This is a genomic window from Burkholderia crassaminum, assembly GCF_964265005.1.
Classification (GTDB): Bacteria; Pseudomonadota; Gammaproteobacteria; order Burkholderiales; family Burkholderiaceae; genus Burkholderia.
Genome location: NZ_OZ183800.1, coordinates 1,309,053 through 1,366,723, shown reverse-complemented (window position 1 = coordinate 1,366,723; position 57,671 = coordinate 1,309,053). Strand labels below are relative to the sequence as shown.

Annotated in this window: 47 protein-coding genes and 1 pseudogene (2 of these 48 cut by a window edge); 33 read left to right on the top strand and 15 right to left on the bottom strand. The window is 67.6% G+C overall.

All coding sequences use genetic code 11. The features are described 5' to 3' along the window. Positions 1-4,477, top strand: partial view of an alpha-2-macroglobulin family protein gene (locus ACPTTF_RS23205; protein WP_423368377.1) — the 3' portion only. The gene continues 1,571 nt to the left of window position 1, outside the view; 4,477 of the gene's 6,048 nt are visible here — the last part of the coding sequence; its start codon lies beyond the left edge, outside the window; the stop codon is at positions 4,475-4,477. A 10-nt stretch (positions 4,478-4,487) separates the two neighbouring features. Further along, positions 4,488-6,731: a penicillin-binding protein 1C gene (gene pbpC, locus ACPTTF_RS23200; protein WP_423368376.1), complete on the top strand. Its 2,244-nt coding sequence runs from the start codon at positions 4,488-4,490 to the stop codon at positions 6,729-6,731. 28 nt (positions 6,732-6,759) lie between these two features. On the opposite strand, the gene ACPTTF_RS23195 is transcribed toward pbpC, so the two are convergent. The 3 genes from ACPTTF_RS23195 to ACPTTF_RS23185 all read right to left on the bottom strand — a co-directional run bounded on the left by ACPTTF_RS23195 (position 6,760) and on the right by ACPTTF_RS23185 (position 9,414). Continuing rightward, positions 6,760-7,395 carry a LemA family protein gene (locus ACPTTF_RS23195; RefSeq protein WP_423368375.1) on the bottom strand — a complete coding sequence of 212 codons (636 nt, stop codon included), beginning with the start codon at positions 7,393-7,395 and terminating at the stop codon, positions 6,760-6,762. Positions 7,396-7,476: 81 nt separating this feature from the next. Further along, on the bottom strand, positions 7,477-8,910 hold the full coding sequence (locus ACPTTF_RS23190; protein WP_423368374.1) for a TPM domain-containing protein: 1,434 nt from the start codon (positions 8,908-8,910) through the stop codon (positions 7,477-7,479). A gap of 120 nt (positions 8,911-9,030) precedes the next feature. After that, complete coding sequence (locus ACPTTF_RS23185; RefSeq protein ID WP_423368373.1) at positions 9,031-9,414, bottom strand: hypothetical protein; 384 nt, start codon at positions 9,412-9,414, stop codon at positions 9,031-9,033. A gap of 222 nt (positions 9,415-9,636) precedes the next feature. Between ACPTTF_RS23185 and ACPTTF_RS23180 the strand changes: the two genes are divergently transcribed. Both ACPTTF_RS23180 and ACPTTF_RS23175 read left to right on the top strand, forming a co-directional pair. Next, positions 9,637-9,921 (top strand): hypothetical protein, encoded by a 285-nt coding sequence (locus ACPTTF_RS23180; RefSeq protein WP_166951818.1) that lies wholly within the window; start codon positions 9,637-9,639, stop codon positions 9,919-9,921. A gap of 204 nt (positions 9,922-10,125) precedes the next feature. Further along, complete coding sequence (locus ACPTTF_RS23175; RefSeq protein ID WP_423368372.1) at positions 10,126-10,815, top strand: hypothetical protein; 690 nt, start codon at positions 10,126-10,128, stop codon at positions 10,813-10,815. A gap of 49 nt (positions 10,816-10,864) precedes the next feature. Here ACPTTF_RS23175 and ACPTTF_RS23170 read toward each other — a convergent pair whose 3' ends face one another. Together ACPTTF_RS23170 and ACPTTF_RS23165 are read right to left on the bottom strand one after the other, a co-directional pair. After that, positions 10,865-11,386: a GNAT family N-acetyltransferase gene (locus tag ACPTTF_RS23170; RefSeq protein WP_423368371.1), complete on the bottom strand. Its 522-nt coding sequence runs from the start codon at positions 11,384-11,386 to the stop codon at positions 10,865-10,867. A gap of 21 nt (positions 11,387-11,407) precedes the next feature. After that, a complete protein-coding gene (locus ACPTTF_RS23165) occupies positions 11,408-12,661 on the bottom strand; it encodes a multidrug effflux MFS transporter (RefSeq protein WP_166951809.1) in 1,254 nt (417 codons plus the stop codon). Positions 12,662-12,986: 325 nt separating this feature from the next. On the opposite strand from ACPTTF_RS23165, the pseudogene ACPTTF_RS23160 reads away from it, so the two are divergent. Next, positions 12,987-13,229: pseudogene (locus tag ACPTTF_RS23160) on the top strand (hypothetical protein); the annotation flags it as partial. Between the two features lie 90 nt (positions 13,230-13,319). Here the strand turns inward: ACPTTF_RS23160 and ACPTTF_RS23155 are convergent. Then, positions 13,320-14,216, bottom strand: coding sequence for a glutamate/aspartate ABC transporter substrate-binding protein (locus ACPTTF_RS23155; RefSeq protein WP_423368370.1), 897 nt, complete (start codon positions 14,214-14,216; stop codon positions 13,320-13,322). Between the two features lie 421 nt (positions 14,217-14,637). Here ACPTTF_RS23155 and ACPTTF_RS23150 point away from each other — a divergent pair, with 421 nt between their 5' ends. The 3 genes from ACPTTF_RS23150 to ACPTTF_RS23140 all read left to right on the top strand — a co-directional run bounded on the left by ACPTTF_RS23150 (position 14,638) and on the right by ACPTTF_RS23140 (position 20,583). Further along, complete coding sequence (locus ACPTTF_RS23150; protein ID WP_423368369.1) at positions 14,638-16,281, top strand: S8 family peptidase; 1,644 nt, start codon at positions 14,638-14,640, stop codon at positions 16,279-16,281. Positions 16,282-16,994: 713 nt separating this feature from the next. Beyond that, complete coding sequence (gene mgtA, locus ACPTTF_RS23145; RefSeq protein WP_166951797.1) at positions 16,995-19,760, top strand: magnesium-translocating P-type ATPase; 2,766 nt, start codon at positions 16,995-16,997, stop codon at positions 19,758-19,760. 79 nt (positions 19,761-19,839) lie between these two features. Then, complete coding sequence (locus ACPTTF_RS23140) at positions 19,840-20,583, top strand: transporter (RefSeq protein ID WP_423368368.1); 744 nt, start codon at positions 19,840-19,842, stop codon at positions 20,581-20,583. A 75-nt stretch (positions 20,584-20,658) separates the two neighbouring features. On the opposite strand, the gene ACPTTF_RS23135 is transcribed toward ACPTTF_RS23140, so the two are convergent. Both ACPTTF_RS23135 and ACPTTF_RS23130 read right to left on the bottom strand, forming a co-directional pair. Further along, a complete protein-coding gene (locus ACPTTF_RS23135; protein ID WP_113046845.1) occupies positions 20,659-20,943 on the bottom strand; it encodes a transcriptional regulator in 285 nt (94 codons plus the stop codon). A 75-nt stretch (positions 20,944-21,018) separates the two neighbouring features. Beyond that, positions 21,019-21,894, bottom strand: coding sequence for a LysR family transcriptional regulator (locus ACPTTF_RS23130; protein WP_423368367.1), 876 nt, complete (start codon positions 21,892-21,894; stop codon positions 21,019-21,021). Between the two features lie 51 nt (positions 21,895-21,945). Between ACPTTF_RS23130 and ACPTTF_RS23125 the strand changes: the two genes are divergently transcribed. Continuing rightward, positions 21,946-22,221, top strand: coding sequence for a hypothetical protein (locus ACPTTF_RS23125; RefSeq protein WP_423368366.1), 276 nt, complete (start codon positions 21,946-21,948; stop codon positions 22,219-22,221). A 7-nt stretch (positions 22,222-22,228) separates the two neighbouring features. On the opposite strand, the gene ACPTTF_RS23120 is transcribed toward ACPTTF_RS23125, so the two are convergent. After that, complete coding sequence (locus tag ACPTTF_RS23120) at positions 22,229-23,221, bottom strand: hypothetical protein (RefSeq protein ID WP_423368365.1); 993 nt, start codon at positions 23,219-23,221, stop codon at positions 22,229-22,231. 230 nt (positions 23,222-23,451) lie between these two features. On the opposite strand from ACPTTF_RS23120, the gene ACPTTF_RS23115 reads away from it, so the two are divergent. The 5 genes from ACPTTF_RS23115 (at position 23,452) to ACPTTF_RS23095 (ending at position 27,549) form a co-directional block, all read left to right on the top strand. Continuing rightward, positions 23,452-24,537, top strand: a complete 1,086-nt coding sequence (locus tag ACPTTF_RS23115) for a serine hydrolase (protein WP_423368364.1) — start codon at positions 23,452-23,454, stop codon at positions 24,535-24,537. A 42-nt stretch (positions 24,538-24,579) separates the two neighbouring features. Then, positions 24,580-24,816 carry a DUF7661 family protein gene (locus ACPTTF_RS23110; RefSeq protein WP_423368363.1) on the top strand — a complete coding sequence of 79 codons (237 nt, stop codon included), beginning with the start codon at positions 24,580-24,582 and terminating at the stop codon, positions 24,814-24,816. Between the two features lie 207 nt (positions 24,817-25,023). Next, the gene (locus tag ACPTTF_RS23105; RefSeq protein WP_423368362.1) at positions 25,024-25,467 is read left to right on the top strand and encodes a MarR family winged helix-turn-helix transcriptional regulator; all 444 of its coding nucleotides are present in this window, start codon (positions 25,024-25,026) and stop codon (positions 25,465-25,467) included. 67 nt (positions 25,468-25,534) lie between these two features. Beyond that, the gene (locus ACPTTF_RS23100; protein WP_166951771.1) at positions 25,535-26,098 is read left to right on the top strand and encodes an isochorismatase family protein; all 564 of its coding nucleotides are present in this window, start codon (positions 25,535-25,537) and stop codon (positions 26,096-26,098) included. After that, positions 26,095-27,549, top strand: a complete 1,455-nt coding sequence (locus tag ACPTTF_RS23095) for a DHA2 family efflux MFS transporter permease subunit (protein WP_423368361.1) — start codon at positions 26,095-26,097, stop codon at positions 27,547-27,549. The genes ACPTTF_RS23100 and ACPTTF_RS23095 overlap by 4 nt, the downstream gene beginning before the upstream one ends. Before the next feature lie 36 nt (positions 27,550-27,585). Here the strand turns inward: ACPTTF_RS23095 and ACPTTF_RS23090 are convergent, their stop codons facing one another. Further along, positions 27,586-28,185 (bottom strand): LysE family translocator, encoded by a 600-nt coding sequence (locus ACPTTF_RS23090; RefSeq protein ID WP_347814723.1) that lies wholly within the window; start codon positions 28,183-28,185, stop codon positions 27,586-27,588. A gap of 95 nt (positions 28,186-28,280) precedes the next feature. On the opposite strand from ACPTTF_RS23090, the gene ACPTTF_RS23085 reads away from it, so the two are divergent. After that, a complete protein-coding gene (locus tag ACPTTF_RS23085; protein ID WP_423368360.1) occupies positions 28,281-29,156 on the top strand; it encodes a LysR family transcriptional regulator in 876 nt (291 codons plus the stop codon). 12 nt (positions 29,157-29,168) lie between these two features. Here ACPTTF_RS23085 and ACPTTF_RS23080 read toward each other — a convergent pair whose 3' ends face one another. Further along, positions 29,169-30,887, bottom strand: a complete 1,719-nt coding sequence (locus ACPTTF_RS23080; protein ID WP_423368359.1) for a SulP family inorganic anion transporter — start codon at positions 30,885-30,887, stop codon at positions 29,169-29,171. Between the two features lie 492 nt (positions 30,888-31,379). On the opposite strand from ACPTTF_RS23080, the gene ACPTTF_RS23075 reads away from it, so the two are divergent. Then, entirely contained in the window at positions 31,380-32,630 is a 1,251-nt protein-coding gene (locus ACPTTF_RS23075) for a mechanosensitive ion channel family protein (RefSeq protein ID WP_423368358.1), read from the top strand. 57 nt (positions 32,631-32,687) lie between these two features. On the opposite strand, the gene ACPTTF_RS23070 is transcribed toward ACPTTF_RS23075, so the two are convergent. Further along, the gene (locus ACPTTF_RS23070; protein WP_423368357.1) at positions 32,688-34,109 is read right to left on the bottom strand and encodes a PLP-dependent aminotransferase family protein; all 1,422 of its coding nucleotides are present in this window, start codon (positions 34,107-34,109) and stop codon (positions 32,688-32,690) included. Between the two features lie 155 nt (positions 34,110-34,264). Here ACPTTF_RS23070 and ACPTTF_RS23065 point away from each other — a divergent pair, with 155 nt between their 5' ends. Beyond that, entirely contained in the window at positions 34,265-36,589 is a 2,325-nt protein-coding gene (locus ACPTTF_RS23065; RefSeq protein ID WP_423368356.1) for an FdhF/YdeP family oxidoreductase, read from the top strand. A gap of 12 nt (positions 36,590-36,601) precedes the next feature. Continuing rightward, the gene (locus tag ACPTTF_RS23060; RefSeq protein ID WP_423368355.1) at positions 36,602-37,522 is read left to right on the top strand and encodes a bestrophin family protein; all 921 of its coding nucleotides are present in this window, start codon (positions 36,602-36,604) and stop codon (positions 37,520-37,522) included. Positions 37,523-37,556: 34 nt separating this feature from the next. Here the strand turns inward: ACPTTF_RS23060 and ACPTTF_RS23055 are convergent, their stop codons facing one another. Next, positions 37,557-39,587, bottom strand: coding sequence for an FUSC family protein (locus ACPTTF_RS23055; RefSeq protein ID WP_423368354.1), 2,031 nt, complete (start codon positions 39,585-39,587; stop codon positions 37,557-37,559). Positions 39,588-39,732: 145 nt separating this feature from the next. Here ACPTTF_RS23055 and ACPTTF_RS23050 point away from each other — a divergent pair, with 145 nt between their 5' ends. From ACPTTF_RS23050 to ACPTTF_RS23020, 7 genes are all read left to right on the top strand, one after another. Continuing rightward, positions 39,733-40,635 (top strand): LysR family transcriptional regulator, encoded by a 903-nt coding sequence (locus tag ACPTTF_RS23050; RefSeq protein WP_423368353.1) that lies wholly within the window; start codon positions 39,733-39,735, stop codon positions 40,633-40,635. Positions 40,636-41,049: 414 nt separating this feature from the next. After that, positions 41,050-42,609, top strand: a complete 1,560-nt coding sequence (locus ACPTTF_RS23045) for a DHA2 family efflux MFS transporter permease subunit (RefSeq protein WP_423368352.1) — start codon at positions 41,050-41,052, stop codon at positions 42,607-42,609. 175 nt (positions 42,610-42,784) lie between these two features. Further along, on the top strand, positions 42,785-43,114 hold the full coding sequence (locus ACPTTF_RS23040; protein WP_166951736.1) for a hypothetical protein: 330 nt from the start codon (positions 42,785-42,787) through the stop codon (positions 43,112-43,114). Between the two features lie 257 nt (positions 43,115-43,371). Then, positions 43,372-43,707: a sugar ABC transporter ATPase gene (locus ACPTTF_RS23035; RefSeq protein WP_166951733.1), complete on the top strand. Its 336-nt coding sequence runs from the start codon at positions 43,372-43,374 to the stop codon at positions 43,705-43,707. A 137-nt stretch (positions 43,708-43,844) separates the two neighbouring features. Next, entirely contained in the window at positions 43,845-45,434 is a 1,590-nt protein-coding gene (locus ACPTTF_RS23030; protein ID WP_423368351.1) for an ABC transporter substrate-binding protein, read from the top strand. 170 nt (positions 45,435-45,604) lie between these two features. Then, entirely contained in the window at positions 45,605-46,147 is a 543-nt protein-coding gene (locus ACPTTF_RS23025; protein WP_423368350.1) for a class I SAM-dependent methyltransferase, read from the top strand. 27 nt (positions 46,148-46,174) lie between these two features. Next, positions 46,175-47,428 carry a hypothetical protein gene (locus ACPTTF_RS23020; RefSeq protein WP_423368349.1) on the top strand — a complete coding sequence of 418 codons (1,254 nt, stop codon included), beginning with the start codon at positions 46,175-46,177 and terminating at the stop codon, positions 47,426-47,428. A gap of 18 nt (positions 47,429-47,446) precedes the next feature. On the opposite strand, the gene ACPTTF_RS23015 is transcribed toward ACPTTF_RS23020, so the two are convergent. Next, entirely contained in the window at positions 47,447-48,754 is a 1,308-nt protein-coding gene (locus ACPTTF_RS23015; protein WP_423368348.1) for an Nramp family divalent metal transporter, read from the bottom strand. An 88-nt stretch (positions 48,755-48,842) separates the two neighbouring features. Next, entirely contained in the window at positions 48,843-50,099 is a 1,257-nt protein-coding gene (locus ACPTTF_RS23010) for an oxalate decarboxylase family bicupin (RefSeq protein ID WP_423368347.1), read from the bottom strand. A gap of 533 nt (positions 50,100-50,632) precedes the next feature. Between ACPTTF_RS23010 and sapR the strand changes: the two genes are divergently transcribed. From sapR to ACPTTF_RS22970, 8 genes are all read left to right on the top strand, one after another. Beyond that, the gene (gene sapR, locus ACPTTF_RS23005; protein ID WP_423368346.1) at positions 50,633-51,508 is read left to right on the top strand and encodes a sap1 transcriptional regulator SapR; all 876 of its coding nucleotides are present in this window, start codon (positions 50,633-50,635) and stop codon (positions 51,506-51,508) included. A gap of 27 nt (positions 51,509-51,535) precedes the next feature. Beyond that, the gene (ddpX, locus tag ACPTTF_RS23000) at positions 51,536-52,099 is read left to right on the top strand and encodes a D-alanyl-D-alanine dipeptidase (protein WP_423368345.1); all 564 of its coding nucleotides are present in this window, start codon (positions 51,536-51,538) and stop codon (positions 52,097-52,099) included. A 61-nt stretch (positions 52,100-52,160) separates the two neighbouring features. Next, positions 52,161-53,762, top strand: coding sequence for an ABC transporter substrate-binding protein (locus tag ACPTTF_RS22995; protein ID WP_423368344.1), 1,602 nt, complete (start codon positions 52,161-52,163; stop codon positions 53,760-53,762). Positions 53,763-53,772: 10 nt separating this feature from the next. Continuing rightward, entirely contained in the window at positions 53,773-54,843 is a 1,071-nt protein-coding gene (locus ACPTTF_RS22990; protein ID WP_423368343.1) for an ABC transporter permease, read from the top strand. A gap of 66 nt (positions 54,844-54,909) precedes the next feature. After that, positions 54,910-55,824: a nickel transporter permease gene (gene nikC, locus ACPTTF_RS22985; protein ID WP_166951703.1), complete on the top strand. Its 915-nt coding sequence runs from the start codon at positions 54,910-54,912 to the stop codon at positions 55,822-55,824. 1 nt (position 55,825) lies between these two features. Then, positions 55,826-56,740 carry an ABC transporter ATP-binding protein gene (locus ACPTTF_RS22980; RefSeq protein ID WP_423368342.1) on the top strand — a complete coding sequence of 305 codons (915 nt, stop codon included), beginning with the start codon at positions 55,826-55,828 and terminating at the stop codon, positions 56,738-56,740. After that, entirely contained in the window at positions 56,737-57,513 is a 777-nt protein-coding gene (locus ACPTTF_RS22975; protein WP_166951697.1) for an ABC transporter ATP-binding protein, read from the top strand. Before ACPTTF_RS22980 ends, ACPTTF_RS22975 begins: the two co-directional genes overlap by 4 nt. Positions 57,514-57,642: 129 nt before the next feature. Further along, positions 57,643-57,671 carry the 5' portion of a GlsB/YeaQ/YmgE family stress response membrane protein gene (locus ACPTTF_RS22970; protein WP_423368341.1) on the top strand. It continues 226 nt past the right edge of the window, so 29 of the gene's 255 nt are visible here — the first part of the coding sequence; it begins with the start codon at positions 57,643-57,645; its stop codon lies beyond the right edge, outside the window.

The following is a 57,671-nucleotide window of genomic DNA, read 5'->3' as shown; positions in this document are numbered from 1 at the left end:
GCTCGAACTCGCGTCGCCCGCGCTCGGCCGCTCGCTGCTGGCGAAACCGTCGAGCATGTACGTGCGCACCACGGTGCTCGTCACCAACCTCGGCGTGCACCTGAAACAGGGCCGCGAAAACAACCTCGTGTGGGTCACGACGCTCGACAAGGGCAAGCCCGTGCCGAATGCGCAGATCCGCGTGTCGGACTGCAACGGCGACGAGATCGCATCCGGCAAGACCGATGCGCAGGGTTTGCTGAAGATCGACGGCGCATTCGAATCGAAGCGCGCATGCAGCTCGTCCGACTCGGAGCAACGCTTCGACGACTACTTCGTGTCGGCCCGCGTGAACGATCCGAAGACGGGCCCCGACATGGCGTTCGTCAGCTCGAACTGGAACCGCGGGATCGAATCGTGGCGCTTCAACGTGCCGACCGACACCGACAGCGCACCGACCGTGCGTGCGCATACGGTATTCGACCGCACGCTGCTGCGGGCCGGCGAAACCGTGTCGATGAAGCACTTCATCCGCACCGAAACGCTGCAGAGCCTCGCGTTCCCGTCGCAATACCCGACGCGCGTGACGATCCGCCATCTCGGCACGGGCCAGACCTACAAGCTGCCGCTCACGTGGGCGGCCGACCACAGCGCGGACTCGCAGTTCACACTGCCGGCCGCCGCGAAGCTCGGCGAATACAGCGTCGAGCTCGAAGGCGGCCCGGAGGACGCGCCGACCGCCACCTATTACAGCGGCAGCTTCCGCGTCGAGGCGTTCCGCCTGCCGGTGCTGAAGGGCTCGATCGGCGCGCGCGACGCGCAGAAGAGCCCGCTCGTCGCCGTGAAGGAAGCGCCGCTCGCGGTGCAGATCGACTACGTGTCGGGTGGCGGCGCATCGAACCTGCCCGTGCAGGTGTCGGCGCTGATGAAGTGGGCGTCTCCACCGTTCGCGGATCGCTTCGAGGATTTCAGCTTCACGCCGTATCGCCCCGACACGAGCGACGGCAATGCCGACGACGATTCGCAGGACGGCGACAACGCGTCGTCGTCGAACAACGACCCCGACGCGACGAAGCTGATCGCCGACAAGCTGCCGCTGACGCTCGACCGCAACGGTGCGGGCTCGGTCACGCTGAAGGGCCTGCCCGACGTCGACGCACCGAAGCGCATCGCGCTCGAAGCGACGTTCGCCGACCCGAACGGCGAAGTGCAGACGATTCGCGGCGACACGATCCTGTGGCCGGCCGCGGTGGTGGCCGGCGTCAAGGCCGGCCGCTGGGTATCGGTCGGCCAGCGCGTGCCCGTGCAGGCGCTGGCGGTCGACCTGCAAGGCAAGCCGCGCGCGTCGGTGCCGATCGAGATCAAGGGCGTCGCGCGCATCACGACGTCGTCGCGCAAGCGGATGGTCGGCGGTTTCTACGCGTACGACAACAAGAGCGACACGCGCGACCTCGGCGTGCTGTGCTCGGGCAAGACCGACGACAAGGGCCGCATGGCCTGCGACGCGACGCTCGAACAGGCCGGCAACGTGCAGCTGATCGCGGTGGCCAAGGACGGCGACGGCCGCACGTCGAATGCATCGACATCGGTGTGGGTCACGCGCGAGGACGAACTCTGGTTCGGCGGCGACAACACCGACCGGATCGACGTGATCCCGGAGAAAACCTCGTACGAACCGGGCGAAACCGCCCGCTTCCAGGTGCGCATGCCGTTCCGCTACGCGACCGCGCTGGTGGCGGTCGAGCGCGGCGGCGTGATGGAAACGCACATCGTCGAACTGAACGGCAAGAACCCGACGGTCGACCTGAAGGTCGGCGACACGTGGGGGCCGAACGTCTACGTGTCGGTGCTCGCGCTGCGCGGCCGGATTCGTGAAGTGCCGTGGTACTCGTTCTTCACGTGGGGCTGGAAGGCGCCGGTCGAATGGGCGCGCGCATTCTGGCGCGAAGGCCGTCACTATGAAGCGCCGACCGCGTTCGTCGACCTGTCGAAACCCGCGTTCCGCTACGGCCTCGGCGAGATCAAGGTCGGCACGGGCGTGCACCGACTCGGCGTGACCGTGACGACCGACGCGACCCGCTACACGGTGCGCAGCAAGGCGCAGGCGCACGTGAAGGTCACGCTGCCGAACGGCCAGCCCGCGCCGGCCGGCACGCAGATCGCGGTCGCGGCCGTCGACGAGGCGCTGCTCGAACTGATGCCGAACAACAGCTGGGACCTGCTCGACGCGATGCTGCGGCGACGCGCGTACGGTGTCGAGACGGCCACCGCGCAGATGGAAATCGTCGGCCGCCGCCACTTCGGCCGCAAGGCCGTGCCGGCCGGCGGCGGCGGCGGCAGCGCGCCGACCCGCGAGCTGTTCGACACGCTGCTGCTGTGGAATCCGCGCGTGACGCTGGATGCGAACGGCAGCGCGACCGTCGAGGTGCCGCTGAACGACGCGCTCACGCGCTTCCGGATCGTCGCGATCGCGGCGGTCGGCCCCGACCGCTTCGGCACCGGCAGCACGTCGATCCGCAGCACGCAGGATCTGCAGTTGATCTCCGGCCTGCCGCCGCTCGTGCGCGAAGGCGACGCGTTCCGTGCGCAGGTCACGCTGCGCAACACGACCGACCGCGCGATGCAGGTCGTCGTGACGCCGCGCGTGACGGGCCTCGAGGTCGCGCCGCAAACCGTGTCGCTGGCGGCCAATACGGCAACCGAAGTCGCATGGACGATCACCGTGCCCGAGCAGGCACTCGACGCGGCCGGTGCGCTGAACTGGCGCATCGAAGCGGCCGAGCAAGGCGGCAAGCGTGCGTCCGACGCGCTGGCGGTTGCGCAGAAGGTCGTGCCCGCGCTGCCGGTCACGGTTCAGCAGGCGACGCTCGCGCAAGTCGACGGCACGCTGACGGTGCCGGTGGCCTCCCCGGCCGGTGCCGCGAACAACGCGCAAGGCCTGCCGCGCGGCGGCATCGCCGTGTCGCTGCAGTCGAAGCTTGCCGACGGGCTGCCCGGCGTGAAGCGCTGGTTCGAGCGCTATCCGTACCGCTGCCTCGAACAGCAGACGTCACGCGCGATCGGCCTGCGCGACCCCGCGCAATGGCAGGCGCTGATCGCCCGCATGCCCGTCTATCTCGACAGCGACGGGCTCGCGAGCTACTTCCCGCCGTCGTCCGACGATTCGCACGCCGGCAGCGCGACGCTGTCGTCGTACCTGCTCGTGGTGTCCGACGAGGCGAGCCGTCTCGACCCGCGCTTCGCGCTGCCGGAAGACCTGCGCACGCAGCTCGAAGCCGGGCTCGCGCGCTTCGTCGACGGCCGCCTCGAGCGCAACACGTGGGCGCCGCGCCAGGATCGAGACCTCCGCAAGCTCGCCGCGATCGAGGCGCTGTCGCGCTACGGCGCAGCGCAGGGCCGCATGCTCGGCTCGATCGAGATCGCGCCGAACCAGTGGCCGACGTCGGCGGTGATCGACTATCACGCGATCCTGACGCGCGTGAAGGACATCCCGCAACGCGACGAGAAACGCGCGCAGGTCGAACAGATCCTGCGCGCACGCCTCACGTACCAGGGCACGCAGCTCGTGTTCTCGACTGCACGCGACGACGACCTGTGGTGGCTGATGACCAGCAACGAGACCAACGCGGCACGTCTCGCACTGGAATTCGCGGGTGACCCGGCGTGGAAGGACGAGATGCCCCGCGTGACGGCCGGCCTGCTCGCCCTGCAGCGCCAGGGCGCATGGCAGACGACCACGTCGAACGCGCTCGGCCTGCTCGCGGTCGAGCGCTTCTCGCGCACTTACGAGAGCACGCCGGTTGCCGGCGCGACGAAAGTCGCGCTCGGCGGCGACGAGCGCACGATCGCGTGGTCGCAAGCGCCGGCACCCGCGCCCGCCGACACGGCGGCATCGGCCACCCCGGCCACCCGCGCCGCCGCGGCCCGCAGCGTGATGCTGCCGTGGCCGCGCGCGTCGCAGGCGCCGGCCACGCTGTCCGTCACGCAAGACGGCACGGGCCGTCCGTGGGCCACGATCGAGAGCCTCGCAGCCGTGCCGCTGCGTTCGCCGTTCGCCGCCGGCTACCGGATCACGAAGACCGTCACACCCGTGTCGCCCGCCGTCAAGGGCGTGCTGACGCGCGGCGACGTCGTGCGCGTGCATCTCGACATCGATGCGCAGAGCGACATGACGTGGGTCGTCGTCAACGATCCGGTTCCGGCCGGCTCGACGATCCTCGGCTCGGGCCTCGGCCGCGACTCCGAAGCCGCGACGCAGGGCGAGAAGACGCCGGACGGCGCGTGGCCGGCGTTCATCGAGCGCGACTTCGACGGCTACCGCGCGTACTACGACTATCTGCCGAAGGGCAAATTCTCGGTCGAGTACACGGTGCGACTGAACAACGTCGGCACGTTCGGGCTGCCGCCGACGCGTGTCGAGGCGCTGTACGCGCCGTCCGTGTACGGCCTGTGGCCGAACCCGCCGATGACCGTGAAGCCGGCCGACGCGGGCAAGTAACGAGACCGTGATGATCGATCAGGTATTGCCGCGGCCGGCGCGTTTCGCCGGCCGCGTATTCGTCGCCGTCGTGCTGGCCGCGCCGCTCGTCGCGCATGCGCTGCCGGGCTACGACGAAGTGCGCCGCAACTGGCGCAGCTCCGACTGGGTGCTGCTCGCGCGCGACGGCACGCCGCTGCAGCGCACGCGCGTCGACCTCACCGAACGGCGCGGCGACTGGGTGTCGCTCGCGGACGTGTCGCCCGCGTTTCGCGAAGCGATCGTCGTGTCCGAGGACAAGCGCTTTTATGAACACAGCGGCGTCGACTGGCGCGGCATCGCCGGTGCCGCCTGGGGCAACCTGTGGAACGAGCGCACGCGCGGCGCATCGACCGTCACGATGCAGCTCGCCGGGCTGCTCAGCGATTCGCCGCGCCGGTCGGGCCAGCGCTCGCTGCCGCAGAAGGCCTCGCAGGCGGTCAACGCGCTACTGCTCGAACGCGGCTGGCGCAAGGACCAGGTGCTCGAGGCATACCTGAACCTCGTGCCGTTCCGCGGCGAGACGATCGGCCTCGCCGCGCTGTCGCAGGTGCTGTTCGGCAAGGCGCCGTCGGGCCTCGACGCACGCGAAGCCGCGATCGCGGCCGCGCTCGTGCGCGCGCCCAACGCAACCCCCGCTAAAGTCGCCGAGCGCGCATGCCGGATCCTGCGCGACATGCATGCGGAGCAGGCCTGTGCATCGCTCGACGGCTACGTGCAGCTTGTCACCGCGCGCCCGGCCAGCGCCGCGCGCGACGACGGCGCCGCCCTCGCCCCGCACTTCGCGCGACGCATCGCGGCCGAGGTCCGGCCGACGGCCGGCGCGCAGGTGCGCACGACGCTCGATGCGCCGCTGCAACGCTTCGCGCGCGACACGCTGATGCGGGCGCTGACCGAACTCAACGCGCCCGCGCACCGGCGCAACGTGCAGGACGGCGCGGTCGTCGTGATCGACAACGCGACCGGCGAGATTCGTGCATGGGTCGGGTCGTCCGGCGCGCTGTCGAGCGCGCGTGACGTCGATGCCGTGCTCGCGCCGCGCCAGGCCGGCTCGACGCTCAAGCCGTTCCTGTATGCGCAGGCGATCGACGAGAAACGGCTGACGGCCGCGTCACTGCTCGACGATGCGCCGATCAACCTCGCCGCCGGCGGCGGCCTGTACATTCCGCAGAACTACGACAAGGATTTCAAGGGCTGGGTGAGCGTGCGCAGCGCGCTCGGCGGCTCGTTGAACGTGCCGGCCGTGCGCACGCTCGTGCTCGTCACGCCGCACCGCTTCGCGCGCACGCTGACCGCGCTCGGCCTGCCGCTCGCGCAGGAAGGCGACTACTACGGCTTCAGCCTCGCGCTCGGCAGTGCAGACGTCACGCTGCTGTCGCTGACCAACGCGTACCGCGCGCTCGCGAACGGCGGCGTCGCCCGCCAGGTCGTCGACCGGCCCGCGCCGGCACCGGCATCCGGCGCATCGGCATCCTCGCCCGATCGCGCGGCCGACGGCACACGCGTGTTCAGCGAGGCGGCCAGCTTCGTCGTGACCGACATCCTCTCCGACAACAACGCGCGCGTACGCACGTTCGGCTTCGACAATCCGCTCGCGACGCGCTTCTTCTCGGCAGTCAAGACCGGCACGAGCAAGGACATGCGCGACAACTGGACCGTCGGCTACACGTCGCGCTATACCGTCGGCGTGTGGGTCGGCAATGCGGACGGCTCGCCGATGTGGGACGTGTCGGGCGTCACGGGCGCGTCGCCGGTGTGGTCGGCTGTCGTCGGCTACCTGCACCGCGACGTGCCGAGCCGCGCGCCGCGTGCGCCGGCCGGTGTCGAGACGCGCCGCATCACCTTCGAACGCGATATCGAGCCGTCACGCAACGAGTGGTTCGTCGCGGGCACGGCGGTCGACACGATCCGGCTCGCCGCCCCCGTCACGCCGGGCAAGGACGGCGCGCGTGCGCCGCTGACGATCGGCGCGCCGACCGACGGCACGATCTTCGCGATCGACCCGGACATTCCGCCGAAGAACCAGCGGATCTGGTTCGAGCGCTCGGCCGGGCGCGCCGCGAAGTTCGCGTGGCGGCTCGACGACAAGGTGATCGGGCATGCCGACCGCATCGCGTGGATGCCGTGGCCGGGCCGGCACCGGCTCGAACTGGTCGACGCACGCGGCAATGTTGCCGACGCGATCAGCTTCGAGGTGCGCGGCGCGTTCGCGAAGGCGGCCGCGCGCAAGCCCTGAACGTGTTTGCCGGCCTTATTCGTCAGCCTTATTCGCCAGCCGCGTTCGCCTTCGGCGGCTGCGGCGGCTGCGGCTGCGCGGAGAAATCGAGTGCCGGCGCGGTCGAGATCGCCGCTTCGTTCGCGACGCTGAAATTCGGGCGCGGCTGGTAGCCGAAGATCTTCGCGATCACGACGCCCGGGAACTGGCGGATCTGCACGTTGTAGCGCTGCACCGTCTTGATGTAGCGGCCACGCGCGACCGCGATGCGGTTTTCCGTGCCTTCGAGCTGGGTCTGCAGGTCGCGAAACGCTTCGTTCGCCTTCAGCTCCGGGTAGCGCTCGGACACCACCATCAGCCGGCTCAGCGCTCCGGACAGCTCGCCCTGCCGCTGGTCGAACGCCGCGAGCGCGGCCGGATCCTTCGCCATCTCCGGCGTCATCTGCACGCTGCCTACGCGCGCACGGGCCGACGCCACTTCGGTCAGCACGCGCGCCTCGTGCGCCGCGTAGCCCTTCACCGATGCGGCGAGGTTCGGCACGAGGTCGGCGCGGCGCTGGTACTGGTTCAGCACTTCGGACCACGCGGCATTGATGTCCTCGTCGGACGACTGGATCGCGTTATAGCCGCACCCCGCGAGCGGAGCCAGCACGCAGCACACGAGCAGGATTCGAAACCATTTCATCGTGGATTGTTTCCGGTTGAACGCTCCGGGTGGAGCGGTAGGTGAAAGGAACCAGGTGTGCAGGCACGCTGCGCGCGGACGCTACCAGCGGCCCGATGCGCCGCCACCGCCGCTCGAACCGCCGCCGCCGCGGAACGAATCGGAGCTCGAGCTCGATTGCGACCGGGAGCCGGACGAGGATGACGACGAAGACGAACCGCTGCCCGTCAGCTTCGCCCAGATCACGGCGAGCACGCACAGCACGCCGAAGATGCCGGACAGCACTTCCTCGACCGAATAGTCCATCTCGCGCCCGATCGCGATGATCATGAACAGCGTCCCGCCCACGATCGCCGTGTATTTGCGTACGCGTGCCGACAGGAACAGGTTGACGCCGAGCAGGCACGGCGCGACGCCGGCCGCCGCCGGAACGAACGCCGCGGCGCCCAGCATGGCTTCGACATTGCCGTTGAAGATCTCGCCGACCGGCAGCATCACGATCGGCACGACGGCCGCCACGAGCCACGCGGCCAGGAGCGCCACCCTGCGGCGCAGCTTGCGCCACTGCGCGACCACGCCCAGCACGACGTTGGCAACCCCGAGCAGGAACCAGAACCGCACGCCGCCCGTGTTCGGGCGCTTCCGCTCGGGCAGGCCGTTCGACTGGTATTTCTCGGCGCCGGCTCGTGCGTCGCGGGGCGGTGCGTTCGTGGCATCCGTCGCGGTCGCCTCGGCCGTTTCGTAGGCGTCGTCGCGCCCGTCGTATGCGGTCGCGGGCGCGGCCTGCTCCGGTGCGGCGACGTCGGCCGGCATCATTTCGTGTGCCAGCGCGTCCACCGCGTCGCTGATGCCGGCTTCAATGCGGTTCTCGCGGAATGCCGGCACGATCCGCTCGCGAATGATCCGGCCCGCGACGATGTCCGGAATCGTGCCTTCGAGCCCGTAGCCGACTTCGATCCGAACGGCATGGTCGTTGAGCGCGGCGACCAGCAGCAGGCCGTTGTTGACCTCGGCCTTGCCGAGCTTCCACTGGTCGAATACGGTGGTCGCAAACTGTTCGATCGTCGACTGCCCGGTGGACCCGACCAGCAGAATCGCGATCTGGACGCCGAGCCGTTGCTCGAGCGCAGCGAGGCGGTCGGTCAGCTCGGATGCGCAAGCCGCGCTCAGCGCGCCCGTCGTGTCCGTCACACGGCCTTTCAACGGCGGTGCGGCTTCGGGTTTTGCGGCAACCGGATAGGCCGCTGCGGCGGCCACGTGCGTGCAGGCCGACTCGGTCGGGACGGAAAGCGCGGCGGTAGACAACGCCGCGCCGGCAACGCTGGGGGCTTCGGCCGGCGCTGCAATGGCCGTGCCGCCGAACAGCAAGACCGCGCCCGCCAGCAAGGCCGTGGCCTTCCAGAAGCCGGGCCTGCAGGTTGCACCCTTCGCGCTGTGTGTATGCCGAATATCGTTTCGCGTGGTGCCTGCCCACGATGCCGGATCGCCGTCGCCACCCGGCAGGCACGGCCGGCCCGTCTGTCGTTTCAAAGTCATGTCGGAAACGGCGCGCCGGCTCCATCGGGAACGGCACGTTCTCTCGTCGTTTTTAATCGTCCCGCAGCATAACCAATTGTGAAAGGAACTGAAAGGTTTCCGGCCGGCTTCCGGATCGCGTCATTTCAATATGCCGTCGTATCGCCCCGATGCCGGCACATAGGTCTCGAAGCGGTTGTCTTCCGCGGTTTCAACCAGCAGCCTGCCGCACGTGGTGCATTCGTATGCGGTTCTTTCGAGGCCGTGAAAATGCGTGTGCAGATGATCGTGAAGCACGTTCCCGTGGTCGAGCCGCAAGCCGATGTAGTCGCTGGAATAACCCCGGCTCACCAGCCAGTCAGACGTTTCACCCTGCTCCGCTGCCACGACGTAGCTTTGCAACTCGCTCACCAGCCAGTCGAAAAACGGCCCGTACGCCGTATCCTTGAGAATGCGTGCCTTGTAAGGCAGCGAATCGGTGTTGTCCCGAATCGTGTTTCCGCACACACAGCCGATCTTGCTCATCGCTTCCCCGTTGCTTGTCTCAATGCGATCGCGGTGAATCCAGATACCGTTCCGGCCACCGCTGTTCCTGCGCGCCGGACCGTCGCCACGCGACTGTCCGATTGATCCTGCCAACGCGCGAATCATTGTGCATCGCGAGGGATGCGGTCGACAATATCGGGCACGCGAGGCATTCGGATACCGACGACAAACCAGCGCAGGCCGATTCCGGAGTCGACAAAAATGACACCTGAAACCGAGGGGAAACTGCTCCAGTACGGCGTACAGATCATCCCGCTCTTCCTGGGACTGTATTCGGGCGATGCGCTGTGGGATGCCTATCTGCATGGCGGCATCCTGGAATGTCACCAGGCCCGAATGCACGACATGACGTGCTGGTGGATCACGCCGGACATGGGCGAGCACTACCAGCGGCTGCTCACCGGCCATTGGCACGCACTCGCGCTCAGCATCGTGCTGAGCCTGTTGCTCGCCTACATGATGAAGCCGGCCCGTCCACGCAACTGACGCCTGTCACCGGGAACGCGGCAACGCACGACACACCGGACGGCAGGTCGCGCCCGGCCGCAAGCGGGCCAGACAGACCAAACGGGCCAAACGAGCCAAATGACCCAAACGGGCAAGCAGCGCCCCGATTCGGGACCTAGAATGTGAACGACGCCGCACCGTCGGCGCCCACCGGTTGCCCCACTCTCATCAAGGCCAGCGACCATGAACACTCACCCCAGGCGTTTCATCCGCCCCGCGCTGGGCACGCTCTGCATTGCCACCCTCGCGACGCTTCAGGGGTGCAACGGCGATGCCTGCTTCGGCGTCGATGCCTGCTTCAACAACAACACGCAGACCGTCGCGCTGTCGGGCACGGCCGCAACGGGCGACGCGCTCGCGAGCGAGCAGGTGACGGTCAGCTGCGTGACGGGCTCGGCGACAACGCTGACGGATGGCGGCGGCAACTACCGCGTTTCGGTCAATGCCGCGCTGCCGTGCGTCATTACCGTCACGTCGAGCGGTACGAGCCTGCATTCGCTCGCGTACGCAGGCGGCACTTTCAATACGACGCCCGAGACCGAGCTGATGCTGGTCTATCTTGCCGCCCAGCTCGGCACGAACACGGGTGCATTGATCGGCAATTTCCAGGGCAATCCGCGCTACCAGCAGGCGATGAACAACGCAGACACCGTACAGGCCGCGCAAGCGGCCGTGGTGACGAACCTGCAGCAGCGCTATTCGGTCACGCTCGCGGCGCCGGCGTTCCTGACCACGTCGTTCACGGTCGGGCAACCGGGTGTCGACAGCGATCTCGTCGCACTCGCGAAAGCCGGCGCGATCGACTCGAACGGGATGCCGGATCCGGCGGCCGTTTCGCTGCTGACGCAGGCCGGCGCGGCGCATCCGCTGTAAGCGGCCGGCGGCGGGAAGAAAATCGCCCGGTATCGCCCGGTATCGCGCGTCAGGCGCGCGCTTCGGGCTCGTCGTCGGCCAGCAGCGCCCACCGTTCATGGTCGCGCCATTCGCCACCGATGCGCAGATAGCGCGGCGAAAATCCTTCTTTCGTGAAGCCGAGCCGCCGGACCAGCGCAATCGACGCGTGGTTGCCGGGCTGGATGTTCGCTTCGAGCCGATGCAGCCCGAATTCGCCGAACGCGACACCGATCGCCGCGCGCATGGCATCGGTCATCAGCCCCTTGCGGCTGAACGCCACCATTCCGTAGTACCCGAGATACGCGCTCTGGAACACCCCGCCGACGATCTCGTTGAGGTTCACCACGCCGACCACGGCCCCGGACGTGCGCTCGCGCGCAACGAGGCCGACGTTCGGCCCCGTCAGGCAGCGGCCGAACCACTGGTCGAATCCCGCCTGGTCGGTGAACGAGTCGACCCACGGCAGATGGTGGCTCCGGCTCGCGCGATTGGCGGCGATCAGGTCGTCGGCATCGGTCCGGGCGACGCGGTTCAGCAGGACTGAGGTCATGGGCAGGTCGACAGGCGGCATTTACGCGGCCTCCCCGCTCCCGCACACGACGGGCGCGGCCTGGGCCTGCTGCTCCGACAGGTACCGCAGCAACTTGGTGACCATCCACACGACGATGCACGACAGCGCGACGAAAAACACCGCGAGCGGCGTCAGCACATGGATCGACACGAACCCGGCCAGCCCCATCATCGCGGACGACACGAGCAGCAGCGCGCATCCGAGGATCGCGCTCGTCAGGCCGGCGATATGCGGAAACAGCGAATTGCCCTTGGCCATCAGCGTCGGATACATCGCGCCCGCGCAGAAGCCCATCACGAGCACCGGCGTCGCGAGCGTCCACACGCGCAGCCCGACGGTCAGCGCGAGCACCAGCATCGCGATCGACGCCCCCGCCATCACGCGCGCGCCGATGCGCAGCCGCTGCTCGGCGCTCGGCAGCCCGCGCCCGTGAATGCGGTTCGACAGGCCGCCGAGGAAATACATGAGCCCGATGCCGAGCGCGAGATAGCCGAAGAAGGTCGGCGGCTTGTGCAGCGTGGTCTGCACCATGAACGGCCCGACGATGTTGAACACCAGCAGGATGCTGTAGCACAGCCCCTGTGCGAGGAAGCAGCTCTGGAACACCGGGCTCGCCAGCACCTTGCCCGCATTCGTCATCAGCGTGCGCGGCTCGAGATGCACCGGTTTCGGCAAGGTTTCGCGGTAACGCCACAGCAGCGCCCACATCACCAGCGAGTACACCAGCAGGAACACGAGGCACGCGCGCCAGCCGAACCATTCCTGCAGGTGCGCGCCGATCACCGGCGCGACGATCGGCGCGAGCCCCCATGCGATCGACATGTACGTGAACGCGTGCATCAGCGCCTGGCCGGAGAATGTATCGGTGATGATCGCCTTCGCGAGCAGGTTGGTGGTCGCGATCCCGAAGCCCTGCAGGCAGCGCGCGAGCACGAACGTCTCCAGGTTCTGCGCGCCGAGCGACAACAGGCAGCCGATCGTGTAGATCACGAGCCCGAACGCCAGCACGCGCTTGCGCCCGTATGCATCGGCGATCGGCCCGAAAACGAGCTGGCCGAGCGCGTAGGCCGCCATGTAGCCGGACACGCTCGACTGGATCGCCTGCGGCGTGGTCGCGAACGAACGTGCCATGTCGGGCAGCGCGGGCACGTAGATGTCGATCGCGAGCTGGCCGGCGGACGCGAACAGGCAGATCAGGAACAACAGGAAGCGCGGCGAGTTCGACTCGCGCGCGGGAGTAAGCGTGGCGTTCATGACGACTGGGAAGGATTCGGGCGGCGGTGACGCAGCCGTGAGATGTTCGAACTGCGAACACGCGTGCGTCGTGTCGAATGCCGTATTGTGCCTGTTGTCGCGCCACGCAGCCGGATTCCCCTGGCGTGGACGAGGTTGAATGCCGATTGCGGCATGCCCGGAAATGCGCTAAATGCGCGACAGCCTCCGCTGCAAGCCGCTTTGATCCTGACTTGAGCCGGCACTCGCATGGTCGCCGAGGGCGCGCTCCGTGAGCCGCACGATTCGTTCATTGTTGCTTCGAACGGCATTGTTTGATGGGGATACGAAGATGCGATTCCGTTCGTATCCGATGCAGGCGGCCCAGGCGCAGATGGTCGCCATGCAGCAGCAAATGATGGCGCTCCAGCACGTCGCGCTCGCCAGCGCACGTGCGATGCCGATACCGCAACCCGTCGGGTTCGCGATGGCGCCTGGGCGATGCCCGAGCCGGTTCCCGTCACCGTGCCGGCGCGGCCGCCGGCACCTTCAGCTGCCCCGGGCGACACCAGCTGTGCCGGCCGAGCGCAGCCTGGCAATCAAAGCCTGACGCACTTCTCGCCATTCGCCTTCCACACCTCAACCGCCGGCACGAACCGGCGGTTTTTCATTGCCGAGCGTCGATCAGACCCGCATCCGGTCAATACTGCGCCTGATCCGTCGGATTCCTGAACAGCTGCTTCATTTCCGCCGACAGCGGATAGTTGAGGCTCACGCCCTTCGGCGGGATCGGCTGCGTGAACCACTGGTTGTAGAGCTTCTCGGCCGCGCCCGACGTCTGCATCTTCGCGACCACGCCGTCGACGACATGCTTGAACGCCGGATCGTCCCTGCGCATCATGCACGCGTAGTTCTCGTGGACCAGCGGCGTGCCCGTCACCGTGTACGCGCCCGGGTTGCGGTCCTTCGCGATCTCGCCGTACAGCAGCGGCTCGTCCATCACGAACGCCACCGCGCGCCCGGTCGTGACGTTCATGAACGCTTCGGCGTGGTCCTTGGCGCTGATGATCGTCATGTTCATCGCCTTCTCTTCGTTGAGCTTGCGCAGCAGGCGCTCGTCCGACGTGCCGGCCGTCGTCGCGACCGTCTTGCCGGCCAGGTCCGCGAAATCCTTCACGCCCGAATCCTTGCGCGTGCTGAAGCGGATGCCATAAAGAAAGATGCTGTTCGAGAACGCGGCCTGCTTCTGCCGTTCGAGCGTGTTCGTCGTCGATCCGCATTCGAAATCGATCGTCCCGTTCTGCAGCAGCGGAATCCGGTTCTGCGACGTGATCGGAATCTCCTTCACCGCGAGGGTCGGCAGGTTCAGTTCCGTCTTCAGCTGGTCGATGATGCGCGACGCGATGTCGCGCGAATAGCCGATGTTCTTCTGCTGGTTGTCCGAATACGAGAACGGCACCGACGATTCGCGTATGCCCAGCGACACGACGCCCGTGTCCTTGATCTTCTTGAGCGTGCCGGTGAGGGCCTGCGCGTGCGCGGTACCCGCCAGCGCACAGGACAGCGCGACGGCCAGCCAGCGTAAGCGGCGATCCATGCTTTTCTCCTGACGAAACGTTGATCGAATCGCGATCGTACGCCCGACAAAATTCGCGTCGCATCAGGGAAAGCGTAAACAACCTTCCATCGTGGCCGCGCATTGAAAGACGTTTGCCGTGCCGCGCAAACCGGCCCGTGCCACACATTTCGCCCGACCGGCCGCAAGCGGACTCGCCCCGCGTTCTGTGCCACACGTTCCAAACACGTGTTCATGCTGCGACGCACCAACGTAATCGTTTGCGCCAGCCCCGGTTTTTCTCGCGAAACGCACTCAAGAAGCCGCCGCACAAGCCGTTACCCAGTGCATGGCGCGTCGCAGCAACCTTGCCACGGCCGCCAGACAAAAAAGACAAGGTCCGGGTCAGCCGGACCAGCGCCACCGCCGGCACGACGGTTATCTACGAGGATCGAGTTTCAACATGAGAACCAAGCGTTTCAATTTCGCGCTGGCGCGCTCCGCACACGCGCGCATGCTCGCCGGCATGCTGTCCGCCGCCGCCCTCCTGCCCCTCGCCGGTTGCGGCGGCGGAGGCGGCGGCGACGGCAGCAACCCGTCTTCTTCCAACGCGGCACCGGCCCCAGCGCCCGCTCCCACCACCCCGACGACCCCGCCCGCCTCGACCGGCAGCAATGCATGCGCGACGCAGCAGGCCGCGGTGCAGATGGCGGCGCAGACCGCGCCGGCCGAAGCGCCGATCGATCACCTGATCGTCAAGCTGAAGACGCTGACGGCCACGCGTGCGATGGCGGCCGTCGACAACGGAACACGGCTCGACGCGGTCATCCAGCGCTCGATGACGCGCTGGACGGCACCGGTCTCCGGCAGCGCACGTGCGTACGCGAGCACGGTCGGGCAAACGCCCGTGAACGTGCAGGTCGAACGGACGATCTCGAATGGCGCGGCCGTGCTGTCGCTCGGCCAGCGCATGGCCGCCACCGACGCAGCCGCGCTCGCGCAGGCATTCGCAGCCGATTCGGACGTCGACTACGCGGAACCGGATCACCCGATGCAGATTCGCGACACGCCGAGCGATCCGCTCTATAGCCAGCAGTGGTACCTGTCCGACCCGACCGCCGGCATCGACATGCCGCCGGCGTGGAGCGTGACCAAGGGTTCGCCGACCGTCGTCACCGCCGTGCTCGACACCGGGTACCGGCCGCATGCCGATCTCGTCGGCAACCTGCTGCCCGGCTACAGCTTCATCAGCAACGTCAACACCAGCAACAACGGCCTGACGCGCGGCCCTGACGCAACCGATCCGGGCGACTGGGTCACGCAGCAGGACCTCAGCAATGCGAACGGTCCGTACTACAACTGCGCGACCCAGCCGAGCGACAGCAGCTGGCACGGCACGCGCGTGATGGGCGTGATCGGCGCGACCGCCAACAACGGCGCCGGCATCGCCGGCGTGTCGTGGCTCGGCCGAATCCTGCCGGTGCGCGTGCTCGGCAAGTGCGGCGGCACGACGAGCGACATCGCGGACGGGATGCGCTGGGCGGCCGGCATTGCCGTCAACGGCGTACCGAACAACCCGACGCCCGCGAAGGTCATCAACCTGAGCCTCGGCGGTGTCGGCGCGTGCAGCACGACGTTCCAGCAGGCCATCGACGACGTGACCGCGAAGGGCGTGACCGTCGTCGTCGCAGCCGGCAACGACGGCCTGTCGACCGGGCTCGACCAGCCGGCGAACTGCCGCGGCGTGATCAGCGTCGGCGCCACCGACGCGACCGGCCGCCGGGCATCGTTCAGCAACTTCGGCGCCGATGTCGCGCTGAGCGCACCGGGCGTCAACATCCTGTCGACGTCGAATACCGGCACCACGACGCCGGGCTCGGACACCTACGGCCTCGCGAACGGCACCAGCCTCGCGACGCCGCAAGTGACGGGCATCGCCGCGCTGATGCTGTCGGTGAACGGCAACCTCACGCCCGCGCAGATCCAGCAGAAGCTGCAGGGCGGCGCGCGCACGACCAAGCTGGCGGCCGGCACGTCGTGCACCGCGATGCCGGCAGGCTCGGGCATTGTCGACGCAGGGGCCGCCGTCGCGGCAGCCAACCAGTAACCGGCACGCTGTTTCAACGCGGCCGCGCGCATGCCGATGACGCATGCGCGCGGCCGTTTCATTGGCGGCGATCCGGCAGTGCGCCGCGTGCACTTCACCCGGATTACGTTTCTCGAAATAACGACTGACAAAAGGGTTGACGCTTCGCACGGCGACCCATTACCATCGCTCCCGTCTAATTACATGGAGTGTTCTGTGAACACCGATGCGAGTTGTAGTTGGTGCTTGACCAACTTGACTGCTGCCTGAGGAAAACGCGCAGAGCCTCGTCTTCTGCCGCATCCCGGGAAGCAGGATGCGGCGTCTTTCCGGCCTGACTGGCCAGATCTCCCGCCGAATTTTCGATGTTGTCGAATGCACGCGACGCGCCGTCGCGCGCGTGCGTTCGTGTTGCGCGCAGCGCCAGCCGCGTGCACCTTCCGTTCGCGTGCCGTCCGGCCGCGCGCCTTCGTGCGTGCGTCGCTGTCGATCGCCCGTGCCGACTATCCGCAACCGACAGGAGTGCAGATGAACTCAGACGACAGTAGTCGATTACCGCTCGCCGGTGCGACGCTGCGCATCGCCCCTCCGGCCGCACCGCACGCGCCGGCGAGCACTCCCGCCTTCACCGATCCCAATCCGATCGCGCCTGACGCGACGCGGCGGGGAGCGCTCGTGCGTCGATAACGTCACGTTCGCTCCCCGCCCGCCGCCTCGTGCGCAAGGAGCGACACATGACAACACGACACAACACATCGCAAAAGAAGCAGCGTGGCTTCATCAAGGCCGGCACCGGCCCGCAGAACGAACCGCGCATCATGCGTGCCGCGCAGGAAGCGGCCCGCCCGCTCGAAGACACGCTGAAGTCGCTGAACACCAGCACGCGCGGCCTCACCTACGACCAGGCCGCCGACCGCCTGCAGCACTACGGCCCGAACGAAATCGCGCACGACAAGCCGCCGCACTGGACCCGCCAGTTGCTGCTCTCGTTCCACAACCCGTTCGTCTACGTGCTGCTGGTGCTGGCCGCCATCAGTTTCTTCACCGACGTCTACTTCGCCGCCCCCGACGATCGTGACTATGTCGGCATGACGATCCTGCTGACGATGGTCACGATCAGCGCGCTGCTGCGCTTCGTGCAGGAATTCCGTTCGCTGCGCGCGGCCGAGAAGCTGAAGGCGATGGTCCGCACGACCGCCACCGTGCAGCGCGCGATGACCGACGCGTCCGAGCCGACCCGCCGCGAGGTGCCGATGCGCGAAGTCGTGGCCGGCGACATCGTGCACCTGTCGGCCGGCGACATGATCCCGGCGGACGTACGCCTGCTCGCATCGCGCGACCTGTTCATCAGCCAGGCCGTGCTGACCGGCGAGGCGCTGCCGGTCGAGAAGTACGACACGCTCGGCGCGGTCGCAGGCAAATCCGCCGGCACGCGCGCGGCCGGTGCGGCGACCGATACGTCGGCATCGTTGCTCGATCTCGAGAATGTCTGCTTCATGGGCACCAACGTCGTCAGCGGCACGGCGACGGCCGTCGTCGTCGCGACCGGCGAGGACACCTACTTCGGCTCGCTCGCGCGCAACGTCGTGAGCCACAAGCGCATCGAGACGAGCTTCGACCGCGGCGTCTCGAGCGTGAGCTGGCTGCTGATCAAGTTCATGTTCGTGATGGTGCCGATCGTGTTCATGATCAACGGGCTGACCAAGGGCGACTGGCTGAGCGCGCTCACGTTCGCGCTCGCGGTGGCCGTGGGTCTCACGCCCGAGATGCTGCCGATGATCGTCAGCGCGAACCTCGCGCGCGGCGCGGTCGCGATGGCGCGCCGCAAGGTCGTCGTGAAACGCCTGAACTCGGTGCAGAACTTCGGCGCGATGGACGTGCTGTGCACCGACAAGACCGGCACGCTCACGCAGGACAAGATCATCCTCGAACATCACCTCGACCTGTCGGGCCACAAGAACGAGGAGATCCTGCGGCTCGGCTGGCTGAACAGCTTCCACCAGAGCGGCCAGAAGAACCTGATCGACATCGCGGTCGTCGCACGTGCCGACGAGATCGGCGAACGCGTGAAGCCGCAGGGCTACAAGAAGATCGACGAACTGCCGTTCGACTTCGTACGGCGCCGCCTGTCGGTCGTCGTCGAGGATACGCGCGGCACGCACCTGCTGATCTGCAAGGGCGCGGTCGAGGAGATGCTGGCTGTCTCCACGCACGTGCAGGATGAAGACGGCGTGCGTCCGCTCGACTTCGTCGCGCGCAAGCGGCTGCTCGAACAGGCCAGCGCGTACAACGAGGACGGCTTCCGCGTGCTCGTGCTCGCGACGCGCACGATCCCGCGCGGCGACGAGCGCCAGCAGTACCGCACCGCCGACGAACACGACCTCGTCGTGCGCGGCTTCCTGACCTTCCTCGATCCGCCGAAGGAATCGGCCGCGCCGGCGCTCGCCGCGCTGCGCGAGAACGGCGTCGCGGTGAAGGTGCTGACGGGCGACAACCCGATCGTCACGATGAAGGTGTGCCGCCAGGTCGGCCTCGAGCCCGGCAAGCCGATCCTCGGCACGGAAATCGAAGCGCTCGACGATGCGACGCTCGCGCAGGTCGTCGAACGCACGACCGTGTTCGCGAAGCTGACGCCGCTGCAGAAGGCGCGCATCGTCAAGGCACTGCAGGCGAACGGCCACACGGTCGGCTTCCTCGGCGACGGCATCAACGATGCCCCCGCGCTGCGCGACGCCGACGTCGGCATCTCGGTCGACAGCGGCGCCGACATCGCGAAGGAAACGGCCGACATCATCCTGCTCGAAAAGAGCCTGATGGTGCTCGAGGAAGGCGTGATCAAGGGCCGCGAGACGTTCGGCAACATCCTGAAGTACCTGAACATGACCGCGAGCTCGAACTTCGGCAACGTGTTCTCGGTGCTCGTCGCCAGCGCGTTCCTGCCGTGGGAGCCGATGCTCGCGACGCAGTTGCTCGTGCTGAACCTGATCTACGACACGTCGCAGATGCTGCTGCCGTGGGACAAGATGGATCCCGAGTTCCTGAAGAAGCCGCGCAAGTGGGAAGCCGGCAACATCAGCCGCTTCATGCTGTGGGTCGGGCCGACGTCGTCGGTGTTCGACATCACGACGTACATCCTGATGTGGACGGTATTCGGCGCGGGTGCGATGTATCACCTGAACGGCGGCACGGGCGGCCAGATCGTGATGAACTCGGGCTGGTTCATCGAGAGCCTCGTGTCGCAGACGCTCGTCGTGCACCTGCTGCGCACGCAGAAGATCCCGTTCCTGCAGAGCACGGCCGCGCTGCCGGTGCTGCTGTCGACGTTCACCGCGATCGCGATCGGCTGCTGGCTGCCGTTCTCGCCGTTCGCGGAGTCCCTCGGCTTCATGCACCTGCCGGGCACCTTCTGGCTGTGGCTCGCCGCAACGATGGTCGGCTACATCCTGCTCGCGCAAATCGTCAAGACGGTCTACGTACGCCGCTACAAGCAGTGGTTCTGATGGTCCTGGCTTGAAGCCGGCCGGCCCGCGCTCCCCGACGCGGGCCGGCTGGCTCACCATGAATGACACAGGTGATGCAATGAAGAGAATGCTTCCGCTCGCAGCCGCGAGCGCCCTCCTCGCGCCGTTCGATGCCCTCGCCACTCATCCGCTCGTCAGCGACGACACGGGCACGCAGGGCAACGCGAACTGGCAGTTCGAGTTCAATGCCGAGGAAACGTCGAAACAGGAAGAAAACGGCCACCACCAGCTGTGGAACGCGACACTCACACGCGGGTTCGGCGAACACGTCGATCTCTACGTGAACGCGCCGTACACGCATCTGCAGACACGCACCGACGAAAATGGCGCCGGGCTCGGCGATGTCGAGATCGGCATGAAATGGCGGTTCGTCGAACGCGGCCCGCTGTCGATCGCGCTGAAGCCGAAACTGACGACGCCGACCGGCAACGACCGGCGCGGGCTCGGCACCGGCCGCATGGGTGCCGGCGCAACGCTGCTCGCGCAGCTCGACGTCGCGCGGTTTTCGTTCCTCGCGAATGCGGGAATGACGTACCAGCCGAATCGCCAGGGCGACCTGACGTCGATCTGGGCCGTGTCGGGCGCGGCGATCTACAAGGCGACCGATACGCTGCAGATCGTGGCCGACATCGGCACGTCGCGCAATACGGAGAGCGGCGCCGGCGCGCATCCCGCTTTCGTGATCGCGGGCGCGATCTATTCGCCGAAGCCGTGGCTCGATCTCGACATCGGCTACCGGCGCGGGCTGAACGACCAGACCTACGATCATTCGGTGATGGGGGGCGTGACGGTGCGGTGGTGACGCGCCGGTGCGGCGCATCGAGCCGCATGCCGAACCGCAAGACGACGGGCCGCTTCGATTCCAGCGGCCCGTTTTTTATTGCGTGTCGTTCGCGCCGAACAATTGCGCGCATACGGCGCGCCCTTCGTCGGTCAGCGCGGCGCTGCCGGTGCCGTCTTCGTTCAGCGTCGTCGCGCTCAGGCCCGCTGCGTCGAGCTGCGTCAGCACGCGGCGCAGCGTGCTCATCGGCAGTTGCGTGCGTTTCGCGATCTTCGGCAACGACCAGGTCTTGCCGGCCGGGTCGCTCGCGGCATCGTTCAGCGTTGCGAGTGTCGCAACGAGTGCGGGATCGAGCGGGGATTCGTCGGATTCTGAGGTCATCGGTTCGGTCTGTAGCGGACAGGAAATTCATTCGGGCATTCAGCGCCGATTGCGAACACTATATCGCTTCGCCCGTCAGGCCTCCTTGATCGCGGCACGCATGAACGACACAAAGCGCGTGGTCACGGGATCGTCGCGATCCGACAGCCAGGCGAGCCCGACGCGCCACTTCGCGTCCCGGCCATCGAGCGGCAGCACTGTCGCGTCGCGCAGCAGGTACTGCGCACGCGACGGAATGAACGCCACGCCGACGCCGGCCGCAACCGACGTCAGCACCGACTGCACGTCTTCCGCCTGCTGCGTCACGTGCGGCACGAAACGGCGCTCGACGCACCACCGGTCGATCTGCGCGGCGAGCCCCGGGCCGCGCGCCCGCTGCAGCGCGATGAAGCCGATCTCGTTGAGCACGTCGAGATCGGCCGGCACGCGCTTGAAGCCGAGGTGCGGCGGCACCGCCAGCGCGAGCCCTTCATCGATCACCTTGAACGAGGACAATCCTTCGTCGGACGGCAGGCGCAGGAACCCGGCATCGAGCTTGCCCGCGCGCAGCCGGCGCGTCTGCTCGGACGACGACAGGTCGCTCAGCGTGACGGCGATACCCGGATTGCGGCGACGAAACTCCGCGACCCGCTTCGGCACGATCGTCAGGACGGACAGGCAGATGCCGAGCCGCAGATGCCCGCGCTGCCCGCTCGTCGCCTCCCGTGCGCGCGCCAGGATCTCGTCGGCATCACGCACGAGCGACTGCGCATCGGGCAGGAAGCGCTCGCCGAACGGCGTGAGCTCCGCGCCGTGCCGGCCGCGCTCGAACAGCTTGCCGCCCAGGCTCGCCTCGAGCGCGCCGATCTGCTTGCTCAGTGCCGGCTGGCTCATGTGCAGCGCATCCGCCGCGCGGCTGAAATGGCACAGCTCGGTAACGGTCAGGAACGTTCTCAGCAGCTTCAATTCCATTCTTAAAAGGAATCGTAACGATCAAAACATTCATTTTACCGATCGAATGCGATGACGTTCAATACGGAAATGCCCTTTCCGGAACTCACTCTCATGTCCCTCGATCATGCTGCCGACTGTGTGGCCGACCTGCCGTGCGATACGGCCGTCGCGCACAAACCCACCGTCGCGGCCGATACGCGCGCACCGAAACGTCGTGCCGAACGCAGCGACGGACGCAGCCGCCGCTTTCGCTTCGGCGATGCGCTCGACGACCCGCCTCGCGTGGTAACGGGGTCGATCGCGATCAGTTTTGCGGTCGTGTCGCGGCGGAACTGGCCGCGTTAAGCGGCACTCAAGCGGCATCGGCCGCAAAAAGCCCCGCCACGTCGATCCGATACACGTTGCCCTCGGTACCGATCACGTACAGCACACGACCACGGCCGACCGCCTGTGCCACACCGACAGGCTCCGAGCCACCATTGAGCATGCGATACGCGCGTACCAACCGTACCTGGCCATCGGTACCCAGACGCACGAGCTGCAACACGTCGCGATCGCCGTATGCCCCGCACAGCAGCGCCACGAACTCGCCGTGTTGCGTGCGGTCTTCCATCACCGCGAACGCGTGACTGCCCTTGACCGGAATCCGCCATGACGCGACAGGCTGCCGGTCGCGCAAGTGGACGAGCGCGAATTCGCTGTAGTAATACAACCAGACGTCGTGATCGCCTTGAACGTTGAGCGCATAACAGTCGTCGATCGGGCCCAGCCCCTCGGGCGGCGAGAACGCATGAAGCTGCTCGCCGCTGCGGCTCCAGGTAACCAGTCCGGACGCCCCGACCGGCACCTCCCAGCCGAAATTGCCGAAGACGCCTTCGTCGAAATAGGACGTCCAGATTTCTCCCGTGCCCGTGACCTGCACGGACTGGATGCCATCGCCCAGCAGTATTTCTCCGCAACGCGTGCCGTCGCGGCGATAGAGCCGGCCGTTCAGGTCGAAGTCGTCCGGCCCGCGATAACAGGATCGACAGCAGACCAGCAGAAGATCGTCTCCCACCGGCTGGATCTCGTGAATATCGAACGGTTCGTTGTCGACGACGACGAGATCGAGCAGCGTTGCGCCGTCCCGCCATGCAATCAAGCGGTAGCGCTGCGCAGTCGACGGTGTCGTGATCGCAAACGAAGCGCCGTCGGATCGAGTCCGGTCATCGAGCGGTTCCAGTGCAAATGCCGTGTACAACGCATCGTCCGCGCCGACGTTGAAGGCAACGAGTTCACCTTTCGCGGACAGGCTGTCGATCGATGCAAGCGGCAGCACGGGGAGCGCGTGCGGTTGGCGGGACATGGGTTCTCCTGACAATGAGCTCGATATCTTGCCGGCCGTACCATCGCTTGTCACGCGGGCGCGACATATCGACGCAAAACGCAATACAACGCAACGACAGCCGGCAAAACGGCGCGCCGACGCCTGGCTGCTATCGTCATCCTCCCGCGATCGACCTTATAATTTCCCGCACCCGCTGACCGCCCATGCATTCCGCGCCGCCACCTCGCGCGTGGAAAGGAGACTTTCGCTTGACCGGCCTCATCGCGCGCGTGCCTCGCGCCCGGACCACGCTGATCCTCGCTCTCTCGTTCCTGCTGCTCGCGTTCGCCGCGAACGCGTCCGCGCAGCGCGCGCAGCCGCATCGCACCGCACAGGCCCACGCGCATCCGCACAAGAAAGCCGTCAAGAAGCAACCCCACCGCAAGCACAAGGCCGTCAAGCATCGTCGCCCGAGCGCGAAGCACCAGACGATCAAGCGTCACGCCGCCCCGGCCCCGCAGCAGCGCCGCGCGAAGCGCACGACCACCGTGCGCCCGCGCCCGGCGGCCGCGAAACCGCGTCTGATGGCAAGCTGCGGCTACACCCCGCGCGCGGTCAATGCCCTGCATTCACGTGCGGCCTACGTGCTCGATGTCGACTCCGGCACGCCGCTGCTGGCCCGCAACGCACGCACGGTGCGGCCGATCGCGTCGATCTCGAAACTGATGACGGCCGTCGTCGCGCGTGACGCCGACCGTCCGCTGAACGGCGTGCTGCGCGTCACCGCGCGCGACCGCGACACGATCAAGTTCACCGGGTCGCGCCTGCAGGTGGGCTCGGAACTGTCGCGCCGCGAGATGTTCCATATCGCGCTGATGTCGTCGGAGAATCGCGCGGCCGCCGCGCTGAGCCGCGACTATCCGGGCGGGCGCGCCGCATTCGTCAAAGCGATGAATCGCGAAGCGCGCCGGCTCGGCATGCACCAGACGCACTTCCGCGAGCCGACCGGCCTGTCGCCGCACAACGTGTCGACGGCCGAGGATCTCGCGAAGCTCGTCGGCGCGGCGGCGCAGGATCCGCTGATCCGCTATTTCTCGACGGATACGTCGACCACCGTGCGCCCGGGCGAGGGTGAGCTGCTGTATGTAAATTCCGACCCGCTCGTCCGCTACCGCCGCCTGCCGATCCGCCTGCAGAAGACCGGCTTCATCAACGAGTCGGGGCACGGCGTCGTGATGGGCATGCGTGTGAAGGGCCGCCGCGAAACGGTCGTGCTGCTCGGCGCACCGACCCGCGCGGGCGTCTCGAGCGATGCCATCAAGATCCATCGCTGGCTGTCCTGTTCGATCCAGTGAGCGCGCAGGCGACCGGCGCGTTCACCGTAAGGGAGCGATGCCATGCAGGACGAATACCGCTTTAACGCATTCGGTCGGCTACTCGCCGTCGTGCGCAAGAACGACCGCTGGGCCGTGTTCGATCTCGGTACCGAAGGCAAGCGACGCCCGGCCAACCTGCATATTCCGTCCGCGCTCGCCGCCGACGAACTCGCGCAATACCTCGGCGACCTGCTGCACGAGAACGCGACGCCCAGGTACAACGACGTCGTTCCGGTTCCGCCGACCGGTCGCATCTAGCGGAACACGCGCTTACCGGGCGCGCGGGCGAGCTGACGTCGCACCGTCCCCCGCCTTCCCCCTTGTCTTCCCTCTTGTGCCGGCCGATATCGCCACGCGACGACGTGCGCAACACGCCGATCGCAGGTGACCGGTCACGTCCACATCCCTCGTCAAACTAAACAGTTTAACTTGCAAGTTAAACTGTCTTAACCTAAGATCCTGCCCATGACCGATTCACGCCCATCCGGCCCTGCCGCCCACACCGTCGCCGCCGACCTGACGCTGGCGGTCGGCCAGTTGATCCGCCGGCTCCGTTCCGAAGTCCCGTCCGACGGGCTCGGGATGTCGCACACGAGCGCGCTTGCGCGGCTCGAACAGAACGGGCCGATGACGACCGCCGATCTCGCCCGCGCCGAGGCGATGAAGCCGCAATCAATGAAGACGATTCTCGCGGGCCTCGAGGAGGAAGGCCTCGTCGAACGCGAGCCGCATCCGACCGACGGCCGCCAGATCCTGTTCCAGCTGACCGCGGTCGGCCTCGACGCACGCCGCAAGCGCCACATCGCGAAGCACCAGTGGCTCGGCGCCGCGATCGAAAAGCTCGATCCCGAAGAAATCCGCATGCTCGCCGCCGCGATCCCGCTGATCAGGCGGATCGGCGACCAGTGAATCCGGCGGACGCGCGTCGCGGCATGCGCGCACCCGCCTCCCTTCGTCCATTCCACGGAGTCCCATCATGAGCGCAACCTGTCTCGACACGAACACGGCACTCGTCGTCATCGACCTGCAGAAAGGCATTACCGCCCTCCCCACCGCTCATCCGGTCGCGCCGGTGATCGCACACGCCCGTACGCTGCTCGACGCATTCCGCAGCCGCGGCCTGCCGGTCGTGCTCGTCAACGTCGCCGGTGGCGCGCCGGGCCGCACGCAGCAGCAGGTACGCACCGACGCGCTGCCCGCCGACTGGACCGAGCTCGTACCCGAACTGGATCGGCAGCCGGGCGACCATGTCGTGACGAAAAAGACCTGGGGCGCGTTTACCGGCACCGATCTCGACGCGCACCTGAAGGCGGCCGGCGTCACGCAGATCGTGCTGACCGGCATCGCGACGAGCATCGGCGTGGAATCGACCGCGCGGCAGGCACACGAGCTCGGCTACAACGTGACGCTCGCCGTCGACGCGATGACCGACCTCAACGCGGATGCGCACGTGAACAGTGTCGAGCGTCTGTTCCCTCGTCTCGGCGAGACGGGCACGACGCAGGACATCGTCGCGCTGCTCGACCAGCGCGGCGCGTGAGCGATCCGCGCGCTCGGCCGGCGCGGGACCACGCGGCCGGCCGGCTCGATCCGTCGATCTGGAAGGTCAGCGCGGTCGCGGTGCTGGGCTCGCTGCTGTCGCAGCTCGACGCGACAATCGTCAACGTGTCGCTGTCGAGCCTCGCGACCGACCTGCACGCGAGTCTCGCGACGATCCAGTGGGTGACGAGCGGCTACCTGCTCGCGCTGACGCTGGTGCTGCCGCTGAACGGCTGGCTCGTCGACCGGATCGGCGCGAAGGCGCTGTACCTGTGGTGCTTCTCGGCGTTCACGCTCACGTCGGCCCTGTGCGGGCTCGCGTGGTCCGCGCCGTCGCTGATCGCATTCCGCGTGCTGCAGGGGGTGAGCGGCGGGCTGCTCGCACCGATGACGCAGATGATGATCGCGCGTGTCGCCGGCCAGCAGATGGCGCGCGTGATCGGCTACGCGGCCGTACCCGTGCTGCTCGCGCCGATCCTCGGCCCGGTCGTCGCCGGCGCGATCCTGCAACACGCATCGTGGCGCTGGCTGTTTCTCGTGAACCTGCCCGTCGGCGTGCTGGCGCTCGCGCTGGCCGTGCGGTTCCTGCCCGGCGACCGCGAGGACACGCAGCCGCGCGCGCTCGACTACGTCGGCCTCGCGCTGCTGTCGCCGGGGCTCGTGCTGTTCCTGTACGGCATCGAGCGGATCAACGAAGCGCTCGGTATCGCGGCAATCATCGTGTCGGCGCTGTTGCTGGCGGCGTTCCTGCGGGTCGAGACGCGCAAGGGCGATGATGCACTGATCGACCTTGCGCTGTTTCGCGGCAAGGTATTCGGCGCGGCCGCGTCGACACAGTTCCTGTCGAACGGCGCGCTGTTCGCGGGCCAGATGCTGATTCCGGTGTTCCTGATCCAGGCGTGCGGCCGCACGCCCGGCGAAATGGGCTGGCTGCTCGCGCCGATGGGCCTCGGCATGCTCGTCACGTATCCGTCGATGGGCGCGCTGACGAGCCGGTTCGGCGTGCGCCGGCTGGCCGCCGCCGGCGCGTTGCTCGCGCTCGTCGCGACGCTGCCGTTCGTGTTCGTCGCGCTGACCGGCTACGATCCGATCCTGCTCGTGCCGGCGCTGTTTCTGCGCGGCATGGGCCAGAGCGCGATCGGCGCGCCGTCGATCTCCGCCGCGTATGCGTCGGTCGAGCGCCGTAACCTGCCGATGGCGACGACCTCGCTCAATATCGTGCAGCGTCTCGGCGGCCCGACGTTCACGACGTTGTGCACGCTGTTCCTCGCGTGGCGGCTGCAGGCCGAATCGGCGGCGGGCGGCGGCACGCAGGCGAACGCGTATGCGTGGGCGTTCGGCCTGCTTTGCGTGCTGCACGCGGCGAGCTTCGTCACGACGCTGCGGCTGCCGTTGTGGTCGGCCGGTGCGGACGGCCAGCCCGCCGGCACCGTGCGCGCCGGTTCGCGCTGACCTTCAGGCGGCTGCACGACGCGTGCGGCCGCCCTGCTACGGCATCCACATCGGCACGATCGACGCCACCAGCAGCGCACCGAGCCCGGCATTCAGCCAGTGCCACTGCCGCTCCGTGCGCAACACGCGCGCGAACAGCAGCCCGGCGAAACACCAGAGCGACAGCGACGCCATCGCGGCCACGCCGAACGCCAGCCCGAGCAATGCGCCGAGCCGTGCCGGGCCGGACGCGAGCGCGGCGAACGACGCGGCCGCGCCGAGCGTCATCGCCCAGCCTTTCGGGTTGTGCCAGAGCATCCAGACGCCGCTGATGAAGCCCTGCGGCCGGTGCACCGCCGCATCGAGCCGCGGCTTGCCGCCGCGCCCGATGCGCACGGCCAGCCACACGAGGTACACCGAACCGGCCGCCTTCATCGCGAGCTGCAACGCGGGCACCGCAAGCAGCACGCCGCCTAGCCCGGCCGCGGCAGCGGCGGCCATCGACGCCAGGCCGACCGCGATGCCCGCCATCATCGGCAACGAACGCCGATAGCCGAAATGCGCGCCCGAGGCAGTCGCGAGCGTCGTCGCACCGCCCGGCGTCACGGTGGACACGATCACGAACAGCATCAGCGGCAGGTAGTCGCGGAACGGCACGGAAGCTCCCGGTTGTCGTCGTCGAAGCCCCGTTTTACCCGCGATCCTCCCATTACGACAGCGAAAGCTTTTTATGCCTGCCATTAGCGCTCATAATGCGTCGCATGGCACGTCATCTCGACATCGCGCTGTTGCGCGCCTTCGTCACGGTCGCCGATCATCGCAGCATGACGGCGGCGGGCCGCGCGCTGCACCTGACGCAAGGCGCGATCAGCCAGCAGGTCGCACGGCTCGAAACGCTGTCCGGCCCGCTGTTCGTCCGCGAGCACCGCAACCTGCTGCTCACGGCGGCCGGCGAGCGGCTGCTCGAACAGGCGCGCCGGCTGCTCGCCGTACACGATGCGCTGCTCACCGACATGACGGCCGGCGCGGTTGAAGGCACCGTTCGTCTCGGTGCGCCGCAGGATCTGGTCGGCACCTGTCTCGCGCCGATCCTGAAGAACTATGCACAGGCGCATCCGCAAGTCGCGCTCACGCTCGTGTGCGCAGCATCGCCGGAACTACGGCGCGGGCTCACGCAGGGCAACCTCGATGTCGCGCTGATCGAGGCGCCGGTCGGATCGTCGCGCGGCGAGTGCATCGCCGTCGACCGGCTGGTCTGGGTCGGCGCGAAAGGCGGCACCGCGTACCGGAACACGCCGCTGCCGGTATCGATGGTCGCGCAAACCTGCGCGTTCCGCCCGACGGTGCTCGACGCACTGCGTGGCTGCGATCGCGCGTGGCGCACCGTGTTCGAAAACGGCAGCTTCGATGCGACGGCCGCGACCGTGCGTTCCGATCTCGCGGTAACCGTCTGGCTCGCGTCCACCGTGCCGGCCGACCTCGACATCCTGCCGGCCGGCAGCGGCCTGCCCGCGCTGCCGAACTTCTCTATCCATCTGCATGTGCCGCGCGGCCAGCGCACGCCGGCCGCGACGGAACTGGCCCGCTACCTGCGCAACGGCTTCGCGCGCTTGCGCGCGGCCGCCTAGGGCCCGTTCCTGCTACACGGTGCCCGGCTCCTGCGGTGCGGGCGTCGTGCCGGCCGCCTCCAGCGCCTGATGCAGCGTCGCGAAAATGCACGACGCGCCGACGACCTCGGTAATCCCGTGACGATCCATGTCCGCGCGCAGGTAGCGGTTCACGCGCCCGAACAGCACGCCGATCCCGCGCGCGTGCAATGACTTGACGAGGTCGGTCAGCGTCCGCGCGGCCGAATAGTCGATGTCGGTGACCGCACCCGCATCGACGACGAACCAGCGCGCCGGCACCGGCGCCGCATCGACGAGTTCGGACACTTCGGCGGCGAACAGGTGATCGTTCGCGAAGAACAGGTCGGAGCCGAACCGGTAGACGATCAGCCCTGGCGCCGTCATCGCGCCGCGCCGCGCGGGCACCGGCTGCCACCGCCCGTTGCCTTCGACGGGTTCGAGCACCATCGTGTGCGGTTGATAGCTGTGGCGCACGTGCCGCATCAGCGACAGCGCGACAGCCAGCAGGATGCCGTGCTCGACGCCGACCGTCACGACGGCCACGGCCGTCACCAGCGCCAGCGTGAACTCGCCGGGGCTTTCCTTGCGGATCGCGGCAAGGCTGCGCACGTTGATCAACCCGAGCGCGATCGTGAATACGATGCCGGCCAGCACCGCGTGCGGCAGATACTGCAGGTACGTGCTGAAGAACAGCAGCACGACCGCCACCACGGCCGCAAACGCGAGATGCCCGATCTGGCTGCGCACGCCCGCGCCGTCAGCCATCGCCGTCTGCGTCGGGCTGCCGTTGACGACGAACGCGCCGCCCACCGCCGCGGCCGCGTTCGCGGCCGCGAGGCCGAGGATGTCGGCGTTGGTATCGACATCCTCGCCATATTGCTGCGCGAACACGCGCGCGGCGGCCGCGCTCTGCGCAATGATCATCACGAAACACGACGCGGCGACCGGCACGAGATCGAGGAACTGCTGCCACGTGACGGACGGCCAGCGCAACGGCGGCAGCCCGCCCGCGACCGGCCCGAGCACCGCGATGCCGTGCGCGGCGAATCCGAACGAGTAGCTCGCCGCGATGCTGCCCGCGACCGCGATCATCGGCATCGGCACACGTGGCAGGAACCGCTTGCACGCGAGAATCGCGACGACCACGAGCGCCGCAAGCGCGAACGTCGGCCGGTTCGTGTGAACAAGATGCGTGACGACGTAGTCGAGCTGCGCCAGGCTGCGCGAGGCCGGGTACGGCACCGCCAGCCCGAGCATGTCGCCGAGCATCGCGATCGACACCTGCACGCCGACGCCGGCGAGAAAGCCGACCAGCACCGTGCGCGACAGGAAATCGGCGAGAAAACCGAGCTTGAAGATACGCGCGAGCAGCAGCATCGCTGCGGTCAGCAGTGCGACCATGCCGGCCAGCGCCACATACTCGGCGCTGCCGGCCGGCGCCATCGACGACAGCCGGCTCGCGAAGATCGTCGCGGTCGCGGAATCGGCGGCCACCACCAGATGCCGCGACGCGCCGAAGATCGCGAACGCGACGAGCGGCAGGAACACCGTGTACAGGCCCGTGACGGCCGGCATGCCGGCGATGCGCGCATAGCCGAGCACCTGCGGGATGTCCATCGACGCGAGCGACATGCCCGCGAAGATGTCGCGGAGGGCCCCGCCACGGCGGATCGGGAGGATGCCTTTCAGCAGTCGCACGCCTGACGGGCGGCTTTCGTTGGAATCTTGCATGCGTGAAATGCGTGAATACGGGGTGACGTGGTTCGCGAAGTCGTTCGCGCATCGTGCCTCGGGCAGGCATCGCATGGCAAGTGTGCGAACCAGGCGCGTGTCGCTCATCGTCGGCGGATGGGCTGCACGCAAAGGCGAACGGCACTTCGACGACCCTGCGACGCCCGCATGATTGCATGGATCGCCGTTCACGCGCATCGAAGCGCGAAGGCCCGCCGTGGCGGCGTCGAGCTGATCCCGGACAAACGTGCAGCGCACCCGGCAACACGCGTGCGCGTCGGCTTACGGTGATGCGCTTTCGTCACCCGCCCTCACCCGATTACAGAGGAGACCTGCGCAATGGTGAGGAGGTTCGGGAGCCGCGCCCCTGCATTCCCGGCGACGCGACTGGAACCCGATGGCACAATCACGGTCCCTTTCATGTGCCCTTCACCGGGCGCGCGCCGCATCGCGGCGCCGATTCAACGCACCAGAAGGCCCCTGTTTGCCCCTATGACCCTGAACGAATCCTGGTTTGCGCCGCTCGTCGGCATCCTCATCCTGCTGGCCGCCGCCGGCGCAATCACCGCCGTCGTCCATTTCCTGCTGTTCCGCGTGGTCGCGCGGCTCGCGCGGCTTTCCGCCACGCGTGTCGACGACGCGCTGTTCGAGTTCGGCGCATTCAAGTGGCTGAACCGCATCGTCCCGTTCGTCGTGATCAAGCTCGGGCTCGGCGCGGTGGCCGGCATCCCCGAGACGGCCGCGCAGGCCGCCGACAAGGTGCTGTTCGCGCTGATCGTGTTCCTCGTGACAATGACCGTCAGCGCGACGCTTTCGGCGCTCGAGCACACGCATCGCACGTACCAGCGCGATCAGCGCGACCAGCCGCACCTGTCGCTGAAAGGCGCGATGCAGCTCGTCAAGCTCGTGATGTTCATCACGGCCGCGCTCGTCGTGATCGGCGACGCGACCGGCAAGCAGATCGGCCTGCTGCTGTCCGGCATCGGCGCGATGTCGGCGGTGCTGATGCTGATCTTCAAGGACACGCTGCTCGGCCTCGTCGCGGGCGTGCAGCTGTCGTCGAACGACATGCTGCGGATCGGCGACTGGATCACGATGCCGTCGGCCGGCGCGGACGGTACCGTCATCGACATCACGCTGAACACCGTCAAGGTCGCGAACTTCGATCACACGATCATCACGGTGCCGACGTGGAAACTGATCACCGAGAGCTACCAGAACTGGCGCGGAATGACCGAAGCGGGCGGGCGCCGCATCAAGCGCGCGCTGTTCGTCGACGCGACGAGCGTGCGTTTTCTGTCGAACGACGAGATCGAACGGCTCGAACGCCTGACGCTGCTGAAGGACTATCTCGAGGACAAGGTCGACGCGATCGAGCAATGGAACGGCACGCTCGGCGCGGCCGGCGACTGCCCGGCGAACCGCCGCCAGTTGACCAATCTCGGCACGTTCCGCGCGTATGTCGCGAACTACCTGAAGGGCCATCCGCGCATCCGCCGCGACATGACCTGCATGGCGCGCCAGTTGCCGCTCACGGCCGAAGGCATCCCGCTCGAACTGTACTGCTTCACCGATACGACTTCGTGGGTCGACTATGAAACCATCCAGTCCGACCTGTTCGATCACCTGATCGCGGTGCTGCCGGAGTTCGGGCTGCGCGTGTACCAGCACCCGTCGGGCTTCGACATGCGGCAGATGGCCGGTGCGGCGCAAACCGGATTGCAGGCGCAGCGCGCCGGTTGACGCACGCCACACGGCGGCCGGCCACCGGCCGCCGCCTGCCGTCGGGCGCGGCCGCATTTACCGCGCCGCGCACTCCGACGCGAGCCGGCCGAGCACCTTCAACGCGTCCTCGATCTCCCGCGACCACGGATAGCTGTAGTTGAGCCGGATGAAGTTCCGGTAATCGGTTCCCGCCGAGAACATGTGGCCCGGCCCGACCGTGATCCGCTGCGCAAGCGCGAGCGTGTAAAGTTTCATCGCATCGACCTGCTTCGGCAGTTCGACCCACAGCACGTACCCGCCCTGCGGCTGCGACAGCCGCGTGCCCTCCGGAAAGAAGCGCCGCACCATCGCGCTCATCAGGCTCGCCTGCTGCGCGTACTGCTTGCGCATGCGCCGCAGGTGGAAATCGTAGCCGTCGTATTTCAGGTACTCGGCGATCGCCAGTTGCTCGATCGCGGGCGTCGCGAGCGTGTTCAGGAATTTCAGCTTCTCGACCTGGTCGCGGTAGCGGCCCGGCATCGCCCAGCCGATCCGGTAGCGCGGCGACAGGCTCTTCGTGAACGACGCGCAATGCAGCACGAGCCCGTCGCGATCGAACGACTTCAGCGCGCTCGGCGTCGTGTCGCCGAAATGCAGCTCGTGATAGACATCGCTCTCGATCGCCGGCACGCCGTGCTTCGCCAATAGCTCGACGAGCGCGCGCTTGCGTGCGTCGGACATCTGGAAACCGAGCGGATTCTGGAAGTTCGGCATCACCATGCACGCGGCGATGCGTTCGCGTTCGAGAATCCGTTCGAGCGCGTCGAGATCGATGCCGTCGCCCGGGTGCGTCGCGACTTCGAGCGCGCGCATGCCCATCCGCTCGATCGCGTGCAGCATCGCGTAGAACGTCGGCGACTCCACCGCGATCGTGTCGCCCGGCTTCGCGACGGCCTGCAGGCACAGGTTGATCGCCTCGGTCGCGCCGATCGTCATCACGATCTCGCCCGGCTCGACCGCGATCCCGCGCTCCGCATAACGCCGCGCGATCTGACGGATCAGCTCCTGGTTGCCGGGCGGCAGATCGTCGATCACGCCCCAGCGCGTGCGGCGCCGCCCGATCGCCTGCGCATAGCGCGCGAGGCGCTGCACCGGGAATTGCGAAGCATCGGGATACGGCGAACCGAGGGGCACCGCGTCGTCGCGTGCGATCGAGCGCAGCGTCGACAGCACCAGCCGGCTCACGTCCACGGCCGACGGCTCGGCCGTCGGCGCCGACGTGTGCAGCTCGGCCTCGGCCGGCGCCGCCGCGCGCGCCCGCACGAAATAGCCCGACTGCGGCCGGCTCTCGATCAGCCCGCGGCTTTCCAGCACGAGGTACGCGCGCAGCACGGTCGTGACGCTGAGCTGCTGCTGCCGGCTCGCCTGCCGCACCGACGGAATCCGCTCGCCGGGCCGGTACACGCCACGCTCGATCTGCGCCTGGAGATCGTCGGCCAGTTGTTCGTAACGCTTCACGCGCCTCCCTTTCAACTTCCCTTCAACAACACAGTTGCGATCCGCACTGTGCGAATGGCCGAAACTGTACTCTTTTTTGAAGTGAACAGGTGTACACACAGCCGGACGGGGGCCGCGCGTACTCTGCAGCCATCGACCCCGACACCCGCTGCATCATGAAAAAGAAATCCGCTACCGCGCGCATCGAACCGTACACCCACCCGGCCGCCGGCTGGGGCGCGCTGAAGGCCGTCACGATCAACCTGATCAAGGAAAAGGTCGCCGGCGGCAACTACCGCACACTGCTGCGCCAGAACCAGCCGGACGGCTTCGACTGCCCGGGCTGCGCATGGCCCGACCGCCAGCACGCATCGACGTTCGAATTCTGCGAAAACGGCGTGAAGGCAGTGGCCGCCGAAGCGACCAGCAAGCGCGTGACGCCCGACTTCTTCGCCGCGCACACGGTCACCGAACTGCTCGAACAGTCCGACTTCGAACTCGAACAGCACGGCCGGCTCACCGACCCGATGGTGTACGACGCACAGACCGACCGCTACGTGCCGATCGCATGGGATGACGCGTTCGAGCTGATCGCACGCCACCTGCGTGCGCTGCCCGACCCGAACCAGGCCGCCTTCTACACGTCCGGCCGCGCAAGCAACGAAGCGGCGTTCCTGTACCAGTTGCTGGTGCGCCTGTACGGCACGAACAACTTCCCCGACTGCTCGAACATGTGCCACGAGGCGACGAGCCGCGGGCTGCCGGCCTCGGTCGGCGTCGGCAAGGGCACCGTCACGCTCGACGATTTCGAACACGCGGACACGCTGCTGATCTTCGGCCAGAACCCGGCCACCAATCACCCGCGGATGATGGGCGAGCTGCGCGAATGCGCGAAGCGCGGCGCGACGATCGTGTCGATCAACCCGCTGAAGGAACGCGGCCTCGAACGCTTCGCCGATCCGCAAAGCCCGATCGAGATGCTGACGATGTCGGGCACCAAGATCGCGTCGACGTTCATCCAGCCGACGATCGGCGGCGATTTCGCGCTGATCAAGGGGATGGCGAAACGTGTGCTCGAACTCGACGACGCCGCGCGCGCCGCCGGTGCGCCGCGCGTGCTCGACACCGCGTTCATCGGCGAGCACACGGCCGGCTTCGACGCGTTCGCCGACGATCTTCGCGCCGAAAGCTGGTCCGCGCTGACCGCCGAAAGCGGTGTGCCGTACGAGCAGATCGACAGCCTCGCACAGCTCTATGCCCGCAGCGAACGCGTGATCGCGACGTGGGGCATGGGCATCACGCAGCACAAGCATTCGGTCGCGACCGTGCAGATGCTGACCAACCTGATGCTGATGCGCGGCAACATCGGCCGCCCCGGCGCGGGCCTGTGCCCGGTGCGCGGCCACTCGAACGTGCAGGGCAACCGCACGGTCGGGATCGAGGAGAAGCCGTCGCAGGCGTTCCTCGACCGCCTCGGCCACGTGTTCGACTTTGAACCGCCGCGCCACCACGGCCTCGACGTCGTCGAGACGATCGAAGGGATGCTCGAAGGCCACGTGAAGGTGCTGATCGGCCTCGGCGGCAACTTCGCGATGGCGACGCCCGACACGCCGCGCACGTGGGAAGGCATGCGCCGCTGCGACCTCTCGGTGCACATCACGACGAAGCTGAACCGCAGCCACCTGATCCACGGCCGCGACGCGCTGATCCTGCCGACGCTCGGCCGCACCGAGATCGACCTGCAGGACAACGTCGCGCAAGGCGTGACGGTCGAAGATTCGATGAGCATGGTCCACGTGTCGTACGGGATGAACAAGCCGGCGTCGCCGAACCTGATGTCGGAGCCTGCCATCGTCGCGCATATGGGCCACGCGCTGTTCGGCAGCGGCAAGATCGACTGGCTCGCGTACAAGGACGACTACGCGAAGATCCGCGACGCGATCGAGGCGACGCTCGACGGCTTCTACGACTACAACACGCGTATCGCGCGGCCAGGCGGTTTCCACCTGCGTGTCGCGTCGCGCGACCGCGAATGGCTGACGCCGACGGGCAAGGCGAACTTCATCGCGCACGCATTGCCGACCGACACGCCGATCCAGCGCGCCCGCGCACAGCACGGCGAACGCCTGATGACGCTGATGACGACGCGCTCGCACGACCAGTACAACACGACCGTCTACGGGCTCGACGACCGCTATCGCGGCGTGTTCGGTCAGCGCCGCGTGGTGTTCGCCAACCGCGACGATCTCGCGATGCTCGGCCTGAAGGCCGGCGAATGGGTCGACATGGAAACCGTGTGGCACGACGGCATCGAGCGGCGCGCGGACGGCTTCCTGCTCGTCGAGTACGACATCCCGCGTGGCTGCATCGGCGCGTACTACCCGGAAACCAACCCGCTCGTGCCGCTCGACAGCGTCGGCGACGTGTGCAACACGCCGACGTCGAAGTCGATTCCGGTGCTGCTGCATCGCGCGGCCGCGCCGGCGTCGATCGCCGCCTGACGGAGCGCGGCGATGATCGTTCGTCCACGCGAGCACTGGCTGCGGATGCTGCTCGTCTGGAACGGCTCGGTGCTGCCGACCATCCTGCCGCAGCTCGTGCTGACGCTCGCGATCAGCCTCGTCGCGGTATGGGGCGGCGGCCGGGTGCTCGGCGAGAAGGTGCCGCTGAACCCGACGCCGTTCACGCTGATCGGCCTCACGCTCGCGATCTTCGCGGGGTTTCGCAACAATGCGAGCTACGAACGCTACCGCGAAGGCCGGCAGCTGTGGGGCGGCGTGCTGACCGCCACGCGCACGCTGGTGTCGCAGGCGCTCTGCTACGGCGCGATCGACGAGGACGACGCCTCGCGGCAGGCGTTCGTGCGCAAGGTCGTCGCGTTCGTCTATGCGCTGAAGCATCAACTGCGCGGCACCGATCCGGCAGCCGACCTGCGCACGCTGCTCGACGGCGCCACCGGTACGCGCATCGCTGCCGCCCGGTATGCGCCGGTCGCGATCGTTCACGAACTGCGCGAAGCATTCGCCGCGCGCGCCGACGCCGGCCGTCTCGCCGACACGCGCCTATGGATGCTCGACGCGCGCCTCGACGAGCTTGTCGCGATGGTGAGCGGCTGCGAGCGCATCGCATCGACGCCGATCCCGTTCTCGTACGACGTGCTGCTGCACCGGACCATCTATGCGTACTGCGTGCTGCTGCCGTTCGGCCTCGTCGATTCGATCGGCGCGGCCACACCGTTCGTCACCGTGTTCGTCGCCTATACGTTGATCGCACTCGACGCGATCGCGCATGCGATCGCCGAACCGTTCGGCGACGGGCCGAACCATCTCGCGCTCGACGCGATGACGCGGATGATCGAGCGCACGCTGCTCGAACTGAACCGCGAGCCGCTGCCGGCGGAAGTGACGCCCTGCAAGGCCTATCGCCTCAGTTAATGCGCGGGCCGCTGCTCGCGCGTCGCTCCGCCCGTCAATCCCGGCGGCCGCGCAGGAAGCCGTCGTGCGCAGCCGCCGTCTCCGCGATCGTCCGCAGCAGCACGACGCCGCGCAGCAGCGCGCGGCCGTCGTCGCTGTCGACCTCGGTCACGCGCCGCAGCATCATGCGGGCCGCCGCATCGCAGGCCCGCTCGAGCCGGGCGAAATCCGCGTGCCCGACCCGCCCCCGCACCAACGCGACCGCACGGCACGCCGCCGGCTCGCGTGCCGCCAGTTCTGCCAGTGCCAGCAGGCTGTCGCCGATCGTCCAGGCCGCGAGCAAATCGCGCAGGTCGCGCTCGATGAGGGTGGCGGGCAGACGGCCCGCGAAGCCGAGCTCGCGCCCGAGACGGTCGGCCGTGCGGCTCAGCCACGCGCTCGCCTGCCAGGCTCGTGGGTTGCGTGCAATGCGCGCCAGGTCGCCGCGCACCGCGCGATGCAGGCGCCGCCGGCTCGTGCCGGGATCGCCGGGAAACACGAGCGCGAACACTATCGCCCCGAACGCGATGCCGAGCAGCGTGGCAAGCGCCGAATTGAGAAAAGCGGCGTCGCCGATGCGCGCCGTATTGTCCGGCGACGTGAAATTCCAGAAGAAGATCGAGAAGCCGCTGCCGATGCCGGCCGTGCGCGGATGGCGCATCGCGATGCCCGTGCCGACCATGAACACGCCGAGGATGTACGCGAGCATCTCGAAGCCCGACACTGCCGGCAGCAGCACGAAATTGCAGAGGGCGCCCGCGACCGCTGCGCAGACGGCCCCTTTCAGGAAGCCGACGGTGGCGCCCACCGAGTTCGGGCGCGTCGAGAACAGCGCGCAGACCACGCCCGTGATCGCGACGAACCCGGCGCCCGACGGCCACGCCGTCACGATCCAGAGCGCCGACGCGACCAGCACCGCGATGAACGCGCGAATCCCGTTGTGCCATGCGAGCACCGGATCGCGGTGGAACGCATAGCGCACGCGCGACGCCGGCGGATCCGGCCGGTCCAGCTGCGCCTTGCCCGCAAAGGCGGCGTCGAACCCGGCAAGCAGCGCCGCCAGCCGGTCGAGCGTGAGCAGGCGCGACGGGTCCGAGCCGGCCGGCTCCGCGGCCTCGGCGCGCACCGCGTCGTCCACGCGCGCCCGCAATGCGGTCAGCGCGGCGCCCGCTTCGCCCGACGCCGCCACGCCGTCGAGCACCTGCGCGGCATCGTCGACCAGCGGGTCCGGCGTGCCGCCGCTGCGTGCCGCGTGCTCGTGCAGCGCCTGCCCCGCGGCCTGCGCGGACAGCACACCCAGCACCGCCGCGCGCAAATGGCCGTTCGCGTTGCGCACCGGTGGCGCGCCGGCGGCCGCATACTCGGCCGCCGTGTCGAGTTCGAGCGCGTCCGCGAACAGCCGGTGCACGTCCGCGCCGTTCGGCTCGCGGCGCAGTGCGCCCGCGCCGACCACCACCGCGCGGTCGAGATAGCGCTTGAGCCGCGTACGAACCTCGTTCAGCGGCGCGCCCGGCGCGAAGACCGTATCGAACAGCGCACCGCACAGGATGCCGACCACCACGTACAGGAACCGTGCGACCGCGATGTCGAACGCATGCAGCGGCGCGGATACCGCATCCATCGCGATGATCGCGGCCGTATAGCCGGCGAGCACCGCCGCGTATGCGCGGAAATTCCGCTGGAACGTCGCGACGCCCGCGCACAGGCCGATCCACGCGGCGAGCGCCGGCAGGAACAGCTCGGGCGTCTGCGCGAATGCACCGGTCAGCACGAGCGCGACGGCCGCGCCGATCGCGGTGCCGAGAATCCGGTACTGGCTCTTCGACAAGCCCATCCCGCGGCTGCCCTGTGCGACGATCCACACCGTCGATGCGGCCCATTTCGGGTCGTCGAGATTCATCCGGAAGGCAATGTAGAGCGCGAGCAGCGAGGCGGCCGTGTTGCGCAACGCGAAGCCGATCGCGCCGGGCGGCAGCGTGGGCCGTGCGTCGCGCAGCGCGGTGCGGACAGCCGCGAGCGGCGGCAGATGGGGTAAGGCGAATTTCATGCGGCGAGCATACGGGCGCGCACCGCCGCCACTAAGAGGCGCGGACGGGATGCGTTATTGCACCGGGCAGGATAATCGCCGCCGCACGAAGCGATCCGGCCGGCGAAGGTAAGATGCGCGCAGGCCGAACACTGAAGCACCCCGTATGGACTTCGAAAGCATCCGCATCTTCCTGCGCGTGGTCGAGCGCGGCAACTTCACCGCCGCCGCCACGCACCTCGACATGCCGCTCAGCCGCGTGAGCCGCAAGGTCAAGCAGCTCGAGGACGATCTCGGCGTCCAGCTGCTGTACCGGACCACGCGGCGCGTCTCCGTCACCGAGGCCGGGCGCGACTACTACGAGCGCTGCCTGCGCGCCGAGGACATCCTGCTCGACGCGGACCGCCAGGCCCGCGCGCTGCGCACGGCGCCGGAGGGCACGCTGCGCGTGCTGGTGCCCTACTCGATCGGCCTGTTCGAACTGGAGCCGGCGCTCGCCGAATTTCGCCGGCGCTACCCGCTCGTCCAGCTCGTGCTGATCTATGACAACAGCCCGCTCGATCTCGTCGAGCACGGCTTCGACGTCGCTCTGCGCGCGGGCGAGCTGACCGACTCCAGCTACATCGCGCGCTCGCTCGGCTGGTCGCAGGCGAAGCTCGCCGCGAGCCCCGCCTATCTCGACCGCGTCGGCCGGCCCGCCACGCCGCAGGACCTCGCGCAGCACGACCTGCTGCTCGTCGGCCGCGACGCGCCTGGCCTGACGCTGCGGCTCACCAACGCGGCCGGCGAAGTTGCCGACGTGCCGGTGCGGCCGGTGCTGATCACCAACGAATCGGTGACGGTGCTGCGCCAGGCCGCGAGCGGCGGCGGCATCGCGCTGGTCTCGACGCACTACACGGCCCGCCGGCTCGAACGCAACGAACTCGAAATCGTGTTGCCCGACTGGCACCGGACCGACGACGTCGAGCTGCACGTGCTGTACCCGCGGCGCGCGACACTCGACAGCAAGGTGCGCGCGTTCGTCGATTTCCTCGCGGAACTGTTCACCGCATGGCGAACCGCACCGTAACCGGCACGGTTCGCACACCGATTATTGCGCGACGCGAAATCGATTAATGAGCCGGCCCGTGTTGATGGCGGCTCGCCACATCGTTAGCCTGTCGCGATGCACAACAACTCCACCCGCGACGGCAGCCGCCTGACCGCTGCCCGCAGACGCGTCACCCGCGTCCCGCCTTCCTGACCGGCCGCATCCCGCCTTCCGAAGCCCGCCACGGCTTCGTGCACCCGATCGAGCAGCCCGTCGCACGCGTCGGCCCGATGTAGCGGGCCGCATCGCCCGCGCCGTGCGCCCTTCCGTTCAGCAGCCGAGCCGCGCCTGCGTCGCCTTCGCGCGCGCGTGCGCGGTGGCCCGTGCCCGCCGCAACGGGACGCATCCGTTACGCACATTACGCCCACATTACGCCCATCACGCAGGAAACCCATGTCCTCTCCGTCAACTCCAGCCCCGCTGTCGGGCGGCAAGCTCGCGATCGGCACGATCGCGGTATCGCTCGCGATGTTCATGAACGTGCTCGACTCGTCGATCGCGAACGTCGCCATTCCGACCATCTCGGGCGACCTCGGCGTGTCGGTCGACGAGGGCACGTGGGTCATCACGATCTTCGCGGCCGCGAACGCGGTGTCGATTCCGTTGACGGGCTGGCTCACGCAGCGCTTCGGCCAGGTACGCCTGTTCGTCACGTCGATCCTGCTGTTCGTGTTCGCGTCGTGGCTGTGCGGGATCGCGCCGAACCTGCCGACGCTGCTCGCCGCGCGGATCCTGCAGGGCGCGGTCGCCGGACCGCTCGCGCCGCTGTCGCAGGCGCTGCTGCTCGGCGCGTGGCCACGGCAGAAATCGGCGAGCGCGCTGGCGCTGTGGTCGATGACGGCGCTCGTCGGCCCGATCGCGGGGCCGTCGCTCGGCGGCTGGATCACGTACGACTACAACTGGTCGTGGATCTTCTACATCAACATCCCGGTCGGCTTCTTCGCGGCCGCCGTCACGTGGATCGTGTTCCGGGATCGCGAATCGGCCACGCGCCGCCTGCCGATCGATAAGGTCGGCCTGTTGCTGCTCGTGCTGTGGGTCGCCTCGCTGCAGATCATGCTCGACAAGGGCAAGGATCTCGACTGGTTCAACTCGCCCGTCGTCGTCGCGCTCGGCATCGTCGCGCTGATCGGCTTCGTGTTCTTCCTCGTGTGGGAGCTGCACGAGGCCAACCCGATCGTCGACCTGCGGCTCTTCACACAGCGCAATTTCGCGGGCGGGACGATCGCGATCTCGGTCGCCTACGGGATGTTCTTCGGCACGCTCGTGCTGCTGCCGCAGTGGATGCAGGGCTATCTCGGCTACCGCGCGGTCGATTCGGGGCTCGCCACCGCGCCGCTCGGGGTGTTCGCGATCCTGCTCACGCCGGTCATGGGGCGCCTGCTGCCGCGCACCGACCCGCGCTACATCGCGACGCTCGCGTTCGTCGGCTTCGCGGTCGTGTTCATGATGCGCACGACCTTCTACACCGACGTGTCGCGCTGGGATCTGGTGCTGCCGACGCTGCTGCAGGGCATCCCGATGGCGATGTTCTTCGTGCCGCTGACGGCGATCATCCTGTCCGGGCTGCCGCCGGAAAAGATCCCGGCCGCCGCCGGCCTGTCGAATTTCGGCCGCACGTTCTGCGGCGCGGTCGGCACATCGCTGATCAGCAACGCATGGAACGACCGCACGATCCTGCATCACGCGCGGCTCACCGAACAGGCCAGCATCAACAACCCGACCTTCACGCAGCAGGTCGACACGACGCGCTCGCTGCTGCACCTGAGCCCCGATTCGGCGTTCGCATTCTTCAACGCGTCGGTCGATTCGCAGGCGGCCGTGATGGGGCTGAACGACATCTTCTATGTATCGGCGATCATCTTCATCGCGATCATTCCGCTGATCTGGATCACGAAACCGTCGCGCTCGGGCGGCGGCGATGCCGATGCGGCGGCGGCCGGCGCGCATTGATCCGCATGCGCGACGATCGGGCCCCGTGCTGCGCACGCCGGGGCCCGTGCCGCCACGCGCCGACGTAATAAAGACTTGCAATCGATACAGGCGGAAACGTCAACAGCCGGTGCCCGCTCCGCGTTTTTTGTACAAGCGCCCACGATCCGGACGCGCAACGACAGGAGAAAACACCATGCGAGCCTTTACCCGCCATCTCGCGATTGCCGCCACCCTGATGTCGGTGCTGACCGGCACCGCGTTCGCCGACACGCCGTGGCAACAGGCGCATCCGCGCCGCGAAGAGGTCAACCAGCGCCTCGCAAACCAGAATCGCCGGATCCATCACGAAGTGAAGGAAGGCGAGATGTCGCACGCACAGGCCGCGCGCCTGCATCGTGACGACCACAAGATCCGCCAGGAAGAGCGGGACATGGCTGCGCAGGATCACAGCCACATCACGAAGAGCGAAAAGCATGTGCTGAACCAGCAGGAAAATGCGGTCAGCCACCAGATCGGCCAATAAGATCGACAACACCGGCAAGTGCCCATTCGCCACCACCTGAAACGCCCGCTGCCGCCGCGCGGCAGCGGGTGCTTGTTGTGTATCGAATCGTTTCAACGCGCCAACGGCTTCAAACGCTGCGGGTATACTCCGTCGTCAGCCGCCTGTCGCATCGTCATCCGTCTAAAACGGCCCGATTCCGGGCGGTTTCGTCGCGAAGCTTCGCGTTTCGCCTACCCCGCGCCCCAGCCTCGATACGAGACACACGACGACCCACCATGAAACGATTCCTGCTGCTCCTTCCCGCCGCCCTGCTCGCCGCCTGCGGTTCCGCGCCGTCGTCCGACTCGGCCGGCTCGTCCGGCGCGGCGCCGATGATGTACGTGTCGTCGCAACGTCCGGCCTACGCGATCGCCAACTGCCTCGACAGCCGCCTGCCGGGCACCGAGCAATCGCAGCACAACGGCGTGACCGATATCGCCGTCGGCTCGAACTCGTACTTCGTCACGCTGACGCCGTCGGGCAACGGTTCGGTCGTCAAGGTCGTGCGCGGCTCGGGTAACGAGCCGCCCGAGGAAGCGATGCGCTTCGCGCTCGCGCGCTGCCTGATCTGATCCGAACCCTGCCGATGCCGGGCGCCCGCCCGGCTCGCTCCTGCGCGCCAGCCCGCCGGCGCGCACGCTGAATATTTTCATCCGGGTGGCCGTCGATGAGAGAATCGCACCCACGATTCCCTTTCAACGGAGCCCGCATGAAGCACCTGCTGTCCCGCCTGTTCGTCAGCGCCGCGCTCGTCGCGCTTGTTCCGGCGCTGCCGGCGCAGGCGGCCACGCCGCCCGGCATCTTCGTCGTCGCCACGCAGCTCGGCGAATTCACGACCCTCGACCCGAGCGGGATTTACGAGCTGGTGCCGTCCGAGTACGTCGCGAACACCTACGAACGGCTCGTGCGCGTCGACCTGAAAGACCCGACGCGCTTCGACGGGCAGATCGCGCAATCGTGGACGGTCGGCGCCGACGGCGTGACCTACACGTTCAAGCTGCGCCCCGGCCTCACGTTCCATTCCGGCAACCCGGTGACCGCCGACGACGTCGCGTGGTCGCTGCAGCGCACCATCCTGCTCGACAAGGGGCCCGCCGGCGTGCTCGCCGACCTCGGCCTCACGAAGGCGAACGTGATGCAGAAGGTGCGCGTGGTCGATCCGCAGACCGTCGTGCTCGAAACCGACCGCAAGTACGCACCGAGCTTCGTGCTCAACGTGCTGAGCGCATGCCCGGCATCCGTCTTCGACAAGAAGCTGCTGCTGTCGCACCAGCAGGGCAACGATCTCGGCAGCGGCTGGCTGCGGACCAACGACGCGGGCTCGGGCCCGTACCAGCTCGTCAAGTGGACGCCCAACGAGACCATCGTGCTGCAGCGCTTCGAGAAATACCGCACGCCGTACCCGATGAAGCGCATCGTGCTGCGCCACGTGCCCGAGGCATCCGCGCAACGACTGCTGCTGGAGAACGGCGACGCCGACGCCGCGCGCAACCTGAGCCCCGACAGCCTCGCCGCGCTGACCAAGGCCGGCAAGATCAAGGTCGCGTCGTGGCCGGTGTCCGCGCTGCTGTACCTGAGCCTGAACACGAAGAACCCGACTCTCGCGAAACCGGAAGTGCAGCAGGCGATGAAATGGCTCGTCGACTATGACGGCATCCAGCGCAACATCGTCAGCACCACCTACAAGGTGCATGAAACCTTCCTGCCCGAAGGCTTCCTCGGCGCGTCGAACGCGCGGCCGTACAAGCAGGACGTCGCGAAGGCGAAGGCGCTGCTCGCCAAGGCCGGTTTGCCGAACGGCTTCGACGTGACGATGGACATGCCGAACGACTATCCGTACCTCGAGATCGCGCAGGCGCTGCAGGCGAACTTCGCGCAGGGCGGCATCCGCGTGAAGCTGATTCCGGGCGATGCGAAGCAGGCGATCGGCAAGTATCGCGCGCGCCAGCACGACATCTTCGTCGGCGAGTGGTCGCCCGACTACATGGACCCGAACAGCAATGCGCGCGGCTTCGCGTGGAATCCGGACAACTCCGACCAGTCGCCGACGAAGATGCTCGCGTGGCGCAACAGCTGGGACATTCCGCAACTGACGAAGGACACCGAGGCCGCGCTCGTCGAGCCGTCGCCCGCGAAGCGCGCGCAGCGTTACGAAGCGCTGCAGAAGGCCGTGCTCGCGAACTCGCCGTTCATCATCATGTTCGAGAAGGTCGTGCAGGTCGCGACACGCCCCGGTGTGACCGGGCCGGAAATCGGGCCGATCAACGACCTCGTGTCATACCGCACGCTGGCGAAATAATGGCGGCTGCCCGCGCGCCCGGCGATGCCGGCGCGCGGGTAATCGCCGCTAGCCGACGCGGCGGCGCTATGCCGTGCGGCGGCGGCGATCTACAATGCCCGACGCCACGTACGCCGGCCGCGACCGGCGACGATCGAGACCATCGAATCCGCTTCGCCAAGGAAAACAGGATGCGCACGCTACAGCAACTGCGAATGGAGTTCCTGCAGTACAAGATCGAGCCGATCGGCTGGCTCGGCGACAGCCCTTCCCGCTTCGACTTCTATACGCAAACGGCCGCCGGATGCGACACCATCCTGGAGCTCGGCGTGTTTACCGGGCTGACCACGACGGCCTTCCTGCTCGCGCAGCCGAAGCGCCTCGTATCGGTCGACATCTCCGACGAGTATTTCCACATCCGGCCCGAACTCGAGCACGCGGCGAAAGAACTGTCGATCGACTTCGAATTCAGGATCGCCGACGATCTCGCGATGGAACCGCTCGCCGCCGACCTGCTGTTCATCGATACCACGCATACGTACGAACAGACGCTCGCCGAACTGAACCGGTTCGGCCCGCTCGCGCGCAAGAAGATCGTGCTGCACGACATGACCGTGGCCGGCGTGTACCAGGCCGTGTTCCAGTGGCTGTGGGACAACAAGCAGTTTCATATTACGTATCACGACAGCCGCGGTTGCGGCGCGGTCGTCTGCGAGCGCCACGTCGGCTACTGAGCCGGGCGCACGCAACGGGGGGAGAACATGCACTCGAGCGAACACGCGGTCTGCGTGGCGATCAACGACAACAACCGCGCCTGGTATGAAATGCTCGTGCCGTTCCTGCTGTCGCTGCGGCACACCGGCTACGACGGGCGGATCGCGGTGATCGGCTACGGGCTCTCCGAACGCAAGCGGCAGATCCTCGCGAGCCAGTCGGTCGACGTGATCGACGCGTCGGGTGCGTATGCGCTGCCGGTCGGCCGCTTCATCGAGGCCGCCGAATATTGCGCACGCAACCCGCAGATCCGCAAGCTCGCGCTGTACGACGCCGACATCTGGTTCTGCGCGCCGGGGTTCGACCTGTTCTCGCAGATCGGCGACGACCGGCTCCACGCCTGCCCCGACCCGCTGTTCTGCACGTTCGTCGTCACGCCGCTGATCGGCGAGCGGCGCGATCATCACTGGCGCCTCGTCGTCGACGAAGTCTCCGCACGCCACGGCGGCGCCTTGCAGGCCGGGCTCGTTGCCGGAACCGCCGACGCGTGGGCACGCTACGCCAGCCACCTGCGCGACTGCATCGCCCGCATCGGCACCGATTTCCAGGAGTGCTTCGGAATCGATACGACGTTCCTGCACCTGTGGAGCGCCCAGGGCGAAACCGCGCTGCTCGATCCGGTCCAGAACTTCGTCAGCAAGTACGGCATTCACGAAGCATTCGACGCAGGCACCGGCACGACGACGCTCCGGTATCACGGCGAGCCGATCCGCGCGCTGCACATGACCGGCGACATCCGCTTCCTCGACCGCTGGCGCTACTACGCGAACCACATCGACGCCGCGCTGCGCGACGGTGTGCCATTCGCGCTGTCGGACGGCACCCCGGCGCAGTCCGACGCGGCCGCCGCGCGCATCGCGGCGACCGACTACGTGCGCTCGGCCGGGCTGACCGTTGCGGCCGCGGCAATCGAGGCAAGCGCGGGCGCCTACCTGCAGGCGATCGACGAACCCGGCGGCACGATGCTGATCGGCAGCGGGAACCACGAGGTCGTGTTCACCGCGACACGCGACATCGCGCGGCTGAACGTGTACGTCACGCACCCGTCCGGCTCGCCATCGCCGTTGCTGTGCGAAGTGCTGGTCGACGGGCAGTCGCAGCGGAAGGGCACCGAGCTGATGGCGCATTTCTCGTATCGGATCGCGGCCGGCACCGTCATCACGCTGCGCTCGACGAGCCTCGGCGGCCAGCAGTGCAACGCGATCTGGCGGCTGCGCGAGGCACCGGACATGCAGCAGTAGGCGGCGGCCGGCTGCCGGTCAATTGAATGCCGCCCACACGAGGTACGCATTCAGCCCGACGATCACGACCGTCGCCGCACCGGCGACGATCCGCAGCGGCGTCCGCATCGCGTAAGCCCCCATCACGTCCGCACGCGCCGACAGCATCAGCAGCGCGATCATCGGGATCGGCAGCACGAAACTCAGCACGACCTGGCTCGCGACCATCGCGCGCGTGACGTCGCAGCCGAGCGCGACCACCGCGAACGCAGGCGCGATCGTCACCGCGCGCCGCACCCAGACCGGCATGCGGCGGTGGATGAAACCCTGCATCACGACCTGCCCGGCCATCGTGCCGACCACCGAACTCGATACGCCGGACGTCAGCAGCGCGACGAGAAACAGCGCGCCGGCCGCCGGCCCGAACACCGGGATCAGCGTGTGATACGCGTCGGCGATGTCGGTCATGCCCGGCGCGTTCGCGTGAAACGCCGACGACGCCATCATCACCATCGCGAGATTCACGAACCCGGCCAGCCCGAGCGCGACGACGACCTCGCGATTCGAGAAGCGCACGAGCCGCCGCCGCTCCGCGTCGTCGCGCGGCGCGGTGCGATTCTGCGTAAGCCCCGAATGCAGATACAGCGTGTGCGGCATGATCGTCGCGCCGATGATCCCGACCGCGATCGTCAGCGCCGCGCGATCCGGAATCTGCGGGACGACCAGGTGGAACGCGGCCGCGTGCCAGTCCTGCGGCGCGATCAGCAGTTCGCCGAGATAGCACGCGCCGATCACGCCGACCAGCGCCGCGATCGCGGCTTCCAGCGGCCTGAAGCCGCACTTTTCGAGCGCGAGGATCGCGCAGGTCGCGAGCGCCGTCGCGATCATCCCCGCGAACAGCGACAGGTGGCACAACAGCCCGAATGCGAGTGCGCCGCCGAGGAATTCGGCGAGATCGGTCGCCATCGCGGCGATCTCGGACGCGACCCACATGCCCCATACGACCGGCGCGGGAAACCGGTCGCGGCACAGCTCCGCGAGATTGCGGCCGGTCACGATGCCGAGTTTCGCCGACATCGCCTGGAACAGCATCGCGATCGCGTTCGCGGCCAGCACGACCCACAGCAGCCGGTAGCCGTACGCGGCGCCGGCCTGGATGTTGGTCGCGAAGTTGCCGGGGTCCATATAGCCGATCGACGCGATCACGGCCGGGCCGACGAACGGCAGCAGCGCGACGACGCCGGTGCGGCGCCCTTCCAGCGCGGCGCGCGCCGCGCCGTCGGTGTGCCCGGTGGACAGGCCCGGCAGCGCGAAGCCGCCGGCAGGTTTGCTCGGGACGGGAATCATGATGGGGTTCCGTTCGGATGAGGAAGGCTTCCTGAAGTTCGGGCACCGCGGCCGGCCGGCATGTCGCGGGTCGGCCGCGGCGTCGGCGTTACAGCGGCACGACGTCGGGACGGTTGCGCGGAAACTGCGCGATCACGTCCGGCGCGACGTTCAGGTGCGCTTCGACGAGCTGCGGCGGCGTATGCGCGAGCCAGTCGGACAGCGACACTTCCGCATAGCGGTCGGTCTTGAAGATCTCGAGAAACACCAGATCGGTGTTGCCGGTGTTCTGCACGTAGTGCCCGAGGCTCTTCTTCACGTAGCCGACATCGCCCGCGCGGAAGTCGGCCGTCTGCGCCTTCGGCCCCGTGTCGAACACGGTCATCCGCGCCTCGCCCTGCAGGTAGTACTGCCATTCGTCCGCGTTCGGATGCCAGTGCAGCTCGCGCATGCCGCCCGGATGCACGGTGACGAGCGCCGCCGCGACCGTCGTCGACACGTTGAAGTTCGTGCTGTCCGCGATCCGCACGTCGCCGCCGCGGGTCTTTTTGACGGGCTTCATGTCGCCGAGCGAGAAGATGAACGGATGCGGCGGCGCCCCTGCCGACGACGCCGACGCGCGCTGGGCTTCCGCGAGCGGGCCCGGTTCGTCGCCCTGGAAGATCCACAGGTTGTCGAGCGGAATGTTCCTGAATGCCTCGGCCGGCACGCCGAAGTTGAGTGCGAGCACGTCGGGCGGCGTGTGCGCGACCCAGTCGGTCAGCAGCAGCGTGTTGAATTCGGATGCGCGGCCGTTATCGAACGCGAGGAGGAATTCGGCACCGTCGGTGCCGAGGCCCTGCAGCGAATGCGGCAGGCCGGGCGGGAAATACCAGAGATCGCCGGTTTTCACGTCCTGTACCGACGGCCGCCCGAGTTCGTCGAGCACCGTGATCCGGCAGCGGCCGTCGAGCATGATGGCCCACTCGGCCTGCTGGTGCCAGTGCATCTCGCGAATGCCGCCGCGCGTCAGGCGCATGTTGACGCCGGAAATGGTTTCGGAAATCGCAAAATCGTCCTGAGTGACTTCGCGCGCCCATCCGCCATTTTGAATTCTTTTATGGGCATTATTGAACGAGGCCCAGAATAACGGCATGCCGTTGATATCGGTGGCCGGTGGATCCTGAAAGGACGGAAACTGATTGGCGATTGCCGGATTTTTCGGCCCCGGATCGGTCAGGCTCTGGCGGTTACTCGCATTCACCGCACCTTCCGGCGGACGGTCCGGATTGCCGAACGAGGCGGCCTTCGCCGATACCGCGATACCCGCGGCAGCAATGGCGCCGGCTGTATTCGCCAGCATCTTGCGTCGAGAAAGATTCGTCATGACTTCTCCTTCATTCCTGCGATCAAGTGAATTCCCATTACGGAACACATGCCGTTTTTCGGATTATCGAAAATCGAACATCCCGTCACGCAAGTTAAATACAATTCGACGAATAATTTAAATGAATTATTAACCTGAATTAATGATTTAAGCTGATCGACTTTAATTTTGTAATTATTGCGGTGCAGCGGGATCGCAGGCGGGGATAGCGGTCGGCAAATCGGTCAGATCCGTTGAATGCGGCAATACGACCGCGCCCGGTCGTGATGTGCGATTGACGGCAAGAGGAGATGGAGACACGTAACGGACGATCGCGATTCGATTCGGTCAACATGCCTGTCAGGCATAAACGCAAAATATTCCTGACAGAGATAAAGCATGCCCTTCCGGCGTGCGACCGCCCCTCCCCCTCGAACACACTTCCGACCCTATCACCTATCCTCACACCATAGTTTTTATCCGCTGGCGCGAATGATTTTGGCTTCGTTAGATGGATGACATTCGATCATCAGACGACAACGATCTAACAGCCGATGACCTGCGCGTTCGCCCGTACCGTCGAATCCCGCTATGCCGCGCTCACGCCGACCGCGAAGCGCATCGCAAGCTACATGCTCGCGAACCTCGACCGGCTCGGGCTCGAAACGGCCGACCAGATCGCGCAGCAGGCCGGCACCAGCGGCATCTCGGTCGGGCGCTTCCTGCGCAGCGTCGGCTACCGCAATCTCGACGACCTGAAACGCGAGCTGCGCGGCGGCGGCGATCGCCCGTGGATGATCACCGACCGGCTCGACGAATACCGCCGCGCCGCGGGTACGCAACCCGCACACGGAAACGGCAACGAAGGCACACTCGCGTCATCGCTCGAACGCGAGCTCGATGCGATCCGCCACGTGTACCGCCTCGCCGAAGGCCCGGTGTTCGCCCAGGTGGCTGACCGGATCGCGCATGCGGATGCGGTATTCATCCTCGGCATCCAGTCGACGCGCGGGATCAGCAACGCGTTCAGCAGCTATCTCGAATACCTGCGCCCGCGTGTGTTCTATTCGGACGGCCAGTCGGGCTCGTACGTCGATTCACTGAACTCCGAATTCGAGCGGCCGTACTGCATCGTCACCGACACCCGCGCGTATTCGCGCAGCGCGCGCCGCTATTGCCAGGCGGCCGCCGAGCGCGGGCAGCCGTTCGCGCTGGTCACCGACCTGTCGTGCCCGTGGGCACGCGAATGGCCGGCCGACCTGCTGCAGGTGAAGACCGACGTCGGCCAGTTCTGGGATTCGCTTGCGCCGCTCACCTGCCTGTTCAACCTGCTGATCACGTCCGTGGTCGATCGCCTCGGCCCCGCGATCGACCGGCGCGTCGCGCGCAACCGCGAACTGCAGCACACGTTCGACCAATTCGAATCCTGAGCGAACCCGACCGAACCCGAACCGCCGATGAACGACCACCGCCTCGTCGAAATCACGCCCGCCACGCATCGCGTCGACATCGACCTCGTCTACGCGACCGACCGCAACCTGACCGGCAAGCCGATCTACCGCCGCGCGCACTGCCTGCTGCTCGAACCGGCCGAAGCGGCGTTGCGCCGCGCGGTCGACGTCGCCGCGCAGGCCGGCTTCACGCTGCGCATCTACGACGCGTACCGGCCGCCGCAGGCGCAACAGGTGCTGTGGGATTTCCTGCCCGATCCGAACTTCATCGCCGATCTCGGCCGCGGCTCGAATCACAGCCGCGGCACCGCGCTCGACCTGACGCTCGTCGGCGCGAATGGCGAACCGCTCGACATGGGTACCGGCTTCGACGAGATGGTCGCCGCATCCGGCCACTTCCACGCGGGGCTGCCCGAAGCCGTGCAACGCAACCGCCTGCTGCTGCTCGGCGTGATGCACGCGGCCGGCTTCGCGCACATCGACAGCGAGTGGTGGCACTACGAACTGCCCGGCTCTCGCGCGCTGCCGCAGATCGACAACGCGGCAAGCGGCCCGTGGCAGCTGATGTGATGGCCATACGCATTCTCTTCACCGTTCACGTTCAACGACTTCAACGACACATGGAGCGCAGATGAAACCCCTGACATCCCGACTCGTCGCGGCGCTGGCCGCCGCATCGGTTCTCGCCGCCGTTCCGCTTTCCGCCGCGCGCGCGGAAACGCCGAAGGACCTGTTCGTGATGGCCACGCTGCTCGACGAATTCACGACGCTGGACCCGGGCGAGATCTACGAGCTGGTGCCGGAGGAATACGTCGCGAACACGTACGACCGGCTCGTGCGCGTCGACCTGCGCGATCCGTCGAAATTCAACGGCGACGTCGCGCTGTCGTGGACGGTGAGCACCGACGGGCTGACCTATACGTTCAAGCTGCGTCCCGGGCTCAAGTTCCACTCGGGCAATCCGCTGACGGCCGACGACGTCGCCTGGTCGATCCAGCGCGCGGTGCTGCTCGACAAGGGCCCGGCCGCCGTGCTGACCGGCATCGGGCTCACGAAGGCGAACGTCGTCGCCAATGTGAAGAAGCTCGACGACCTGACGGTGTCGGTCACGACCGACCAGAAGTACGCGCCGACCTTCGTCCTGAACGTGCTGGGCTCATGGCCCGCGTCGGTGCTCGACAGGAAGCTGCTGCTGTCGCACCAGCAGGGCAGCGACTTCGGCAACGCATGGCTGAAGACCAACGAGGCCGGCTCCGGCGCGTACAAGCTGGTCAAGTGGACCGCCGGCGACAGCGTCGTGCTGCAGCGCTTCGACGGCTACCGGCTGCCGCTCGCGATGAAGCGCATCGTGCTGCGCCACGTGCCCGAAGCCGCGAGCCAGCGCCTGCTGCTGGAGAACGGCGATGTCGATGCGGCGCGCGACCTGAGCCCCGACGATCTGGCGTCGGTCGCGAAATCCGGCAAGGCGAAGGTGACGGCATCGCCGCAGGCGACGCTGCTGTATCTCGGCCTGAACACGAAGAATGCGACGCTCGCGAAGCCCGACGTGCAGGAAGCGCTGAAGTGGCTCGTCGACTATGCCGGCATCCAGGGCAACGTGGTGAAGACAACCTACAAGGTCCACCAGACCTTCCTGCCTGAAGGCTTCCTCGGCACGCTGAACGCTAACCCGTACAAGCTCGATGTCGCGAAGGCGAAGGCGCTGCTCGCGAAGGCCGGCGTGCCGAACGGTTTTTCGGTGACGATGGACGTGCGCAACGACTATCCGTACACCGAAATCGCGCAGGCCGTGCAGGCGAACTTCGCGCAGGCGGGCATCAAGGTGCAGCTGATCCCCGGCGACAACAAGCAGACGCTCGCGAAATACCGCGCGCGCCAGCACGACATCTACATCGGCGAATGGTCGGCCGACTACATCGATCCGCACAGCAACGCGCAGGGTTTTGCGTGGAATCCCGACAATTCCGACAAGTCGAGCTATAAAATGCTGGCCTGGCGCAACAGCTGGGACATCCCGCAACTGACCAAGGAAACCGACACCGCGCTCGCCGAACCGACCGCCGCGAAACGCGCGCAACGGTATCAGGCGATGCAGAAGGACATGCTCGCGCGCTCGCCGTTCGTGATCATGTTCGAGAAAGTCGCGCAGGTCGCGACGCGGCCCGGCGTGAGCGGGCTCGAAGTCGGGCCGATCAACGATCTCGTGTCGTACCGCAACCTGAAGAAGCAATAAGATTCGCCGCATGTCGACTCCCGCCTCCTCCCTCGAAGCACTGCGCACGCTGCCCGCGCGGCAACCGGCCGTGCGCTGGGCACTGCGCGTGCTGCGCTGGGCGCTCACGCTCGCCGTCACGTTCGCGGGGCTGCTCGCGCTGACGTTCGTGATCGGCCGCAAGGTGCCGATCGATCCCGTGCTCGCGATCCTCGGCGATCGCGCATCGGCCGAGGCGTACGCGGCCGAACGCATCGCGCTCGGGCTCGACAAGCCGCTCGTCACGCAATTCCTGATCTATGCGCGCGATGTGCTGCACGGCAATCTCGGCATGTCGCTGCTGACGGCGAACCCGGTGCTCGACGACATCAAGCGCGTGTTCCCGGCCACGCTCGAACTGGCGACGATCGCGACGCTGATCGGCATCGCGATCGGCGTGCCGCTCGGCGTCGCGGCCGCCGTGAAGCACAACCGGCCGATCGATCACATCGCACGCTTCGTCGGGCTGATCGGCAATTCGGTGCCGTTGTTCTGGCTCGGCCTGATGGGGCTGCTGCTGTTCTACGCGCGCCTGCACTGGGTCGGCGGGCCGGGCCGGCTCGATCCCGTGTACGACGGGATGGTCGATACGCGCACGGGCAGCCTGCTGATCGACGCGGCGCTCGCGGGCGAGTGGGACGTGTTCCGCAACGCGGTGTCGCACATCGCGCTGCCGGCCGCGATCCTCGGCTACTACTCCGTCGCGTATCTCAGCCGCATGACGCGCTCGTTCATGCTCGACCAGTTGAGCCAGGAATACATCGTCACCGCACGCGCGAAAGGCTTGTCCGAGCGGCGCGTGATCTGGCGGCATGCGTTCGGCAACATCGCCGTGCCGCTGCTCACCGTGATCGCGCTCACGTACAGCAACCTGCTCGAAGGCTCGGTGCTGACCGAGATCGTGTTCGCGTGGCCGGGGCTCGGCTCGTACCTGACCGGCGCGCTGCTGAACGCCGACATGAACGCGGTGCTCGGCGCGACGCTCGTGATCGGCGCGATGTTCATCACCGTCAACCTGCTGACCGACGCGCTGTACCGCGTGTTCGATCCGCGTGCGCGCTGAGGGCCGCCCCGACATGACCGCCTCCACCCTGTTTCTTTCCTCGCTCATGCCGAAGGTCGTCCAATCATGAACGCCGAGCGTCTCACGCTGCGCGCGTGGCTGCTATCCGACGCGCCCGCATCGCGCTCGCAGGCCGCATTCGGCCTCGCGTACCGACGCTGGCGCCGTTTCGCCACGAATCCGCTCAACCTGTTCGGGCTCGCGATCCTCGTCGCGCTGATCGTCGTCGCGATCGTCAGCCCGCTGATCATGCCGCACGATCCGCTGCGCCAGGTGCTGTCCGACCGGCTGCTGCCGCCCGGCTCGCCGTCGCACTGGTTCGGCACCGACCAGCTCGGCCGCGATATCCTCTCGCGACTGATCGACGGTTCGCGCCTGACGCTCGGCATCGCGCTGCTCGTCGTCGTGATCGTCGTGCCGATCGGGCTTGCGATCGGCACGACGGCCGGCTATTGCGGCGGCTTCGTCGACAGCGCGCTGATGCGCGTCACCGACATCGCGCTCGCGTTCCCGAAGATCGTGCTCGCGCTCGCGTTCGCGGCCGCGCTCGGGCCCGGCGTGATCAACGCGGTCGTCGCGATCTCGATCACCGCGTGGCCCGCGTATGCGCGGCTCGCGCGCGCCGAGACGATCCGCATCGCGCAGGCCGACTTCATCCACGCCGCGCGCCTGCAGGGCGCATCGGGCCCGCGCATCCTGCTGCGCTACATCGTGCCGATGTGCATGTCGTCGGTGATCGTGCGCGCGACGCTCGACATGGCCGGCATCATCCTGACCGTCGCGGGCCTCGGCTTCCTCGGCCTCGGTGCGCAGCCGCCGAGCCCCGAGTGGGGCTTCATGGTCGCGTCGGGCCGTAACGTGCTGCTCGACGCGTGGTGGGTCGCGACGCTGCCCGGCATCGCGATCCTGCTCGTGAGCCTCGCATTCAACCTGCTCGGCGACGGGCTGCGCGACGTCTTCGATCCCCGCCATGGAGCGTGACATGCCGATGCATTCCAACACCGCGCCCGCACCGCTGTGCGAAATCGACGGCCTGAAGATCGGCTTTCGCGGGCACGACGGCACCGTCACCGACGCCGTGCGCGACCTGTCGCTGACGCTTGCGCCCGGCGAACGGCTCGGCATCGTCGGCGAATCGGGCTCGGGCAAGTCGCTGACGGGCCGCGCGCTGCTCGGCCTGCTGCCCGACGCCGCACGCTGGTCGGCGCGCACGATGCGCTTCGCGGGCCGCGACCTGCTCGCGATGTCGCCGGGCGAACGCCGGCGGCTGTGCGGCAGCCAGATGGGCATGATCCTGCAGGACCCGAAATATTCGCTGAACCCGGTGATGACGGTCGCGAAGCAGATGGGCGAGGCATTCCGGCTGCACGAGCCCGGGCTGCGCGGCCGCGCGCTGCGCGAGCGGATCGTCGCCGCGCTCGAGGCCGTGCAGATCCGCGACCCGGCGCGCGTGGCGGATGCGTATCCGCACGAGTTGTCGGGCGGCATGGGCCAGCGCGTGATGATCGCGATGATGGTGTCGACCGGCCCGCGCCTGCTGATCGCCGACGAGCCGACCTCCGCGCTCGACGTCGCGGTGTCGATGCAGGTGCTCGCGGTGCTCGACGCGATGATCGCGCGGCACGACACGGGCCTGATGTTCATCAGCCACGACCTGCCGCTCGTGATGTCGTTCTGCGATCGCGTCGCGGTGATGTACGCGGGCCGCGTGGTCGAAACCTGCGCCGCGCGCGACCTGCGCCACGCGTCTCATCCCTATACGCGCGGGCTGCTCGCGGCAAACCCGCCGCTCGCGAACCCGCCGGACGAACTGCCCGTGCTGCGGCGCGATCCGGCGTGGCTCGATCCCGCGCCGCCCGCCGGCACGCCCGCCGATCGACAGGAGCCCGCACGATGATCGACGTCGATCACGCATCGATCCGTTTCCCGACCCGCACGGGTCACGTCGACGCCGTGCGCGACGCGAGCTTCGCGGTGCGCGACGGCGAGGTGTTCGGGCTCGTCGGCGAATCGGGCTCCGGCAAATCGACGCTGCTGCGCGCGCTGACGGGCCTCGTGCCGCTCGCGTCCGGCAACCTGTCGATCGATGGTCGCCCCGTCGGCGGCACGCCTGACCGCGCATTTCGCCGCCACGTGCAGATGGTGTTCCAGGATCCGTACGCATCGCTGCATCCGCGCTTCACGGTCGACCAGACGCTGCGCGAACCGCTGTCGATCCACGGGATTCGCGACGCCGATGCGCGCATTGCCCGCGCGCTGTCCGAAGTCGGCCTCGGCCCCACGTTCCGCTTCCGCTATCCGCATCAGCTGTCGGGCGGCCAGCGGCAGCGCGTCGCGATCGCGCGTGCGCTGATCGTCGAGCCGCGCGTGCTGCTGCTCGACGAGCCGACGTCCGCGCTCGACGTGTCGGTGCAGGCCGAGATCCTGAACCTGCTGCGCCGGCTGCATCGCGAACGCAACCTGACGATGATCCTCGTCAGCCACAACCTCGCGGTGATCGGCTTCCTGTGCCAGCGCGTCGCGGTGATGCAGCATGGCGAGATCGTCGAGCAGCTCCGGATCGAGGACGTGCGCGCCGGGCAGGTTGCGCGCGACTACACACGCACGCTGCTGAACGCAACCGAAGGCTATCGCCGTCTCGAGCCTGCGCCGGGCGCGCCGGCCGCGTGACATTTGTACGTCGCGCCGCCATGCGATACTCGCCACGCCACGCGCCGGCTTGCCGCTGCATGGAACCCTTGTGCGCCGCACGGGTCAATTTGCTTTCGTCAACAGCTCAACCGCAATAGGGAGGCGTTCATGCTGCAATTCATCGAAACCCTGGTCGT

What these genes read in the sequence shown, in the direction of transcription:
- pbpC (WP_423368376.1), top strand. Translation starts at nt 4,488, where the DNA reads ATGATCGATCAGGTATTGCCGCGGCCGGCGCGTTTCGCCGGCCGCGTA.
- ACPTTF_RS23195 (WP_423368375.1), bottom strand. Translation starts at nt 7,395, where the DNA reads ATGAAATGGTTTCGAATCCTGCTCGTGTGCTGCGTGCTGGCTCCGCTC.
- ACPTTF_RS23190 (WP_423368374.1), bottom strand. Translation starts at nt 8,910, where the DNA reads ATGACTTTGAAACGACAGACGGGCCGGCCGTGCCTGCCGGGTGGCGAC.
- ACPTTF_RS23185 (WP_423368373.1), bottom strand. Translation starts at nt 9,414, where the DNA reads ATGAGCAAGATCGGCTGTGTGTGCGGAAACACGATTCGGGACAACACC.
- ACPTTF_RS23180 (WP_166951818.1), top strand. Translation starts at nt 9,637, where the DNA reads ATGACACCTGAAACCGAGGGGAAACTGCTCCAGTACGGCGTACAGATC.
- ACPTTF_RS23175 (WP_423368372.1), top strand. Translation starts at nt 10,126, where the DNA reads ATGAACACTCACCCCAGGCGTTTCATCCGCCCCGCGCTGGGCACGCTC.
- ACPTTF_RS23170 (WP_423368371.1), bottom strand. Translation starts at nt 11,386, where the DNA reads ATGACCTCAGTCCTGCTGAACCGCGTCGCCCGGACCGATGCCGACGAC.
- ACPTTF_RS23165 (WP_166951809.1), bottom strand. Translation starts at nt 12,661, where the DNA reads ATGAACGCCACGCTTACTCCCGCGCGCGAGTCGAACTCGCCGCGCTTC.
- ACPTTF_RS23155 (WP_423368370.1), bottom strand. Translation starts at nt 14,216, where the DNA reads ATGGATCGCCGCTTACGCTGGCTGGCCGTCGCGCTGTCCTGTGCGCTG.
- ACPTTF_RS23150 (WP_423368369.1), top strand. Translation starts at nt 14,638, where the DNA reads ATGAGAACCAAGCGTTTCAATTTCGCGCTGGCGCGCTCCGCACACGCG.
- mgtA (WP_166951797.1), top strand. Translation starts at nt 16,995, where the DNA reads ATGACAACACGACACAACACATCGCAAAAGAAGCAGCGTGGCTTCATC.
- ACPTTF_RS23140 (WP_423368368.1), top strand. Translation starts at nt 19,840, where the DNA reads ATGAAGAGAATGCTTCCGCTCGCAGCCGCGAGCGCCCTCCTCGCGCCG.
- ACPTTF_RS23135 (WP_113046845.1), bottom strand. Translation starts at nt 20,943, where the DNA reads ATGACCTCAGAATCCGACGAATCCCCGCTCGATCCCGCACTCGTTGCG.
- ACPTTF_RS23130 (WP_423368367.1), bottom strand. Translation starts at nt 21,894, where the DNA reads ATGGAATTGAAGCTGCTGAGAACGTTCCTGACCGTTACCGAGCTGTGC.
- ACPTTF_RS23125 (WP_423368366.1), top strand. Translation starts at nt 21,946, where the DNA reads ATGACGTTCAATACGGAAATGCCCTTTCCGGAACTCACTCTCATGTCC.
- ACPTTF_RS23120 (WP_423368365.1), bottom strand. Translation starts at nt 23,221, where the DNA reads ATGTCCCGCCAACCGCACGCGCTCCCCGTGCTGCCGCTTGCATCGATC.
- ACPTTF_RS23110 (WP_423368363.1), top strand. Translation starts at nt 24,580, where the DNA reads ATGCAGGACGAATACCGCTTTAACGCATTCGGTCGGCTACTCGCCGTC.
- ACPTTF_RS23105 (WP_423368362.1), top strand. Translation starts at nt 25,024, where the DNA reads ATGACCGATTCACGCCCATCCGGCCCTGCCGCCCACACCGTCGCCGCC.
- ACPTTF_RS23100 (WP_166951771.1), top strand. Translation starts at nt 25,535, where the DNA reads ATGAGCGCAACCTGTCTCGACACGAACACGGCACTCGTCGTCATCGAC.
- ACPTTF_RS23085 (WP_423368360.1), top strand. Translation starts at nt 28,281, where the DNA reads ATGCGTCGCATGGCACGTCATCTCGACATCGCGCTGTTGCGCGCCTTC.
- ACPTTF_RS23080 (WP_423368359.1), bottom strand. Translation starts at nt 30,887, where the DNA reads ATGCAAGATTCCAACGAAAGCCGCCCGTCAGGCGTGCGACTGCTGAAA.
- ACPTTF_RS23075 (WP_423368358.1), top strand. Translation starts at nt 31,380, where the DNA reads ATGACCCTGAACGAATCCTGGTTTGCGCCGCTCGTCGGCATCCTCATC.
- ACPTTF_RS23065 (WP_423368356.1), top strand. Translation starts at nt 34,265, where the DNA reads ATGAAAAAGAAATCCGCTACCGCGCGCATCGAACCGTACACCCACCCG.
- ACPTTF_RS23060 (WP_423368355.1), top strand. Translation starts at nt 36,602, where the DNA reads ATGATCGTTCGTCCACGCGAGCACTGGCTGCGGATGCTGCTCGTCTGG.
- ACPTTF_RS23055 (WP_423368354.1), bottom strand. Translation starts at nt 39,587, where the DNA reads ATGAAATTCGCCTTACCCCATCTGCCGCCGCTCGCGGCTGTCCGCACC.
- ACPTTF_RS23050 (WP_423368353.1), top strand. Translation starts at nt 39,733, where the DNA reads ATGGACTTCGAAAGCATCCGCATCTTCCTGCGCGTGGTCGAGCGCGGC.
- ACPTTF_RS23045 (WP_423368352.1), top strand. Translation starts at nt 41,050, where the DNA reads ATGTCCTCTCCGTCAACTCCAGCCCCGCTGTCGGGCGGCAAGCTCGCG.
- ACPTTF_RS23040 (WP_166951736.1), top strand. Translation starts at nt 42,785, where the DNA reads ATGCGAGCCTTTACCCGCCATCTCGCGATTGCCGCCACCCTGATGTCG.
- ACPTTF_RS23035 (WP_166951733.1), top strand. Translation starts at nt 43,372, where the DNA reads ATGAAACGATTCCTGCTGCTCCTTCCCGCCGCCCTGCTCGCCGCCTGC.
- ACPTTF_RS23030 (WP_423368351.1), top strand. Translation starts at nt 43,845, where the DNA reads ATGAAGCACCTGCTGTCCCGCCTGTTCGTCAGCGCCGCGCTCGTCGCG.
- ACPTTF_RS23025 (WP_423368350.1), top strand. Translation starts at nt 45,605, where the DNA reads ATGCGCACGCTACAGCAACTGCGAATGGAGTTCCTGCAGTACAAGATC.
- ACPTTF_RS23020 (WP_423368349.1), top strand. Translation starts at nt 46,175, where the DNA reads ATGCACTCGAGCGAACACGCGGTCTGCGTGGCGATCAACGACAACAAC.
- ACPTTF_RS23015 (WP_423368348.1), bottom strand. Translation starts at nt 48,754, where the DNA reads ATGATTCCCGTCCCGAGCAAACCTGCCGGCGGCTTCGCGCTGCCGGGC.
- ACPTTF_RS23010 (WP_423368347.1), bottom strand. Translation starts at nt 50,099, where the DNA reads ATGACGAATCTTTCTCGACGCAAGATGCTGGCGAATACAGCCGGCGCC.
- sapR (WP_423368346.1), top strand. Translation starts at nt 50,633, where the DNA reads ATGACCTGCGCGTTCGCCCGTACCGTCGAATCCCGCTATGCCGCGCTC.
- ddpX (WP_423368345.1), top strand. Translation starts at nt 51,536, where the DNA reads ATGAACGACCACCGCCTCGTCGAAATCACGCCCGCCACGCATCGCGTC.
- ACPTTF_RS22995 (WP_423368344.1), top strand. Translation starts at nt 52,161, where the DNA reads ATGAAACCCCTGACATCCCGACTCGTCGCGGCGCTGGCCGCCGCATCG.
- ACPTTF_RS22990 (WP_423368343.1), top strand. Translation starts at nt 53,773, where the DNA reads ATGTCGACTCCCGCCTCCTCCCTCGAAGCACTGCGCACGCTGCCCGCG.
- nikC (WP_166951703.1), top strand. Translation starts at nt 54,910, where the DNA reads ATGAACGCCGAGCGTCTCACGCTGCGCGCGTGGCTGCTATCCGACGCG.
- ACPTTF_RS22980 (WP_423368342.1), top strand. Translation starts at nt 55,826, where the DNA reads ATGCCGATGCATTCCAACACCGCGCCCGCACCGCTGTGCGAAATCGAC.
- ACPTTF_RS22975 (WP_166951697.1), top strand. Translation starts at nt 56,737, where the DNA reads ATGATCGACGTCGATCACGCATCGATCCGTTTCCCGACCCGCACGGGT.